Origin of the sequence: Kitasatospora sp. Root107, from assembly GCF_001424875.1 — a bacterium.
GTDB lineage: Bacteria > Actinomycetota > Actinomycetes > Streptomycetales > Streptomycetaceae > Kitasatospora.
This window is the reverse complement of record NZ_LMCT01000004.1, coordinates 95,470-151,518: the sequence shown is the minus strand read 5'-3', so window position 1 is coordinate 151,518 and position 56,049 is coordinate 95,470. Positions and strand designations below refer to the sequence as shown.

The 56,049-nt window shown below is 72.6% G+C and carries 50 protein-coding genes, 3 tRNA genes and 4 pseudogenes (1 of these 57 only partly in view); 31 read left to right on the top strand and 26 right to left on the bottom strand.

The window, feature by feature from the left end:
* From ASC99_RS05855 to ASC99_RS05825, 7 genes are all read right to left on the bottom strand, one after another.
* Positions 1–711: the 5' portion of a sugar phosphate isomerase/epimerase gene (locus ASC99_RS05855; RefSeq protein WP_057229002.1), read on the bottom strand. It extends 111 nt beyond the left edge of the window; 711 of the gene's 822 nt are visible here — the first part of the coding sequence; it begins with the start codon at positions 709–711; its stop codon lies beyond the left edge, outside the window.
* Entirely contained in the window at positions 708–1,811 is a 1,104-nt protein-coding gene (locus ASC99_RS05850) for a dihydrodipicolinate synthase family protein (protein ID WP_157531398.1), read from the bottom strand. The genes ASC99_RS05855 and ASC99_RS05850 overlap by 4 nt, the downstream gene beginning before the upstream one ends.
* Positions 1,812–1,849: 38 nt before the next feature.
* On the bottom strand, positions 1,850–3,001 hold the full coding sequence (locus tag ASC99_RS05845; RefSeq protein ID WP_057228998.1) for a Gfo/Idh/MocA family protein: 1,152 nt from the start codon (positions 2,999–3,001) through the stop codon (positions 1,850–1,852).
* A 27-nt stretch (positions 3,002–3,028) separates the two neighbouring features.
* Positions 3,029–4,009, bottom strand: a complete 981-nt coding sequence (locus ASC99_RS05840; RefSeq protein ID WP_057229245.1) for a hydroxyacid dehydrogenase — start codon at positions 4,007–4,009, stop codon at positions 3,029–3,031.
* A gap of 101 nt (positions 4,010–4,110) precedes the next feature.
* Complete coding sequence (locus ASC99_RS05835) at positions 4,111–5,010, bottom strand: carbohydrate ABC transporter permease (protein WP_057228996.1); 900 nt, start codon at positions 5,008–5,010, stop codon at positions 4,111–4,113.
* Positions 5,007–5,924 (bottom strand): carbohydrate ABC transporter permease, encoded by a 918-nt coding sequence (locus tag ASC99_RS05830; RefSeq protein WP_057228994.1) that lies wholly within the window; start codon positions 5,922–5,924, stop codon positions 5,007–5,009. The genes ASC99_RS05835 and ASC99_RS05830 overlap by 4 nt, the downstream gene beginning before the upstream one ends.
* Positions 5,921–7,264 carry an ABC transporter substrate-binding protein gene (locus ASC99_RS05825; RefSeq protein WP_057228992.1) on the bottom strand — a complete coding sequence of 448 codons (1,344 nt, stop codon included), beginning with the start codon at positions 7,262–7,264 and terminating at the stop codon, positions 5,921–5,923. Before ASC99_RS05825 ends, ASC99_RS05830 begins: the two co-directional genes overlap by 4 nt.
* A 232-nt stretch (positions 7,265–7,496) precedes the next feature.
* Here ASC99_RS05825 and ASC99_RS40105 point away from each other — a divergent pair.
* Positions 7,497–7,838, top strand: a pseudogene (locus ASC99_RS40105) (DUF2264 domain-containing protein); the annotation flags it as partial.
* Between the two features lie 62 nt (positions 7,839–7,900).
* On the opposite strand, the pseudogene ASC99_RS42025 reads toward ASC99_RS40105, so the two are convergent.
* A pseudogene (locus ASC99_RS42025) lies at positions 7,901–7,979 on the bottom strand (TetR/AcrR family transcriptional regulator); the annotation flags it as partial.
* On the opposite strand from ASC99_RS42025, the pseudogene ASC99_RS40095 reads away from it, so the two are divergent.
* The 3 genes and pseudogenes from ASC99_RS40095 to ASC99_RS05815 form a co-directional block, all read left to right on the top strand.
* Positions 7,948–8,433 (top strand): annotated as a pseudogene (locus ASC99_RS40095) (DUF2264 domain-containing protein); the annotation flags it as partial. The pseudogenes ASC99_RS42025 and ASC99_RS40095 sit on opposite strands and share 32 nt — an antisense overlap.
* A gap of 48 nt (positions 8,434–8,481) precedes the next feature.
* Positions 8,482–9,249 carry a hypothetical protein gene (locus tag ASC99_RS40090; protein ID WP_235583007.1) on the top strand — a complete coding sequence of 256 codons (768 nt, stop codon included), beginning with the start codon at positions 8,482–8,484 and terminating at the stop codon, positions 9,247–9,249.
* Positions 9,246–9,989 carry a sugar phosphate isomerase/epimerase gene (locus ASC99_RS05815; protein WP_057228991.1) on the top strand — a complete coding sequence of 248 codons (744 nt, stop codon included), beginning with the start codon at positions 9,246–9,248 and terminating at the stop codon, positions 9,987–9,989. The genes ASC99_RS40090 and ASC99_RS05815 overlap by 4 nt, the downstream gene beginning before the upstream one ends.
* Before the next feature lie 17 nt (positions 9,990–10,006).
* Here ASC99_RS05815 and ASC99_RS05810 read toward each other — a convergent pair whose 3' ends face one another.
* Complete coding sequence (locus tag ASC99_RS05810) at positions 10,007–10,777, bottom strand: SDR family oxidoreductase (protein WP_057228989.1); 771 nt, start codon at positions 10,775–10,777, stop codon at positions 10,007–10,009.
* Positions 10,778–10,872: 95 nt separating this feature from the next.
* Between ASC99_RS05810 and ASC99_RS05805 the strand changes: the two genes are divergently transcribed.
* Positions 10,873–11,496: a TetR/AcrR family transcriptional regulator gene (locus ASC99_RS05805; protein WP_057228988.1), complete on the top strand. Its 624-nt coding sequence runs from the start codon at positions 10,873–10,875 to the stop codon at positions 11,494–11,496.
* 161 nt (positions 11,497–11,657) lie between these two features.
* Entirely contained in the window at positions 11,658–11,951 is a 294-nt protein-coding gene (locus tag ASC99_RS05800; RefSeq protein ID WP_057228986.1) for a hypothetical protein, read from the top strand.
* A gap of 37 nt (positions 11,952–11,988) precedes the next feature.
* Here ASC99_RS05800 and ASC99_RS05795 read toward each other — a convergent pair whose 3' ends face one another.
* A complete protein-coding gene (locus ASC99_RS05795; protein ID WP_057228984.1) occupies positions 11,989–12,792 on the bottom strand; it encodes an AraC family transcriptional regulator in 804 nt (267 codons plus the stop codon).
* 49 nt (positions 12,793–12,841) lie between these two features.
* Here ASC99_RS05795 and ASC99_RS05790 point away from each other — a divergent pair, with 49 nt between their 5' ends.
* Positions 12,842–13,297 (top strand): DUF2000 domain-containing protein, encoded by a 456-nt coding sequence (locus ASC99_RS05790; protein WP_057228982.1) that lies wholly within the window; start codon positions 12,842–12,844, stop codon positions 13,295–13,297.
* A gap of 9 nt (positions 13,298–13,306) precedes the next feature.
* Here ASC99_RS05790 and ASC99_RS05785 read toward each other — a convergent pair whose 3' ends face one another.
* Both ASC99_RS05785 and ASC99_RS05780 read right to left on the bottom strand, forming a co-directional pair.
* Positions 13,307–14,311 (bottom strand): HEAT repeat domain-containing protein, encoded by a 1,005-nt coding sequence (locus tag ASC99_RS05785; RefSeq protein WP_157531392.1) that lies wholly within the window; start codon positions 14,309–14,311, stop codon positions 13,307–13,309.
* Between the two features lie 178 nt (positions 14,312–14,489).
* The gene (locus ASC99_RS05780) at positions 14,490–16,442 is read right to left on the bottom strand and encodes a protease pro-enzyme activation domain-containing protein (RefSeq protein WP_057228977.1); all 1,953 of its coding nucleotides are present in this window, start codon (positions 16,440–16,442) and stop codon (positions 14,490–14,492) included.
* Positions 16,443–16,844: 402 nt separating this feature from the next.
* Here ASC99_RS05780 and ASC99_RS39285 point away from each other — a divergent pair, with 402 nt between their 5' ends.
* Together ASC99_RS39285 and ASC99_RS05775 are read left to right on the top strand one after the other, a co-directional pair.
* Positions 16,845–16,994, top strand: a complete 150-nt coding sequence (locus ASC99_RS39285) for an LPXTG cell wall anchor domain-containing protein (protein WP_162257852.1) — start codon at positions 16,845–16,847, stop codon at positions 16,992–16,994.
* Between the two features lie 232 nt (positions 16,995–17,226).
* A pseudogene (locus ASC99_RS05775) lies at positions 17,227–17,799 on the top strand (YdeI family protein).
* Positions 17,800–17,811: 12 nt separating this feature from the next.
* Here the strand turns inward: ASC99_RS05775 and ASC99_RS05770 are convergent.
* The 3 genes from ASC99_RS05770 to ASC99_RS05760 form a co-directional block, all read right to left on the bottom strand.
* Complete coding sequence (locus ASC99_RS05770; protein ID WP_057228975.1) at positions 17,812–18,198, bottom strand: hypothetical protein; 387 nt, start codon at positions 18,196–18,198, stop codon at positions 17,812–17,814.
* The gene (locus ASC99_RS05765) at positions 18,195–18,512 is read right to left on the bottom strand and encodes a hypothetical protein (protein WP_157531390.1); all 318 of its coding nucleotides are present in this window, start codon (positions 18,510–18,512) and stop codon (positions 18,195–18,197) included. Before ASC99_RS05765 ends, ASC99_RS05770 begins: the two co-directional genes overlap by 4 nt.
* A gap of 285 nt (positions 18,513–18,797) precedes the next feature.
* Positions 18,798–19,868, bottom strand: a complete 1,071-nt coding sequence (locus tag ASC99_RS05760; RefSeq protein WP_057228971.1) for a substrate-binding domain-containing protein — start codon at positions 19,866–19,868, stop codon at positions 18,798–18,800.
* A gap of 132 nt (positions 19,869–20,000) precedes the next feature.
* Between ASC99_RS05760 and ASC99_RS05755 the strand changes: the two genes are divergently transcribed.
* Positions 20,001–21,977, top strand: a complete 1,977-nt coding sequence (locus tag ASC99_RS05755; protein ID WP_057228969.1) for a right-handed parallel beta-helix repeat-containing protein — start codon at positions 20,001–20,003, stop codon at positions 21,975–21,977.
* A gap of 41 nt (positions 21,978–22,018) precedes the next feature.
* Here ASC99_RS05755 and ASC99_RS05750 read toward each other — a convergent pair whose 3' ends face one another.
* From ASC99_RS05750 to ASC99_RS05740, 3 genes are all read right to left on the bottom strand, one after another.
* On the bottom strand, positions 22,019–22,396 hold the full coding sequence (locus ASC99_RS05750) for a hypothetical protein (protein WP_057228967.1): 378 nt from the start codon (positions 22,394–22,396) through the stop codon (positions 22,019–22,021).
* Positions 22,393–22,620, bottom strand: a complete 228-nt coding sequence (locus ASC99_RS05745) for a hypothetical protein (RefSeq protein WP_057228965.1) — start codon at positions 22,618–22,620, stop codon at positions 22,393–22,395. Before ASC99_RS05745 ends, ASC99_RS05750 begins: the two co-directional genes overlap by 4 nt.
* A gap of 76 nt (positions 22,621–22,696) precedes the next feature.
* The gene (locus tag ASC99_RS05740) at positions 22,697–24,304 is read right to left on the bottom strand and encodes an ABC-F family ATP-binding cassette domain-containing protein (RefSeq protein WP_057228963.1); all 1,608 of its coding nucleotides are present in this window, start codon (positions 24,302–24,304) and stop codon (positions 22,697–22,699) included.
* 277 nt (positions 24,305–24,581) lie between these two features.
* On the opposite strand from ASC99_RS05740, the gene ASC99_RS05735 reads away from it, so the two are divergent.
* The 4 genes from ASC99_RS05735 to ASC99_RS05720 all read left to right on the top strand — a co-directional run bounded on the left by ASC99_RS05735 (position 24,582) and on the right by ASC99_RS05720 (position 28,780).
* The gene (locus tag ASC99_RS05735; protein WP_057228962.1) at positions 24,582–26,219 is read left to right on the top strand and encodes an ABC-F family ATP-binding cassette domain-containing protein; all 1,638 of its coding nucleotides are present in this window, start codon (positions 24,582–24,584) and stop codon (positions 26,217–26,219) included.
* A 70-nt stretch (positions 26,220–26,289) separates the two neighbouring features.
* Complete coding sequence (locus ASC99_RS05730) at positions 26,290–26,964, top strand: nitroreductase family protein (RefSeq protein ID WP_057229243.1); 675 nt, start codon at positions 26,290–26,292, stop codon at positions 26,962–26,964.
* An 85-nt stretch (positions 26,965–27,049) separates the two neighbouring features.
* Positions 27,050–27,652 (top strand): GNAT family N-acetyltransferase, encoded by a 603-nt coding sequence (locus ASC99_RS05725; protein ID WP_057228960.1) that lies wholly within the window; start codon positions 27,050–27,052, stop codon positions 27,650–27,652.
* Between the two features lie 153 nt (positions 27,653–27,805).
* The gene (locus ASC99_RS05720; protein WP_057228958.1) at positions 27,806–28,780 is read left to right on the top strand and encodes an aldo/keto reductase; all 975 of its coding nucleotides are present in this window, start codon (positions 27,806–27,808) and stop codon (positions 28,778–28,780) included.
* 48 nt (positions 28,781–28,828) lie between these two features.
* Here the strand turns inward: ASC99_RS05720 and ASC99_RS05715 are convergent, their stop codons facing one another.
* Together ASC99_RS05715 and ASC99_RS05710 are read right to left on the bottom strand one after the other, a co-directional pair.
* A complete protein-coding gene (locus tag ASC99_RS05715) occupies positions 28,829–29,785 on the bottom strand; it encodes an aldo/keto reductase (protein ID WP_057228957.1) in 957 nt (318 codons plus the stop codon).
* A gap of 95 nt (positions 29,786–29,880) precedes the next feature.
* Positions 29,881–30,531 carry an HAD family phosphatase gene (locus tag ASC99_RS05710; RefSeq protein WP_057228955.1) on the bottom strand — a complete coding sequence of 217 codons (651 nt, stop codon included), beginning with the start codon at positions 30,529–30,531 and terminating at the stop codon, positions 29,881–29,883.
* A gap of 36 nt (positions 30,532–30,567) precedes the next feature.
* On the opposite strand from ASC99_RS05710, the gene ASC99_RS05705 reads away from it, so the two are divergent.
* From ASC99_RS05705 to ASC99_RS05685, 5 genes are all read left to right on the top strand, one after another.
* Positions 30,568–30,642 (top strand) — tRNA-Trp (locus ASC99_RS05705).
* A 40-nt stretch (positions 30,643–30,682) separates the two neighbouring features.
* A tRNA-OTHER gene (locus tag ASC99_RS05700) sits at positions 30,683–30,758 on the top strand.
* Between the two features lie 3 nt (positions 30,759–30,761).
* Positions 30,762–30,833, top strand: a tRNA-Gly gene (locus ASC99_RS05695).
* A gap of 6 nt (positions 30,834–30,839) precedes the next feature.
* The gene (locus tag ASC99_RS05690; RefSeq protein ID WP_057228953.1) at positions 30,840–32,210 is read left to right on the top strand and encodes an SDR family NAD(P)-dependent oxidoreductase; all 1,371 of its coding nucleotides are present in this window, start codon (positions 30,840–30,842) and stop codon (positions 32,208–32,210) included.
* On the top strand, positions 32,207–33,319 hold the full coding sequence (locus ASC99_RS05685; RefSeq protein ID WP_235502441.1) for a ribonuclease inhibitor: 1,113 nt from the start codon (positions 32,207–32,209) through the stop codon (positions 33,317–33,319). Before ASC99_RS05690 ends, ASC99_RS05685 begins: the two co-directional genes overlap by 4 nt.
* A gap of 21 nt (positions 33,320–33,340) precedes the next feature.
* On the opposite strand, the gene ASC99_RS05680 is transcribed toward ASC99_RS05685, so the two are convergent.
* From ASC99_RS05680 to ASC99_RS38275, 3 genes are all read right to left on the bottom strand, one after another.
* Positions 33,341–34,672 carry a hypothetical protein gene (locus ASC99_RS05680; RefSeq protein ID WP_057228951.1) on the bottom strand — a complete coding sequence of 444 codons (1,332 nt, stop codon included), beginning with the start codon at positions 34,670–34,672 and terminating at the stop codon, positions 33,341–33,343.
* A gap of 39 nt (positions 34,673–34,711) precedes the next feature.
* On the bottom strand, positions 34,712–35,362 hold the full coding sequence (locus tag ASC99_RS05675; RefSeq protein ID WP_057228949.1) for a LysE family translocator: 651 nt from the start codon (positions 35,360–35,362) through the stop codon (positions 34,712–34,714).
* Positions 35,363–35,899: 537 nt separating this feature from the next.
* Positions 35,900–36,358 carry a hypothetical protein gene (locus ASC99_RS38275; protein WP_157531389.1) on the bottom strand — a complete coding sequence of 153 codons (459 nt, stop codon included), beginning with the start codon at positions 36,356–36,358 and terminating at the stop codon, positions 35,900–35,902.
* 202 nt (positions 36,359–36,560) lie between these two features.
* Between ASC99_RS38275 and ASC99_RS05665 the strand changes: the two genes are divergently transcribed.
* The 3 genes from ASC99_RS05665 (at position 36,561) to ASC99_RS05655 (ending at position 42,280) form a co-directional block, all read left to right on the top strand.
* The gene (locus ASC99_RS05665) at positions 36,561–38,849 is read left to right on the top strand and encodes a hypothetical protein (protein ID WP_157531388.1); all 2,289 of its coding nucleotides are present in this window, start codon (positions 36,561–36,563) and stop codon (positions 38,847–38,849) included.
* Between the two features lie 169 nt (positions 38,850–39,018).
* Positions 39,019–39,846, top strand: a complete 828-nt coding sequence (locus tag ASC99_RS05660) for an SDR family oxidoreductase (RefSeq protein ID WP_057228942.1) — start codon at positions 39,019–39,021, stop codon at positions 39,844–39,846.
* A 76-nt stretch (positions 39,847–39,922) separates the two neighbouring features.
* Positions 39,923–42,280 (top strand): SpoIIE family protein phosphatase, encoded by a 2,358-nt coding sequence (locus ASC99_RS05655; RefSeq protein WP_057228940.1) that lies wholly within the window; start codon positions 39,923–39,925, stop codon positions 42,278–42,280.
* 63 nt (positions 42,281–42,343) lie between these two features.
* On the opposite strand, the gene snpA is transcribed toward ASC99_RS05655, so the two are convergent.
* A complete protein-coding gene (gene snpA / locus ASC99_RS05650; RefSeq protein ID WP_235502442.1) occupies positions 42,344–42,994 on the bottom strand; it encodes a snapalysin in 651 nt (216 codons plus the stop codon).
* 198 nt (positions 42,995–43,192) lie between these two features.
* Between snpA and ASC99_RS05645 the strand changes: the two genes are divergently transcribed.
* From ASC99_RS05645 to ASC99_RS05615, 7 genes are all read left to right on the top strand, one after another.
* Positions 43,193–44,149, top strand: a complete 957-nt coding sequence (locus ASC99_RS05645) for a LysR family transcriptional regulator (RefSeq protein ID WP_057229238.1) — start codon at positions 43,193–43,195, stop codon at positions 44,147–44,149.
* 64 nt (positions 44,150–44,213) lie between these two features.
* Positions 44,214–44,645 carry an SRPBCC family protein gene (locus tag ASC99_RS05640; RefSeq protein WP_235502443.1) on the top strand — a complete coding sequence of 144 codons (432 nt, stop codon included), beginning with the start codon at positions 44,214–44,216 and terminating at the stop codon, positions 44,643–44,645.
* A gap of 6 nt (positions 44,646–44,651) precedes the next feature.
* On the top strand, positions 44,652–45,074 hold the full coding sequence (locus tag ASC99_RS05635) for a MarR family winged helix-turn-helix transcriptional regulator (RefSeq protein WP_057228935.1): 423 nt from the start codon (positions 44,652–44,654) through the stop codon (positions 45,072–45,074).
* 80 nt (positions 45,075–45,154) lie between these two features.
* On the top strand, positions 45,155–46,831 hold the full coding sequence (locus tag ASC99_RS05630) for a histidine kinase (RefSeq protein ID WP_057228933.1): 1,677 nt from the start codon (positions 45,155–45,157) through the stop codon (positions 46,829–46,831).
* A 5-nt stretch (positions 46,832–46,836) separates the two neighbouring features.
* Positions 46,837–47,538 (top strand): response regulator transcription factor, encoded by a 702-nt coding sequence (locus ASC99_RS05625; RefSeq protein WP_057229237.1) that lies wholly within the window; start codon positions 46,837–46,839, stop codon positions 47,536–47,538.
* A gap of 176 nt (positions 47,539–47,714) precedes the next feature.
* A complete protein-coding gene (locus ASC99_RS05620) occupies positions 47,715–48,494 on the top strand; it encodes an ABC transporter ATP-binding protein (protein WP_057228931.1) in 780 nt (259 codons plus the stop codon).
* Positions 48,495–48,552: 58 nt separating this feature from the next.
* Positions 48,553–51,126, top strand: a complete 2,574-nt coding sequence (locus ASC99_RS05615; RefSeq protein WP_057228929.1) for an ABC transporter permease — start codon at positions 48,553–48,555, stop codon at positions 51,124–51,126.
* Here the strand turns inward: ASC99_RS05615 and ASC99_RS05610 are convergent.
* Positions 51,123–51,944, bottom strand: coding sequence for a hypothetical protein (locus tag ASC99_RS05610; RefSeq protein WP_082598104.1), 822 nt, complete (start codon positions 51,942–51,944; stop codon positions 51,123–51,125). The two genes, ASC99_RS05615 and ASC99_RS05610, sit on opposite strands and share 4 nt — an antisense overlap.
* Positions 51,945–52,065: 121 nt before the next feature.
* Between ASC99_RS05610 and ASC99_RS05605 the strand changes: the two genes are divergently transcribed.
* Positions 52,066–52,635, top strand: a complete 570-nt coding sequence (locus ASC99_RS05605; RefSeq protein WP_057228924.1) for an NUDIX domain-containing protein — start codon at positions 52,066–52,068, stop codon at positions 52,633–52,635.
* Between the two features lie 140 nt (positions 52,636–52,775).
* On the opposite strand, the gene ASC99_RS05600 is transcribed toward ASC99_RS05605, so the two are convergent.
* Positions 52,776–55,124, bottom strand: a complete 2,349-nt coding sequence (locus ASC99_RS05600; RefSeq protein WP_057229235.1) for a Tex family protein — start codon at positions 55,122–55,124, stop codon at positions 52,776–52,778.
* A 362-nt stretch (positions 55,125–55,486) separates the two neighbouring features.
* Here ASC99_RS05600 and ASC99_RS05595 point away from each other — a divergent pair, with 362 nt between their 5' ends.
* Positions 55,487–56,011: a hypothetical protein gene (locus ASC99_RS05595; protein ID WP_082598103.1), complete on the top strand. Its 525-nt coding sequence runs from the start codon at positions 55,487–55,489 to the stop codon at positions 56,009–56,011.
* Positions 56,012–56,049 lie beyond the last annotated feature (38 nt).

Genomic DNA, 56,049 nt, shown 5'->3' with positions numbered 1-56,049 from the left:
GTACCCGGCACCTGCGACCATCGCCCCCAGCGCGCCGAAGTCGATGCAGCCGTCCCCGACATGGCCGCGTCCGAGCAGTGCGTCGGCGGGCAGCGGCAGGGTCCAGTCGCAGACCTGGTACGCCGCGATCCGCTCGCCCGCCCGGGCGATCTGCGCGGGCAGGTCCGGGTCCCACCAGACGTGGTAGCTGTCGACCACCACGCCCACCTGGGAGACCGGGAACGCTTCGGCGAGGTCCAGCGCCTGGCCGAGAGTGGAGACCACCGCCCGGTCCGCGCAGAACATCGGGTGCAGCGGCTCGATCGCCAGCCGGACACCCAAGTCACCCGCATGCGGGGCGAGTTCGGCCAGCATGGTACGCACCCGTCCCCGGGCGCCGACCAGGTCGCGGGAGCCACCGGGGAGGCCGCCGACCACCAGCACCAGGGTGTCGGTGCCGAGTTCGGCCGCCTCCTCGATCGCCTGCAGGTTGTCGGCCAGCGCGGTCCTCTGGCCCTCCCCCGTGTCGGCGGTCAGGAAGCCGCCCCGGCAGAGGCTGCTGACGGCCAGTCCGGCGTCGCGGCAGAGCTTCGCGGCCCGCTCGACGCCGACCTCGGCCACCTTGTCCCGCCACAGGCCGATCGCCGGGATGCCCGCGTCGACGCAGCCCTGCACCGCCTCCGGCAGCGACCAGCCCTTGGTGCTGATCTGATTGAGCGACAGCCTGGTCACGCCGTCACCCCCGCCGTCACCGCGAGGTACTCCCGCATCCGCCGGGCGGCCAGCTCAGGGTCGGGCAACACACCGGCGGCATCAGCCAGTTGGAAGAGCTCGACCAGGTGGGGCACCGACCGCGCGCTCTGCGCCCCGGCGACCATGGTGAAGTGCTCCTGATGCCCCGCCAGCCAGGCCAGGAAGACGATCCCGGTCTTGTAGTGGTAGGTCGGCGCGCCGAACAGGTGCCGGGCCAGCGGCAGGGTCGGGCCGAACAGCGCGTCGTACCGGTCGAGGTCGCCCGCGTCCAGCGCGCCCAGCGCGGCGGCGGCCACCCCGGCGACCGGGTCGAAGATGCCCAACAGGGCGTCGCTGTAGCCGAGTTCGTCGCCCCGGATCAGCTCCGGGTAGTTGAAGTCGTCGCCGGTGTAGAGTCGGACACCGGCCGGGAGCGCCCGCCGCAGCGCGATCTCGCGGTCCGCGTCCAGCAGCGAGACCTTGATGCCGTCGATCCGGCCGGTGTGCTCGCCGATCAGGGTCAGCACCGTCTCGGTGGCGCGGTCCAGGTCGGCCGACCCCCAGTACCCGGCCAGCGCCGGGTCGAACATCTCGCCCAGCCAGTGCAGGATCACCGGCTGCGCGGACTGCCCGATCAGCTTCCCGTAGACCGCGAGGTAGTCCTCCGGTCCACGGGCGGTGGCGGCCAGCGCTCGGCTGGCCATCAGGATCGGCTGTGCGCCGGCCTGCTCGACCACCGCCAACTGCTCTTCGTAGGCGGCGAGTACGCCGTCCAGCGACGGGGCGGCGAGCTGGTCGGTGCCGACCCCGCAGGCCAGTCGGCCGCCCACCGCGCGGGCCTCGGCGCCGGAGCGGGTGATCAGTTCACGGGTCGCTGCCCAGTCCAGGCCCATGCCGCGCTGCGCGGTGTCCATCGCGTCGGCGATGCCGAGTCCGAGCGACCAGAGGTGGTGCCGGAAGGCGAGGGTGGCGTCCCAGTCGAGGACGGCCGGTGCACCCGGAGCATTCGTGCCGAGCGGATCGGCCACCACGTGCGCGGCGGCGTACACGACCCGGGAGACCGGGGCCGGACCGGCCGGCAGCGCCAACGGCTCCCGCATCCGGTACGGGCCGACACCCGGCAGGTTCAGCGAGACGGTCACAGCGTCAGCTCCGGCACGTCGAACCGGCGGCCCTCGCGGGCCGACCGCAGCCCCAGCTCCGCCAGTTGGACGCCCTTGGCGCCCTCCAGCAGGTCCCAGCGGTACTCCGACCCGGTCACCACATGGCGCAGGAAGAGCTCCCACTGCACCTTGAAGCCGTTGTCGAACTCGCCGTTGTCCGGCACCTGCTGCCACTGCGTACGGAACGACTCACCGGCCGGCAGGTCGGGGTTCCAGACCGGCTTCGGGGTCGAACCCCGGTGCTGGATCCGGCAGTTGCGCAGGCCCGCGACCGCACTGCCCTCGGTGCCGTCCACCTGGAACTCGACCAGCTCGTCGCGGTCCACCCGCACCGCCCAGGAGGAGTTGATCTGCGCGGTCACACCGCCCGCCAACTCGAAGACGCCGTACGCCGCGTCGTCCGCCGTCGCCGGGTAGGCCGCGCCCTGCTCGTCCACCCGGGTCGGGATGTGGGTGGCGGTGTGCGCGTACACCGAGCGGACCGGGGCGATGATGTTGTCCAGCACGTAGCGCCAGTGCGGGAACATGTCCAGGATCATCCCGCCGCCGTCCTCGGCCCGGTAGTTCCAGGACGGGCGCTGGGCGCTCTGCCAGTCGCCCTCGAAGACCCAGTAGCCGAACTCGCCGCGCACGGACAGGATCCGGCCGAAGAAGCCGCCGTCCACCAACCGCTTGAGCTTGATCAGGCCGGGCAGGAAGAGCTTGTCCTGCACCGCGCCGTTGCACACCCCTGCGGCGGTCGCCAGGCGGGCCAACTCCAGCGCGCTGGAAAGGGACTCGGCGGTCGGCTTCTCGGTGTAGATGTGCTTGCCGGCCGCGATCGCGGTACGCAGCGCGGCTTCCCGGGCCGGGGTGACCTGGGCGTCGAAGTAGATCTCGGCCAGCGGGTGGGCGAGTGCCTCGTCCAGCGAGGTGGTCCAGTGGGTGAGGCCGTGCCGGTCGGCCAGCTCCTTGAGCTTGAGCTCGCTCCGGCCGACCAGGATCGGTTCGGGCCACAGCACCTCGCCGTCGCCGAGGGCGAGACCGCCCTGCTCGCGGATGGCGAGGATCGAACGGACCAGGTGCTGGCGGTAACCCATCCGCCCGGTGACGCCGTTCATCACGACGCCGATGACCCTGCGGGACATCACAACACTCCTAACAGATAGTCAAGTTCACGCGCTGGTGGAGATGTCCTGCGGCAGCACGGGGTGGGCGAACGGCCGGCCGGCCGCGTAGCGGGCCAGCTCGTCGGCGGCCGCCACGGCCATCCGGTGCAGCTCGCCGCCGAGCGATCCGGCGACATGCGGGGTGAGCAGCACGTTCGGCAGCTCGTAGAGCGGGGAGTCGGCGGGCAGCACCTCGGGGATGGTGACGTCCAGCACCGCGTTCAGCCGTCCGGGCAGCAGCTCGGCGAGCAGGGCGTCCTGGTCGATCAGCGAGCCGCGCGAGGTGTTGATCAGGGTGGCGCCGTCCCGCATCAGGGCGAGCCGGCGGGCGTCGATCAGGTGGTGGGTCTCGGCGAGTTCGGGGGCGTGCACGCTCACCACGTCGGCAGCGGCACAGAGTTCGTCCAGCTCGACCGCCCGGGTACCGAGCGCGAGCGCCTCCTCCGCCGTCACGTACGGGTCGTGCAGCAGCAGGTCGAGGTCGTGCGGCCGGAGCAGCTCGATCACCCGGCGGCCGATCCGGGAGGCGCCGATGATGCCCACCGTGCGGCGGTAGTTGCCGGTGCCGGCGTATGCGCGCTGCCAGTCGTGCGGGGCGCGCCTGGCGCGGTAGTCCTCGCGGATCCGGAACAGCTGCTTGTTGGCGAACAGCACGGCGGCGACGGTGTATTCGGCGACCGGGAGGGCGTTGGCCCAGGCGGCGGAGGTGACCTGGAGGCCGCGCTGCCAGCAGGCGTCGGTGATGTGGTGCTTGACCGATCCGGCAGCGTGGATCACCGCGCGCAGCTGCGGGGCGGCGGCCAGTACGGCCTCGTCCAGCGGCGGGCAGCCCCAGCTGCTGACGATCACCTCGGCCTCCCGCAAGGCGGCGGCGGCGGCCGGTTCGGTGAAGTCGTCCACCACCAACAGCGGGTCGAGGTCCGCGAGTTCGGCGAGCCGGGCGAGCGTACCGGGGTCGATCAGCTGCTCGGCCAGGTCGCGCTGCATGGCCAGCAGGGCACGCGGGCGGCGGAGCGGGCGGCCCGGTGGGACGGGCGCCGGTGCGAGGTCGGGCACGCGGGTCTCCTGAACAGGCTGAGTGAAGGTGGTCATTTGACGCTCCCGGCGGTGAGCCCGGCCTTCCAGTGCCGCTGCAGGGCCACGAAGGCGACCACCAGCGGGACGACGGCGAGCAGCGAGCCGATCACCACCAGCGGGTAGTACTCGGGGAAGGCGCGGGTCTGGGCGTTCCAGCTGTACAGGCCGAGGCTGACCGGGAAGAGCCGGTTGTCGGAGAGCATCACCAGCGGCAGGAAGAAGTTGTTCCAGATCGCGGTGAACTGGAACAGGAACACCGTCACGAAGCCGGGCATCACCATCTTGAGCCCGATCGACCAGAAGGTGCGCAACTCCCCCGCACCGTCCATCCGGGCCGCCTCCAGCACCTCGCCGGGGACGTACCCGGCGCAGAACACCCGGGCCAGATAGACGCCGAAGGGGTTGACCAGCGAGGGCAGGAAGACCGCCCAGAAGGTGTTCACCAGGTGCAGTTCGGAGGCGAGCAGGTACATCGGCAGGGCGAGCGCGGTGGTCGGCACCAGCACGCCGAGCAGCACCAGACCGAAGACCTTCTCCTTGCCGGGGAAGGCGTAGACGTGGAAGGCGTAGCCGGCGCAGACGCAGACGAACGCGCAGAGCACGGCCCCGATCCCGGCGTACAGCAGGGAGTTGAGGTACCAGCGGAAGTAGATGCCGTCACCGGCTTCGGCCAGTGCGCTCAGGTTGGCGCCGAGGTTCCAGCGGTCCGGGGTGAGCGCCCGGCCGCCGATCAGGTCGCCGGTGTTCTTGGCGGAGGCGGTGACCAGCCAGCCGAGCGGGAGCAGGGTGTAGGCGGTGGCCAGCAACAGCGTGCCGTTGACCGCGGTCTTCGACAACGACCAGGGCCGGCGCGGGCGTTGGCGTTCGGTCTCGCTCACCGAAGGCCGGGGCGGGGAGAGCAGGGTGGTCATCCGGTGACCTCCGTCCGTTTGCCCGCGCGGCCCCGGCCGAGTCGGGTGACCACGAAGGAGAGCGCGGCGGCGGTGAGTGCGAGCAGCACCGAGGAGGCCGCGGCCAGTCCGTAGTCACCGCGTTCGAAGGCGGCGGTGTAGGCGTACATGTTGGGGGTCCAGGTGCTGATGACGCCGGGTGAGACGCCGTGCAGGATCATCGGCTCGGTGAACAGCTGGAGCGAGCCGATCAGGGTGAACAGACCGACCATCGTGAGCGAGGCCCGGATCAGCGGGATCTTGATGTTCAGCGCGGTGCGCAGCGGCCCGGCGCCGTCCACCACGGCGGCCTCCAGCACCTCGCGCGGGATGGCCTGCAGCGCGGCGTAGAAGATCACCATGTTGTAGCCGGTCCACTCCCAGAGCGCGATGTTCACCACGGCGGGGAGCGGACTGCCGAGCAGGTCAGGATGCGAGCCGACCGCGTCCAGCGCACTGATCACCGGGCTGATGCCGGGGGTGTAGAGGTACATCCAGATCAGCGCCGCGATGATGCCGGGCACCGCGTGCGGCAGGAACAGCGCCAGTTGGAAGAACCGGCGGGCCCGGGCGAGCGCGGAGTCCAGCAGCAGGGCCAGCAGCAGCGACAGGCCGACCATCAGCGGGATGTACAGCAGGCAGTACTGGGCCGTGGTCAGGAACCCGGCCCGGAACGCCTCGTCGCCGAGCGCCCGGGTGTAGTTCGACAGACCGGTGAAGACGGTCTCGGCGCCGCCGAAGCCGAGTCCTGAACTGCGCTCGGTGTACAGGCTGAGGTAGAGCGCGTAGCCGATCGGGATGAGCGTGCAGGCGGTGAAGAGGACCAGGAACGGGGCGAGCAGCGCACCCACCGCCCCGTACCTGCTCCGCCGGACGCCTTTGGTGGGCGTGGTCACTCGGCGACCTTGAGCCCGCGGTTCTTCAGCTCGGCGACGGTGGCCTTCTGCGCGCCGTCCGTGGCCTGGCCGAGGGTGCCGCCGCTGCCGAGCTTGCCGAAGGCGTCCTTCAGCGAGGTGTTGGTGGCACCCATCGCCGGGCCCCAGCTCCAGTTCGGCTTGATGGACTTGGCCGCGTCGACGTAGATCGAGTAGATGTCCTGGCCGCCGTAGAAGGCAGTGTCGAAGGCCGCCTTGGCGACCGGGATCAGCTCGGGCGAGGCCGGGTAGGCGGAGGAGGTGCCGGAGGCGATCCGGGCCTTGATGCCCTCGGGGGTGGTGGTGGCCCAGGTGGCGAACTCGACGGCGGCTTTGGCCTTCTTGCTGTCCTTGGAGACCGCGAAGGTGGTGCCGCCGAGCATGCCGCTGGCGGGGCTGCCGTCCCAGCTCGGCATCGGGGCGACCGCCCACTTGCCGGTGCCGTCCGGCACCGAGGACTTCAGCACACCGCCGCCCCAGGAGGCGCCGAGGTAGCCGGCCGTCTCGCCCTTCTGCAGCGAGGCGGTCCACTGCTGGCTGAACGAGGGCATCGAGCGGACCAGGTCGTCGGCGATCATCTTCTGCCAGTAGTCGGCGACCTTGGTGGTCTCGGCGCTGGTCAGGTTGACCTTCCAGCTGTCGCCCTGGGTGCCGAACCACTTGGCGCCGGCCTGCCAGGAGAGCGCCTCGAAGGTGCTCGGGTCGTCCGGGAAGAAGGTGGCGATCCGGGTGTTCGGATCGGCCTGCTTGAGCTTCTCGGCGGCGGTGCGGAACTCGTCCCAGGTCTTCGGCACGGTGATCCCGGCCTTCTCGAACAGGTCCTTGCGGTAGTAGAAGGCCTGCGGGGCGGCGTCCAGCGGGAGCGCCCAGTTCTTGCCGCCGAGGGTGGTCAGCTCGACCGACTGCGGCAGGTACTTGGCCTTCAGGTCGGCGCTGACCAGCTTGGAGATGTCCTGCACGGCGCCCTGGCTGACGAAGTCGGGCAGCTGCGGGTACTCGACGTTGAAGACGTCGGGGGCGTTGCCCGCCTTCACCGCGTTGGCAATCTTCGCGTAGCCGCCCGCGTTGCCGGAGGGGATCTCCTCGAAGGTGATCTGGGTGTTCGGGTGCGAGGCGTTGAAGGCCGCGACCACGTCCTTGGTGCCCTTGGCCCAGCCCCAGAAGGTGAGGCTGACCGGCTTGCCGTCATTGACCTCGGCGCTCGGCTGGTCGGCGCTGCCCGTGCTGCCGCTGCTGCCGCAGGCGGCGACCAGGGAGAGCGAGAGCGCGGAGGCGGCCGCGAGGAGGAGGGCTCTGCGGGGGCGGGTGGGGGAAGAGGGCATGGCACGGCTCCAGTACGGGGGGATCGAGAAGGCCGATTTGACCCTGGACCGCCTTGCTTACGGCGATCTGACGAGGTGTGATCGCCATCTTGGGGCGGTCGGCGATCGGAGTCAAGGGATTGAGATCAAATGATCTGAACTGATCTCTTAACAGATCATTCGATCCGCAGTCCTTGACGCATGATCAGCGCCCTCCTAGATTCGGCGGGTAGCCCCGGACAGAGGACCCGCCATGCCCGTCTTTCCCTTCCCGCTGCCCCCCGAGGACCGCGAGCTCAGCCCGCACACCGGTTGGACCAGGGCGCACTGGGAGGCCGTCGCCGACGGCCTGCTGGCCGCCGTCCGGCCGTACGCCAGCCCCGGCCAGGCCCTGATCGACCTGCCGGGCCCACGTGCCAGCTGGTCAGGGCCACGCTCGGACGGCCTGGAGGGGTACGCCCGCACCTTCCTGCTGGCCGCCTTCCGGGTGGCCGGGGCCGACGGCGCCGACCCGGCCGGGCTGCTCGAGCGGTACGCGGCCGGGCTGGCGGCGGGCACCCTGGCCCCGACCAGCTCGCGCGAGCTGACTCCCGGCGACGAGTCCTGGCCGGTGATCACCGATCGGGGCCAGGCCATGGTGGAGGCCGCCTCGATCCTCGATCTCCGCCGCCCAGAGCGGGAAGTCGACCGCGCACAGCTCCTCGATCACGGCCGCGCGCGAACGGAAGTACTCGTACCGGATCGAACAGTGGTATCTCGGCGAGGGCTGGTACACCGACGGCCGCCCGCGCGCCTTCGACCACTACAACGGATGGGCGCTGCACCTCTACCCCGTCCTGCACGCCCACCTGTCGGCCGACCCGCCGCTGCTGGCCCGCTACGGCGACCGGCTCGCCGCCCACCTGGACGGCTACGCCCGAACCTTCGGCGGCGACGGCGCCCCGATCCACCAGGGCCGCTCGCTCAGCTACCGGTTCGCCGCCGCAGCCCCGCTCTGGGCGGGCGCACTGGCCGGGCGCACCCCGCTGAGCCCAGGCACCACCCGGCGGATCGCCTCCGGCACCCTGCGGCACTTCCTCGACCGGGGCGCGGCCGGCCCCGACGGGCTGCTCTCGCTCGGCTGGTACGGGCCGTACCCGCCGCTGGTCCAGTCCTACTCCGGGCCCGCCTCGCCGTACTGGGCCAGCAAGGGTTTCGTCGGCCTGCTGCTGCCGCCGACCCACCCGGTCTGGACGGCGGTGGAGGAGCCCGCCCCGGCCGAACGCGCCGACACGGTCCACCCGCTGCCGGTGCCCGGGTGGCTGATCCAGTCGACCGCCGACGACGGTGTGGTGCGGCTGCACAACCACGGCAGCGACGACCAGCCGGTGGACGAGGCGCACCCTGACGACCCGTTGTACGCGAGGCTCGCGCACTCCACCGTGACCGGGCCGTCTGCCCTGCCCGACAACCACTTCGGGCTGCTCCGCGATGGTGTCGTCAGTGAACGAGGCCGGATCACCCCGCTCGGCGCGGGCGACGGCTGGGCCGCCTCCAGCCACTCCCCCTGGGACGGCGTCACCGTCACCTCGCTCACCCTGGCCCACGGCGCGGACGAGATCCGGGCTCACCTGGTGACCGGCGCCCTGGCCGGAACCCCGGTGCACCAAGGGGGTTGGGCCGTCGCCGGCAGCTCCGTCTCCTTGGCGGTCACCGACGGCACCGCCTGGGCCCGGACGCCGGACCTGAGCTCGGCACTGCGCCCCCTGCACGGCTTCGGCCCCGCCTCGGTGTACGAGCTGCCGGACGGTACGGCCTTCGGGCCCGTCGGCGCGCTGCCCGCACTCACCGGGACGACCAGCGACGGGCTGTTCGTCTGCGCGGCCCGGCTCGGGCGCTCCGCGCAGTACGGTTTCCCCGGCCTCCAAGTCTCCGTGGACGGACCGCGTCTGCGAGTTCGGTGGCCCGACGGCTCCTGCCACCAGGCCGAGTTGGCCGAAGGAAAGGTGACGGTGATGCAGTCATGAAGTGGGCCTTCTCCACCCTCGGCCTGCCGGACGTCCAGCTGCCGGAGGTGCTGCGCCTCGCCACCACCCACGGCTGGTCAGGCGTGGAACTCCGCTGCGCCACCGGCCAGCCGATCCACCTCGGCCTCTCCGCCGCCGAACGGGCTTCCGTCGTCCGGCAGTTCTCTGCCGCCGAGGTCCAGCCGCTGGCCGTCTGCTCGTACGTCCGGATCGCCACGCCGGGCGATGACGCCCCGGTACTCGCCGAACTCCTCGACCATGTACGGCTGGCAGCCGACCTGGGCGCCCCGTACGTCCGGGTCTTCCCGCGCGGCGACGACCCCACCGCCGTCCGCCGCCTGACCGCCGCCGCTCCGACGGCCGACGCGGTGGGCGTCCGGATCCTGGTCGAGACCCATGACACCCACCGCGCCGCAGCCGACGTCGCCCGGCTCGCCGCCCAGGTCAACTCCCCTTCCGTGGGCGGACTCTGGGACCTCATGCACACCTGGCTGGCCGGCGAATCCCCCGCCGCCTCGCACGCCGCCCTGGCCCCCCACCTCGGCTACGTCCAGATCAAGGACATCGCCTCCCCCGACGACCTCACCCCCCTGCCGCTGGGCGCCGGTGTCCTGCCGATCGCCGACTGCCTGCGCCTGCTCCCCGCCGGCACCTGGGTCTCCTGGGAGTACGAGGCCCCCTGGCACCCCACCGCCGCCCCGTTCGCCCCGCTGCTCGCCCGCCTGCCGGTCGCGCCCTGACGGGACGTCGACTCGGACTACACCCCCAGTGCGGAGCCGCCGCTGGCATCCAGCGTCTGGCCGGTGACCCAGCGGGCGTCGTCGGAGGCCACGAACGCGACCACGTCGGCTATGTCGCCCGGCTGGCCGACCCGGCCGAAGACGGAGTAGGCCGCCACCTCGGCATGGACCTCCGGGTCGGCCAGCCAGGGGTTGATGTCGGTGGCGACGACCCCCGGGCTGACCGAGTTCACCGTGATCCCGCGCGGCCCGAGATCCTGGGCGAGGGTCAGGGTCAGGACGTCCAGCGCACCCTTGGTCATCGAGTAGGCGGCGATGGCCGGGTAGGCGATCCGGGTGGCTCCGGAGGAGATGTTGATGATCCTGCCACCGTCCCGCAGCCGGTCGAGCCCCTGGCGGATGACGAAGAACGGCGCCTTGACGTTGACCGCGAAGACCCGGTCGTAGTCCGCCTCGGTCACCTCGTGGATTCGACCGGGGGCGGCGATGCCGGCGTTGTTGACCAGGATGTCCAACCCGGTCGCACCCTCGCTGTGCTCGGCCAACGCGGCGTCGAACGCCTCCCAGAGCGCCTCTGCGTCACCGGGCACGCCCAGCTCGGCGCCGATGGCGAACGCCCGGCCGCCGTCGGCCCTGATCGCCTTGACGGTCAGCTCGGCGGCCTCCCGGTTGCTGCCGTAGTGCACGGCGACCAGGGCACCCTCACGCGCCAGCCGCTCGGCGATGCCCCGGCCGATGCCCCGGCTGCCGCCCGTGACCAGTGCCGTCCTGCCTGCAAGCGAACCCATGGCTACGCCCTCATTCCCGCGCGATTATTTCTGTAGCGATCGCTACCGAACGAGACCGTAGCACTCTTCTGTAGTGCCCGATATAGAATTTCCCCATGGCCGCCGATCAGCCCCACGAGCAGTCCGCAGTCCCGCGCGGGCGTCCCCGCTCCTTCGACCGCGAGGCCGCCCTCGCGCAGGCCGTGGCCCTGTTCTGGGAGCACGGCTACGAGGCGACCTCGGTCGCCGATCTCACCGCCGCCATGGGCATCCGCCCACCGAGCCTCTACGCGGCGTTCGGCGACAAGCGCTCCCTGTTCGAGGAAGTCGTGGCCAGCTACCAGCAGACGCACGGCGCAGTGCTGCCGCGCGCGCTGAACGGGGAGCCGACCGCCCGGGCGGGCATCGCGCGGATGCTGCACGCGGCGGCGGCCGAGTACACCGACCCGGCCCACCCGTGGGGCTGCCTGCTGACCAGCTCGACCGTCAACTGCACGACACGCGAGGTGGAGCGCGAGCTGCGAAGCGTACGCAACGGCAACGTCCGGGCTCTGGAGTCCCGCATCCGCGCCGACGTCGCGGCCGGCCACGAGCCACCCGGTACCGACGCCGCCGCACTGGCCGTCTTCGTCGGGACGGTCCTGCAGGGCATGTCCCAACGGGCCCGCGACGGCGCGACCCAGGCCGAGCTCGAGCAGGTCGCCGACTTCGCGATGCGAGCCTGGCCCGAACAGGCTTAGCGACAAAGGCCCGTTGGGCCGAGGCCAGCCGGATTCCGCCTGATGCCACGGGCCGGGCGGGGCTCACCTCGCCTGTATGGCGCAGAGCAGCGCGCAGGTGACGGGCGGAGCTGGTCGACTGGGCCGGGCACGGCAAAACCCTCTCGATATCGGAGCCCAGCATGGCGATCATCGTGATCTTCGAACTGCCCGGCATGACCCAGGCCGCCTACGAGCAGACCACCATCAAGGTGGGCGGTCCCGGCGGGGTCAAGAGCCCCGCCGACTGGCCGGTGGCCGGGCTCATCTCGCACACCGCCGGGCCGACCCCGGACGGGTGGTGCGTTGTCGATGTCTGGGAGTCCGAGGAAGCGTTCCGGCAGTTCGGCGAGATCATCGTGCCGATCCTGCGGGAGGTCGGTGCTCCGGACGTGCAGCCGAAGATCTACCCGGTGTTCAACCAGGTGACCCGGTAGCCGCCCAGCCCGGTACGGCGGTACGGCTGACCTCGGCTCAACTGGCGGCGCCGGTACGGGCGTAGCGGCCCGGGGTGATGCCCCAGACCCGTTTGAAGTGCCGGGTGAAGTGGGACTGGTCGTAGAAGCCGACGGCGATCGCCACCTCACCCGGCGGCCGTCCGTCGAGCAGCAGTCGACGCGCCAGGTCGACCCGCCGCGACGTCACGTACTGGTGCGGTGCGATACCGAACGCAGCGCTGAACGCCCGTACCAGGTGCGCGGGGTGGGCGTGCAGCAGGCGGGCGGCCTGGTCCAGGGTGGTGGCCTCGGTCAGGCGCTCGTCGAGCAGGTCGCGCAGGTGCTGGGCGACACCCTGGCCGGGCACCGCGTTGCCGACCACCGGCCGGGGCCGCAGGTGCGCGCGCAGGCGTTGGCTGATGAGGGCGAGACGACTCTCCGCCTCCAGCTCGTCCCCCGGGATGGCGAGCGCGGTGTGCAACTGCCCGATGCGAGCGCGCAGTACGGGGTCGGTGAGGTCGGGGCCGTCGACCGCCGGGCCGATGAAGCTCGCGTCCAGCTGGGTCATGTCGAGGTAGAGCACCCGCTTGCGGAAGCCGCCGGCGGTGGCCGGTGAGCCGTTGTGCGGGACCAGTGGCGGGAGCAGGCTGACGGTGTCGCCCGGGGTACCCCGCTGGTGGCGGTCCAGGTCGTAGCGGACCGCGCCGTCGTCGACGATCAGCAGGGTCCAGCTGTCGTGCACGTGCATCGGGTACGCGTGCTCGGTGAACCGGGCATGGAAGACCTCCGTGACGCCCGGGACCGACGGGCGCCAAGCGGAGATCTCCTGGCGGGGCGTCATGCAAGGAACGTACAAGACGGCGAAGGCGCCCACCCCGCAGTCTCAAGACATGAGAACGAACGACAAGACCGAACCCGGGGGCACCAGCGACCCCGTCCGCTTCGACACGAAGATCGCTGTACTGCTGCGCGAGGACCTGGAGCCCTGGCAGCGGCTGAACGTGACCGCCTTCCTGGTCAGCGGCCTCGGCACGGCGGCACCCGAACTGATCGGCGAGCCGTACGCGGATGCCGACGACGTCGCGTACCTGCCGATGTTCCGTCAGCCGGTGCTGGTCTTCGAGGGGACGAAGGAGCTGCTGACCACCGCGCACGGGCGTGCCCTGTCCCGTTCGCTGCCGACGGCCGTGTTCACTTCGGACCTGTTCGCCACGGGCAACGACCACGACAACCGGGCGGCCGTACGGGCGGTGGGGACACACCACCTCGACGTGGTGGGGCTGGCCGTCCATGGGCCGCGCAATGCGGTGGACAAGGTCCTCAAGGGCGCGCGGATGCATCCCTGACGCGACGGTTCAGGCCAGGTCGGCGAGGACCAGGTCGACGGCGCGCAGGGGGTCACCGCCCGCGCGGGCAATCAGCGCCTCGACGTCGTAGCTCGACGAGCCGACGTCGAGGGTCAGTCCCTCCTCGAAGCGACCGGCGAGGACGGCGACGCCCACGTCGGGCCGGAGCCGATCGAGGGTCGACAGCAGCTCCCAGTAGTGCGACTCCAGTTGGGCCTGCTGCACCGGGTCGCAGGCTCGCACGGCGGCGGCCACCCCGGGGCCGGCGGGATCGTACGTCAGCAGAGCCGGCAGGAGTTCCGGGGCGCCCATGAGCTGCGCCGCGTCAAACGTGAGGGTGAGCGCGCCCTCGGGGTCGTCGAGCAGTTCTGTCAGCAGCGGCACGGCGCGGGGGTCACGTCGGCGGGCGAGCCCTCGGATGCCTTCCTCCCGGGCATCCGGGTATCCGTCGCTCACCCGCTCCCAGAGCGCGGCCCGGATCTCGGGGCTGTCGACCTCGGCCTGGAATCCCAGGGTGAACGTCGCCCAGTTGCGGACCTCCGGCTCCTCGTCACGGGTCAGCGTGATGAGCGCCCGGATCTCCGGCCCGTCCGGCCGGCCCGTGACCAGACCGGCGAACGAGCAGGCCACCTCCCGACGGACCTCGGCGTCGGGATGCCCGGCGAACCCGACCAGGACGGGCACGGCGCGCTGGTCGTACGTCCGCTCGACCGCGTGCACCAGGGACCGCAGCACCTCGACCGCGGTCTCCCGCTCGGCCAGCGCGACCAGCGCGGTCGCCGTCTCGGTGCGGATCTCCTCGTTCTGATCGGCGGCATCACCCAACAGGTCACACCCCGTCCTGCGCTCGGCCGGTTCACCGGAAAGGATCAGCTCCAGCCCGACCAGCAGCGCCGTCGGCCCGTCAGCGGCCGCCTGCCACAACAAGGCTCGGTACTCGCCCCAGTCGCCCGCCTCGGCGGCAACCCCCGCCGTCGCCAGCGCCCGTCCGACCAGTTCCGCCACCGTGTCCATCGGGCCATTCTCGACCTCCACGCCGTCGACCGCGCCGGCGTCCCCCGGCGCTACCTTCCGGAGGACCACCCGCGCGGAACCTGACCACAGAACTCAGGAGCGCTTCTTCCGCGAGCCGGCCGAGATGCTCGCCGGCGGGCCGCCGCCGACCGGGCATCCGGTGCAGCCGGGGCCGGGGTCAGTGGAGCGGGCTCGCGTAGGAGGCGACGTAGCCCGGGGCGGGGGTGCCGACGCCGGTGACGTCGTCGTAGCCGCGTACCGCGTGCAGCGAACTGTCCTTGCCGAGGCTCCGCACCGAGGTGCGCAGGCCGTCGGCGGCGTCCACGGTGTTGACGAAGTCGACGCGGGCGACGGCGAGTTCACGGTCGGCGCCGAGCGGGCGGTCGGTCACGTCGTGGTAGAGCGGCGAGTCGTAGCGGGCGTAGATCCCCGGGTTGGCGAAGCCGATCGGGAAGTGCCGGGCCTGCTGCGCAAGCGCCTGGACGCCCGCGATGACCGGGGCGGCCAGCGAAGTGCCACCGATCCGGTACTCGTCGTAGGAGACGGTGCCGTCGGGCCAGGACTGGGTCTGGCCGACCAGGAAGCCGGTGTTGGGGTCGGCTACCGCGGCGATGTCGGGGATGGTGCGCATCCGGGTCCTGCCGTTGGCCTTCGCCAGCGCGTCGGGCACGACCCCGCGCTGGTAGAAGGGCTGCTTGACGGTGGAGCTGGTACCGCCGCCCGCGCCGCCGGTGTAGGTGCCGGGGAAGTCGGTCCAGCTCTTGCCGTCGGCGGACAGGACCGCTTTCTGGGTGCCCCAGCCGGTCTCGAACTGGTACCGGTCGCCCTTGCCGACGGCCAGCGAGGTGCCGCCGACGGCGGTCACCCAGGCCGAGCTGGCGGGGATGTCGACCTGCTTCTTGCCGGTGTTGGCGACCTCGTCGCCGTCGTCGCCGGAGGAGAAGTAGAAGCCGATGCCCTCGACCGCGCCCAGTTTGAAGGTGCGGTCGTAGGCGGCCGCGGTGTCCGAGGTCTGGTTGGCCTCGATGTCGCCCCAGGAGTTGGAGACGATGTCGGCGAGCCGGCTGTCGACGATCTTGTTGAGGGCGTCGAGCAGGTCGGGGTCGTTGCAGGAGGCGCCGGCGACGTACACGATGTTCGCGTCCGGGGCGAGCGCGTGCACCGCCTCGACGTCGAGGGACTCCTCGCCGTACCAGCCGGCGGCGTCGCAGTCCTCCACGCTGTTGTAGGAGGCCGGCAGGACTTCGGTGTACTGGCCCTTGCGGTAGGCCTGGTCGCCGTTGCGCTCGGCGTACGCGGCCGCGTCGGCCGCCATGGTCGGTGAGGCGTAGGCGTCGGTGATCGCCACCGTCACGCCCTTGCCGGTGTACTTGCCCGCGCCGTAGGCGGCACGCAGCTGCGTGCCGGTGTAGCCGTGGACGGCGTACGGGATCTTCGCGCCGTAGGCGTCCGGCAGCGTATCGGCGGTGTTCGAGCCGTAGTAGGTGGAGAACGGGCCCGCGTTGCGGAAGCCGGCGCCGGGGCCCGGCAGGGTGTCCTTCGGCTCGGCATGGTGCGGCGCGTTGTCCAGGCCGGTGACGGTGAGCACCGCGTCGGCCAGCTCGCGCGGTGCGGAGGCGGCGTGCGCGGGGGCGTGGAAGGTGCGGCCGTCCTTGCGGTAGTCGTGCAGCGGCGTGGCGAACGCCTTCTGCACGGCCGCGGCGTCGCCGCTGACCGAGAGGTAGTGCCGGCCGTCGCCGGTGACGGTCAGCCCGGAGGACCTCAGCCACCCGGTGACCGCCGCGATCTGCTGCGGGCTCGCGCCGAAGCGCTCCTCGGTCTGCTGGGGCGTCAGGTACTTGCCGTACGAGGGCGAGGCCGGGTCCGAGACGGCGGTGGCGTAGGCGGTCAACCCCTGGGCGTCCCGGCCGGCGAGGTGGACGCGGGCACTGACCTGGGTGGATCCCGCGGTGACCCCGACGTCGGCGGCGGCACCGGTCCACTCGGGGGCGGTGCCCTCCAGTGCGGTGCGGCCGTTCGGGACGGTCTCCGCCTGCACGGACGGAATGCCGACGGCCAGCGTGCCGGCCAGCAGCGACACGGCAGCCGCGGCCCGCAGGCCGGTACGGCGCCGGGTGTGATCGGTGGTCATGGAGCGATCCCCCCTGGGATGTCCTGGCGGATTGTCAGGGGCGGATCATATCGAGCAGTTGTTGCATTCTTCGGTGAGCGACGCAAGTTGATGCCTCGTCAGGCGAAAGCTTTACTCAACCGCCGGGCGACCTCCTGCCGGGGAACCAGCCGGCGCGCAGATGGCCGCGAACAGGTCACGCTTGTTCGGGAAGCGCCGGTGGGGACGGGGAGCGCGAGACGCCCGCCTGTTCGGCTGGCTGACGTGCCGAGGACCCGGGCGATGGTCGATCTCGACCTCGACCTGGGCCTGGTGCTCCCGCCGGACCCGACGCCGCCTCCGACGCCCGCACCCACGCCCACAGCGAGTCCGACCTGGCCCCCCACCTGGTCACCGGCGCCCGATCAAGCAGGACACCCCTCCGTGCCGGGTTGGTCGCCGACCCACGGCGGCGGGCTGCCGGACACCGGTACCGACCTCGGTCCGCTGCTGGCCGTACTCGCCGTGGCCCTGGCCGGTGCCGGTCTGCTGCTCGCGCTGGTCGCCCGACGCGGCAGCAGCCGCCACAGCTGACGGCCACCGCCGAACGTGACGGTGCCCCGCCGGGAGTGATCCGTGATCCCCGGCNGATCCCCGGCGGGGCAGTTCGGCGACCGGCCGGCACTCCGGCGAGATCATCCGACAGACCACGGGGAACCCGCCGCCGGTCTGCGGACGCGCCTGCCACTGCTGGCTCACCCGGCCATCGGTGGTCGCCTGCACGACCCGCACGCCGTCCGCCGAAATGCCTTCTAACCTGAGCTGCATGGATGAGTGTGAGGGGGTGGAGATCGTGGCCTTCGCCGATGGGCCGGCGTTCGAGCGGTGGCTGGCCGAGCACCACGGGCGGCAGGAGGGGGTGTGGGTCAAGGTCGCCAAGAAGAAGTCCGGCATCCCGAGCGTCACGGACGACGAATTGGTGGATCACGGGCTGTGCTAGGGGTGGATCTCCGGACAGCGCCGCTCCCTTGACGGGCAGTACTACCTCCAGCGGTACGTACCCCGGCGACCCCGCAGCCTCTGGTCCCAGATCAACGTGGAGAAGGTCGCCGAGCTGACGGCCGCCGGGCGGATGCGCGAACCCGGGCTCGCGGAGGTGCGCCGGGCGCAGGCGGATGGGCGGTGGGCAGCCGCGTACGCGTCGCAGAAGAACGCCACCGTACCGACCGATCTGGCCGAGGCACTGGCGGGCGATCCGGTGGCGGCACAAGCGTTCGATGCGCTCAACCAGACCGACCGCTACCAGCTGATTCTGCCCCTGCTCCAGGCCCTCACCCCCGGGGCCCGGCAGACCCGGCTGGCAAGAGCCGTGAAATCGTTGAGGCAGCACGCAAGTTGAGGAATCACCCCGTCAGGGGCGGAGCTGGATCGCGGCTGTGAGGGTGTAGCCGACCAGGGCGCCGAAGAAGGCGACGGCGGTGACGTGGCGGCCGGTGAACGGCAGGCCGGCCAGGGCGGGGTAGAGCAGGACGGCGATTGCGGCGCAGACGTCCGCCGCGTAGAGGCCGAGCGGCGGCAGGATGTTGGTGCTGCGGGCGGCCCAGCCGGTGGCCACCAGGAAGCCGGTGAGCAGGACGAAGCCGGACAGCAGGCCGGAGCCGATGGTCAGCAGGACCGAGTGCGGCTCGGGCACCGGCTCACCCTCGGCGAGGGCGGGGCGCAGCCGGTGGGCGACGGCGAGGCCGGTGACGGCGATGAGCAGGGCGGCGAGTGCGCCGAGCAGGGCGAGCAGGTTCACGTGCGGCTCCCGGAACGCTGGACGGGGTGGAGCAGGGCCGCCAGGGCGGCCGGGACGAGGATCACCAGCAGCAGCACGACCGACCACACCACCGGGTCGATCCCCGGGGCGGCGTCACCCGACGGCGGGACGACCGGAGGCGGGGCGGCCAGCGCGCTGTAGGTTGCCGGCGGCGGCGCAGGTGGCAGCGCGGGCTGTGCTGTGGGCAGCACGGCCTGAGGTGTCGTCGGATCGGACACCACCACCGGCTGCGCCACCACCTTCGGCTTCGGCCGGACCGCCTTCGCGGTCGGCGTCCGGGGCGCTGCGGGCACCACGACGACGCTGCTCGCGGAGACCTCGGGGCTAGGCAGAGTGGGTGCGACGACGGTAGCCGTCGGCGAAGGTGAGGGCGCCGGGGTGGACACCACCGGTGTCGGGGTGGCCGACTCCGACGGGCACGGCGGTGGAGAAGGCGGAGGGCAGAGCGGAACGTCGTCCATCCGGCCGATTGTGCGGCCCCGCCCCGCCCCGGAGTCCGTGGAGCGAAGCGGCCCTACCCGGACGGGTGACGCCACATCAGCCCCCGCACGCCCCAGGCGTACACCGGCGGCACCAGGTCAGCCCTGCCCGCCGCAGGAGGTACGGATCTTGAGGCTCGGCAGCAGCTCGATGTGGTGCCCGGGCAGCCCGGTCTCGTCGGCCAGCCGGCGCAGCAGCAACTCCAGTGCGGCGGCGCCGACCGCCCGCTTCGGCGGGGCGACGGCGGTGAGTGGCGGCGCGGCCAGCGCGGCGAACACGTCGTCGTACGAGATCAGCGCGACGTCGCCGGGTACGTCCACGCCCCGGGCCCGGAGCAGTGGCGGGAGTTGGATGGCGTCCTGGTCGTTGTGCACCAGGACGGCCCGGGTGCCGCGCCGGGCGGCCTCGGCGATCAGCGAGGCGACCGCGCCTGGGTCGGCCGGGCCGCCGCCGGGGCGGTGCAGGTCGATGACCGGCTGCGGAGTGAGGCCGAGCAGCCGGGTGCCCTCGGCGTAGCCGGTGCGGACCCGGTGGGCGGTCCAGGTGTCCTCGCGGGCGGCCAGCAGGACGGATTCGTGGCCCAGGCCCACCAGGTGACGGAGCGCCAGCAGGACGCCGTGCCAGTGGTCGGAGGCGACCGAGTCGAGTTCGGCGCCGGGGCTCTCGGGGGCGGCGCGCCGTTCGACCAGCACGGCGGGCACCGGCAGGTCGCCGAGCCAGGCGGACTGCTCGGCCCGGCTGCCGGGCTGCCAGTTGGGGGTGAGCAGCAGGCCGTCCACACCGGACTCCAGCAGGCGTTCGACCTGTTCCCGGTCGTTGCCCGCCTCGTACGGGGCGATGCCGAGCACCAGCCGGGCACCGGCCGCACCGGCGGCGGACCGGGCCCCGGCGATCACCTCGTCGAAGTACGAGCCGACCGTGGGGACCAGCATGCCGATCACCCGCTCGCTGTCGGCGATGCCGGCCGGGGCGCCGGAGTCGGCGGGCGCGAGCGAGACCGAGCCGTGCGAACGGTTCAGCCGGCCGCTCTCCGCGAGCGCCGCGACGTCGCGGCGGACCGTCACGGCGGGGATGCCGAGCCGGGCCGCCAGGTCCACCACCCGGACCGTGCCGAGGTCGCGGACGACCTCGGTGATGCGCGCGCGCCGTTCCTCCGCAGAGATGGTCATGAGTTCCCTTTCCCCGTGCACGGGTCTGTTCCGACCGCCTGATCACTTTGTATCATTCGATCGCCGATTGATCTAACGGTCTCGCTCGATCTCATCGTCAACCAGATCGCCACTCAGGGAGTCACCCCACTCATGCTCCTGCCCCGCACCGCCCTCACCCTCCTCGCGCTCACCGCCGCGGCCCTCCCGGCCCCGGCGCCGGCCGCCACCCCCGTCACCAGCTATCTGGACTGCTCCGCGGCGACCAACGGTACCGGTACCGCCGCCAGCCCCTGGAACAGTCTGGCCGCCGCCAACGCCCATGTCTTCGGCCCCGGCGACCAGCTGCTGCTCAAGCGCGGCGCGACCTGCCTCGGCACCCTCAGGCCGCAGGGCTCCGGGGCACCCGGCGCACCGGTCACCATGGCCGGCTACGGCCCCGGCACCGCCCGCCCGATCGTCTCCGGCGACCCGGCCTCGGCCGAGCAGGCCGCCGTACACCTCCACAACGTCGAGCAGTGGGAGCTGCGCGAGCTGGAGATCACCTTCCCCGACCCCGCTGCCACCAAGCGGGAGCGCAACGGCCTGCTGGTCGAGGTCGCCGACCTGCCCGACGGGGTCGGCTCGCACTACCTGGTCGACGACGTCTACGTGCACGACGTCAACGGCGACGCCACCAAGTGGAGCAACGGCATCCAGTTCCGGGTCTCCGGCACCGCCGTCCCCACCAACTTCGACGACGTCCTGGTGCAGAACTCCCGGATCGCCCGGGTCGACCGCGAGGGCCTGACCAACCGCTCCAGCTGGATGTGCCGCCCGAGCTACGGCAGCGGGGACGGCTGCGGCTCCACGGTGAACTGGCGGCCCAGCACCCGGCTGGTCTTCCGGGGCAACACCGTCAGCGACACCGGCGGCGACGGCATCGTGGTCCGGGCCGCCGACCACGCGCTGGTCGAGCACAACCTGGCGTACGACCTGGCGATGCGCCCGATGGGTTCCAACGCCGGTATCTGGACCATCAATTCGGACTACACCACCGTCCAGTACAACGAGGTGCACCACGTCCGCAGACTGTCCGACAACAACGACGGGATGGCCTTCGACTCCGACTACGGCAACACCGGCGTGGTCTTCCAGTACAACTACAGCCACGACAACGACGGCGGCTTCATGCTGTTCTGCGGGGCCTGCGGGGCCGGGTCCAGCAGCACCGGCACCGTGGTCCGGTACAACCTGAGCCGGGCCGACAAGAGCCGCTGGCTGTTCGCGGTCGGCGAGAAGAACGCCCAGATGTACAACAACACCGTGTACCTGCCCGCCGGTTCGACCACCGCGATCATCCAGGACGGCTCCGGCACCACCACCACCCGGCTGTCCGGCAACGTCTTCCACAACCTCGGCACCGGCGGCTTCACGGGCTTCGGCTCCAGCGTCTACCAGCCCGCCGACTTCGGCTGGACCGCCAACACCTTCTTCGGCAACCACCCGGCCAACGAGCCGGCCGACCCGGAGAAGCTGACCACGGACCCGGGCTTCACCGCCCCCGGCGGCAGCGCTCCAGAGGACTACCGGCTCGGCACCAACTCCCCGTCCCGCGCCTCCGGTTCGGTGATAGCCGGCAACGGCGGGCAGGACTGGTTCGGCGCCGCCGTACCCGCCGTCTGCCGCCCGGACCGGGGATTCCAGCAGGCCGCCGGCTTCGACGACACCGCCTGCGCCCCGGCCAACGCCGTCCGCAATCCCGGCTTCGAGACCGGCGCCCTCTCCCCCTGGACCTTCTACGGCGGCGTCACCGTCGACACCGTGAATCCGCACTCAGGCACCCGCGCCGTCCGGGTTGGCCCGGCCCAGGCGGCTGCCGAGCAGGTGGTCACCCTCGCCCCCAACACCACCTACCGGCTGTCCGGCTGGGGCCACGTCTCCGCCACCGGCACCGAACTCTCGCTCGGCGTCAAGCAGTTCGACACCGTCGGCTCCTCCACCCGGGCCGCCTTCACGGCCACCGGATGGGCCGAGGGCACCACCACCTTCACCACCGGACCGAACGCCACCAGCGCCAAGGTCTACTGCTACGCCCGCAGCGGCGCCGGCTACGGCTGGTGCGACGACGTGACGGTCGTCCCGGCCTGACCCCATCGGTCGCGTCCGGTCCTCGCGGAGTCAGAGCGAGGTCAGATCCGCCAGGACCGGATGCGGTCGGCCGCCACGAACACATCGGCGTTGAACTCGGCCACGTCCCGGGCCAGTTCGACCAGCGCACCGTACGGCGGGTCGATGCCCTCCTCCGCCGCGTGCATGTACGCGGCGGAGGCCATGCAGGCGTAGAGGTTGTTGCGCACCGGCAGCGGGCGTAGCTGCACGATGGTGTGCATCAGGGCGGCCGCGCGCCAGGACGGGTCGGCATCGTGGCCGAGCTGGGCGGTGTTCACCCGGTGCCGGGCGACGGCGGCCTGCAGGGCCGAGTAGTCACGGACCGTCAGGTCCTCCGGGTATGCCTGCTCCTGGACGTCGAGCAGCCAGCGGATGTCGACATGCAGCACGGTCCTCACGCGGCGGAGCCCTTGTCGGCCGGGGCGTCCTCGGGGAAGGCCGCGTCGAACTCGTCGAGGTGCTCGTGCCAGAACGCCACCGCGTGCTCCACGAAGGTCCGGCGCTGCTGCTCACGGACGCTCAGATCGTGTACGTACGCCTTCACGCTCTTGCCGTCGGCGGCGGCCGCCTCGCGGATCGCGGCGAGTTCGAGCTCGGTGTACTCGATGTTGAGCGCTGGCATGAAAAACACGGTACCGGAGGGGTACCAGACAGCAGTACCCCTCCGGCGGATCCCGTCACGGCGACCGGTCACCGGCTCACATCGGCTCGACCGCTCGCAGCTCGCCGTCGAGTTCGAGCCAGCGGGTGATGCCGATCCCGCGCAGGAACGGCAGGTCGTGGCTGGCCACCACCAGCGCCCCCTGGTATCCGGCCAGCGCCTGGGTGAGCTGGCGCACGCTGGCCAGGTCCAGGTTGTTGGTCGGCTCGTCCAGCAGCAGCAGTTGCGGCGGTGGGTCGGCCAGCAGCAGCGCGGCCAGGGTGGCCCGGAACCGCTCGCCGCCGGAGAGCGTGCCGGCCTGCTGGTCGGCCCGCCCGCCCCGGAACTGGAACCGGGCCAGCCTGGCCCGGATCGCGTTGTCCCCCGCCGACGGCGCGTACACCTTGACGTTGCCCGCCACCGAGAGCGAGTCGTCCAGCAGGTCCAGCCGCTGCGGCAGGTGACGGACCGGCACCGGTACGGACATCTCCCCTGCCAGCGGCCGGAGTTCACCGGCGATGGTGCGCAGCAGGGTGGACTTGCCCGAGCCGTTCCGCCCGACCAGGGCGATCCGCTCCGCCCCGCGCAGCTCCAGGCTGACCCGGCTGCCGTACGCCAGCCGGACCTGGTCCATGCTGAGCACCGTCCGCCCGTCCGGGACGGCCGTCCGGGGCAGGTCGATCCGGATCTCGGCGTCGTCCCTGACCGCGTCCTCGGCGGCGGTCAGCCGCTCCTTGGCCTCGTTGAGGCGGTCGGTGTGCATCCCCTTCAGCCGGCCCGCCGTCTCCTCGGCCCGGCGCTTGAACGCACCCGCGAGGATCTTCGGGTCGTTGCGCTGGATCGACTTCCGCTTGCCGTAACTGGCGCTCCGTTCCAGACGGATACGGGCGTCGGCCAGATCGCGCTGCTGCCGATGCACGTCGGACTCGGCCGCCCTGACCAGCCGTTCGGCGGTCTCCTGCTGGGCTGCCAGGGTCCGTTCGTAGTCGGCGAAGTTGCCGCCGTACCAGGTGACCGCGCCGTCCCGCAGATCGGCGATCCGGTCCACGTACTGGAGCAGTTCACGGTCGTGACTGACGATGACCATCACCCCGGGCCAGGCCGCCACCGCCTCGTACAGCAGCGAACGGGCCCGCCGGTCCAGGTTGTTGGTCGGCTCGTCGAGCAGCAGCACGTCCGGTCGGCGCAGCAGCAGCGCGGCCAGGTGCAGCAGCACCGCCTCGCCGCCGGAGAGCCCGCCGACCGTACGGTCCAGGTCGAGCCGGCCGAGGCCGAGCTTCGCCAGGGTGGCGACCGCGCGCTCCTCGACGTCCCAGTCCTCACCGATCGCGGTGAAGTGCCGCTCGTCGGTGTCGCCGGACTCGATCGCGTGCAGAGCCGTGCGGGCCGCCGCGATGCCGAGCGCCTGGTCCACCCGCTGGGCGGTGTCCAGGGTCAAGTCCTGGGGCAGATAGCCGAGTTCGCCGCCGATCCGGATGCTTCCCGCGGTCGGGGAGAGCTCTCCGGCGAGCAGCCTGAGCAGGGTGGACTTGCCCGCCCCGTTCAGGCCGATCAGACCGGTGCGGCCGGGACCGACCACGAGCTGGAAGTCGTGCAGCACACTGCGGCCGTCCGGCCACTCGAAGCCGAGGTCGGTGCAGCGGATGGAAGAGCTGGGTTGTGCCATGGATGGCCTCCCGGGAGTGGTCGCCGTGATGGGAACGAGCACGGGGAGACACCGCTGCGCCGCAGGAGGGGGAGGCACCACGAGAGGGGGCTCACCACCGAGGTCGACGGCACGCACGCCCGCGAAGGATGTCAGCGGGGGGCGGTGTCTCAGGACCTCAGTAGAGCAACGGCCTTCTCCAGTCTTCGGATCGCTTGTGGGCCGGGATCGAGATTACGCAGCCGCCGGACCGCCCCGCAAAGGGTTTTCCGGCAGGCCGGATAGGATCGGGGACATCATGAGCGCCACTCTCGTAGTCAAGGACCTCAGCGCCGGCCACGGCGACCGCATCCTCTTCTCCGGCCTGGACCTGGTCGTCGCCCCCGGCGACGTGGTCGGCCTGGTCGGGGCCAACGGGGCGGGCAAGTCGACCCTGCTCCGGTTGATGGCCGGTCTGAGCACCCCCGAGAGCGGTTCGCTCAAGCTGAGCCCGCCGAGCGCCAACGTCGGCCACCTGCCGCAGGAGCCCGAGCGCCGCCCCGGCGAGTCGGTCCGCGACTTCCTGGCCCGCCGCACCGGTGTGGCCGCCGCCCAGGCCGCGCTGGACGAGGCCACCGAGGGTCTGGTCGAGGGGCGCCCGGGTGCCGACGACGCGTACGCGACCGGTCTCGACCGCTGGCTCGACCTCGGTGGCGCGGATCTGGACGAGCGCGCCGAGGAGGTGGCCGGCTCGCTCGGGTTGAAGGTCGGCCTGGACCTGCCGATGACCGCGCTCTCCGGCGGCCAGGCGGCCCGGGCCGGGCTGGCCTCGCTGCTGCTCTCCCGGTACGACGTCTTCCTGCTCGACGAGCCGACCAACGACCTCGACCTCGACGGTCTGGAGCGGCTGGAGTCCTTCGTCAAGGGCCTGCGCGCTGGCACCGTGCTGATCAGCCACGACCGCGAGTTCCTCACCCGCACGGTGACCCGGGTGCTGGAGCTGGACCTCGCCCAGCAGCAGGTGAACCACTTCGGCGGCGGCTACGACGCCTACCTGGAGGAGCGCGCGGTGGCCCGGCGGCACGCGCGCGAGGAGTACGAGGAGTTCGCCGACACCAAGGCCGGCCTGGAGTCGCGGGCCAGGATGCAGCGGGGCTGGATGGAGACCGGCGTCCGCAACGCCCGCCGCAAGTCCAGCGACAACGACAAGATCGGCCGCGCGATGCGCGCCGAGTCGACCGAGAAGCAGGCCGCCAAGGCCCGGCAGACCCAGCGCATGATCGAGCGCCTCGACGTGGTCGAGGAGCCGCGCAAGGAGTGGGACCTGCGGATGGAGATCGCCGCCGCCCCGCGCTCAGGATCGGTGGTCGCCACCCTGCGCGGGGCAAAGGCCGAGCGCGGCGAGTTCTCGTTCGGCCCGGTGGACCTGCAGATCGACTGGGCGGACCGGGTGGCCATCACCGGGGCCAACGGCGCGGGCAAGTCCACCCTGCTGGCCGCCCTGCTCGGCCGGCTCGAACTCACCGACGGCAGCGCCACCCTGGGCTCCGGCGTGCTGGTCGGCGAGGTCGACCAGGCACGTGGCCTGTTCTTCGGCGAGGAACCCCTGCTGGACGCCTTCCAGGCTGCGGTGCCCGACCTCTCCCCGGAGGAGGGCCGCACCCTGCTGGCCAAGTTCGGCCTCAAGGCGGCCCACGTGCTGCGCCCGGCCCACACCCTCTCCCCCGGCGAGCGGACCAGGGCCGCGCTGGCCCTGCTCCAGGGCCGGGGCGTCAACCTGCTGGTGCTGGACGAGCCGACCAACCACCTGGACCTGCCGGCCATCGAGCAGTTGGAGGCCGCCCTCTCCTCCTACACCGGCACCCTGCTGCTGGTCACCCACGACCGCCGGATGCTGGAGGCGGTGACGGTCAACCGCCGCCTGGAGGTCTCCGGCGGCCGGGTGCAGGAGCTCTAGCCGGGGCGGTCTGACGGATCTGTGGTCCAGACCTTCCGCTGAGGCGCCGTCATGTGCTGTGCTGTCGGCCATGGTTGACAGCACAGCGCCAGCGGCCACCTACCCCACCGTGCCGCTCCGCCCGATGACGGTCCCCACCCACGAGGCGGAGACCCGCAGCAGGTCCTTCCACGACGTGATGGCGCTCCGCCGGACCGTCCGCGACTATTCGACCCGCCCGGTCCCCGACGGGGTGATCGACTGGGCGATCCGTACCGCCTCAACTGCCCCCAGCGGGGCGCACGTTCAGCCCTGGCGGTTCGTGGTGATCACCGACCCGGAGCGGAAGCGACGGCTCCGCGAGGCGGCCGAGACCGAGGAGCGGGAGTTCTACGCGCACCGCGCCTCGGAGGAGTGGCTGGCCGCGCTGGCCCCGATCGGGACGGACTGGCAGAAGCCGTTCCTGGAGGACGCCCCGGCCGTGATCGTGGTGTTCGAGGTGCACAAGGGGCCGGACTCACCCCGGCCGTACTACACCAAGGAGTCGGTCGGCATCGCGGTCGGCTTCCTGCTCGCCACCCTGCACCAGGCCGGACTGGTGACGCTGACCCACACGCCCAGCCCGATGCGCTTCCTGAACGAGGTCTGCGAGCGGCCGAGCGAGGAGCGGGCCGCCTACGTCATCCCGGTCGGCTACCCGGCGGACGGGGCGCGGGTCCCTGACCTGCACCGCAAGCCGCTGGACGACGTGCTGATCCGCCTCTGACCGACCGTCCGGTTATCCGGAAGCAGTCTCCGCTCAGCGAGAAAATACCTGGTCGGGGGCGCGGCACCGAGGGGATAATCCGCTCATGAGCGAGACCACCCACGAGCCCGCCCCCGGCCCTGAGGCCGCTGCCCCCATCACTACCGGCCGGCCGCCCGAACTGATCGCCCTGCCCGGCGGGGTGTCCCTGCGCCGCCGGGCGCTGGCCGACGCCGGTCCGCTGAACGCGGCCGTCGTCGCCAACCTGGCGCACCTGCAGCCGTGGATGCCGTGGGCTGCCGAGGCCCCCACGCCCGAACTCTCCAGAGAGCTCGCCCAGGCCGGAGTGACCGCCTGGGACCAGGGCACCGACTTCATGTACCTGGTCGGCCTGGACGACCAACCCGGCAGCGTGGTGGGCGCGTTCGGCCTGCACGGCCGGATCGGGCCGGGCGCGCTGGAGATCGGTTACTGGGTCGCCGCCGACCACACCCGCCGGGGCATCGCCACCGCCGCGGCCGCCCGGCTCACCGAGGTCGCCCTCGCACTGCCCGGCATCACCCGGGTGGAGATCCACTGCGACGAGAGCAACCAGCCCAGCGCCGCCGTCCCCCAGCGGCTCGGCTACCGGCTCGACCGGATCGACGACTGCACCCCGACCGCCCCCGCCGAGACCGGCCGCAAGCTGATCTGGGTCCGTACCGTCTGACGGCCTGAGCTTGATCTCCGTACCGAAGGTGCCCGGGCGGAGGTCAGGCTCAGCGGCATTCCGGCCCAGGTCAGAGGCGGTCGGTGGCATAGGGTGCGATACGGGCGGCGTACCGCAGCCGCCCCTTCCGGATCCGCCGAAAGGACTCTCACCGTGCCGACCGCGTCTGCCACCGGACCCACCGTCAGCCCGTCGCCCGCCCGGTTCGGCCTGGGTACGGCTGCGGTCGGGCGCCCCGGCTACATCACGCTCGGCCGCGACCTCGACCTCCCGGCCGAACGTACCGTGGCTGCTCTGCGGGAGCGGACGCACAGGCTGCTGGACGCCGCGAACGCGGCCGGGGTCCGGTACTTCGACGCCGCACGGTCGTACGGCCGCGCCGAGGAGTTCGTCGGCGAGTGGCTGGCCGCGCACCCCGAAGCCACCGACGTGGTGGTGGGCAGCAAGTGGGGTTACACGTACACCGCCGACTGGCGGACCTCCGGGGTGCCCGTGCACGAGGTCAAGGAACACTCGGTGGAGGTGTTCGACCGTCAACTCAAGGAGTCCCGTGCCCTGTTGGGTGCACGGCTGAACGTCTACCTGGTGCACTCGGTCACGCCGGACAGTCCTGCCCTCACCGACCCCGCCCTGCACGACCGGCTGGCAGCCCTGGCCGAGGAGGGCGTCCGGGTCGGCCTCTCCACCAGCGGGCCCGCGCAGGCCGAGACGATCCGGGCCGCGCTGGCCGTGACGGTGGCGGGCCGCCCGCTGTTCGCCGCCGTGCAGTCCACCTGGAACGTGCTGGAGCCGTCCGCCGGGCCCGCGCTGGCCGAAGCGCACGCGGCGGGCTGGTTCGTGGTGGTCAAGGAGGGCATGGCCAACGGCCGCCTCGCCGACCGCAACGCCAGCACCGCGCTGCGTTCCCTCGCCGACGCGGCCGGTTCGTCCTGCGACGCGCTCGCCCTGGCGGCGGCCGCTGCCCAACCCTGGGCCGACATCGTGCTCTCGGGCGCGGTCACCACCGCGCAGCTGGCCTCCAACCTCGCCGCTCCGGCTCTCTCCGCCGAGCAGCTCGCTGCCCTGGCCCCACTGGCCGAGCCCGCCGAGGCGTACTGGCGCACCCGGGCCGCGCTGCCCTGGGCCTGATCCGCCCGCTGCCGAGGGCTCGGGTCCCCCCGAGCCCTCGGCTCGCGCTCAGTACCGGTCGCCGACCGGGGCGGGCAGTGCGTCCAGCTCCGCCAGGTCGGCCGCCGTCAGGGTCAGGTCGGCCGCACCGGCGTTGTCCGCCAGGTACTTGGGCGTCTTGGTGCCCGGGATCGGCACCACGTACTGCCCCTGTGCGACCACCCAGGCCAGCGCGACCTGCGCCGGGGTGGCGCCGTGCTGCTCAGCGATCCGGCGGACGGTGTCCACCAGCGCCTGGTTGGCGGCCAGCGCGTCCGCCTGGAAACGCGGCAGGGTGGACCGCCAGTCGTCCGCCGGGAGATCGGCGGACGAGCTGAAGCGGCCGGCCAGGAAGCCCCGGCCGAGCGGCGAGTACGGCAGGAACGCGATCCCGTTCGCCTCGGTGTACGGCACCACCTCCGCGAGCGCGTCCCTGGTCCAGAGCGACAGCTCCGACTGCACCGAGGCCACCGGGTGCACCGCCTGGGCCCGCTCGATCTGCTCCACCGTCACCTCGGAGAGCCCGAGATGACGCACCTTGCCGGCCGCGACCGCCGCCGCCATCGCACCCCAGGTCTCCTCCACCGGCACCGCGGGGTCGACCCGGTGCAGCTGGTAGAGGTCCACGTAATCGGTGCCCAGCCGGCGCAGGCTCTCGTCGATCGAGCGCCGCACGTGCTCCGGCCGCCCGTCGTTGCCGACCCTGGCCCCGTCCTTGCCCTCCACCAGGCCGACCTTGGTGGCCAGCACCGCGCGCTCGCGGTACCCGCCGGCCAGGCCCTTGCCGACCAACTCCTCGTTGTCGTACGGCCCGTAGACGTCCGCGGTGTCGATCAGCGTCACGCCGAGGTCGAGCGCCGTGCGCAGCACCTCGACCGAGGCCACGTCGTCGCGCCCGTTCGGGTCGTACGCCCAGGTCATGCCCATGCAGCCGAGACCGATCACGCCGACCTCGGGGCCGTCGATGCCGAGCTTGGTGGTCCGCATAGTTGTCACTCCTTCAGTTGCCGTACCGATCGCGCGGAAACCACCCTGCCCCTTGGAGTGCACTCCAAGTCAACCTCGACCCGCCGGGTCCTCTCCTACCGCTCCGCGAGAAGCCCGGGCAGAGCGCGCATGTCATCGAAGACCACGGTGCCAGGACCTTCGAGCCGCTCGGCACGGGTCAGGCCGCCCGCGTAGCCGAACGCCCGCATCCCGGCAGCGCGGGCCGCCTGGACACCCGGGCGGCTGTCCTCGACCACCGCGCAGGCGTCCGGGTCGACGCCCATCCGCTCGGCGGCCAGCAGGAACAGGTCCGGGGCGGGCTTGCCGTGGGCGACCTCCGAGGCGCTGAAGATCCGGCCCGCGAAGTGGTCGTAGAGGCCGGTGCGGCCGAGGGTGTGCCGCATCTTCTCGTGCGAGCCGCTGGACGCGACGCAGGTCGGCAGGGTGATCGCGCCGAGCGCCTCGGGCAGGCCGTCCACGGCGGTGATCCCGGCGTCCACCTCCACCTCGTGACGCTCGATCAGCTGCTCCCACCAGAGGGTCGCCGTCGACGCACCGAGCCGCTCGGCGATCTGCTCCTTGATGGAGACGCTGGAGCGGCCGATGAACCGGTCGATCACCTCGTCCTCGCTGAGCGGCCAGCCGAATTCGGCGCCCAGCGCGACCTGCAGCCGGAGGGCGATCCGCTCGCTGTCCACCAGCACGCCGTCGCAGTCGAATATCACCAGTTCTATCGGCTTGATCATCCCCGCAGCATAGAACCGGCTACGATCGGCGCAGCTGCCCGGGCGTAGCGCAGAGGCAGGCGCGTGGTCTCCAAAACCAACTCACGCCGGTTCGAATCCGGCCCCCGGGCAGCCCTCCTCATCCGTGCCCCGGGTAAGATCCACGCCAGTTGCCCGGGCGTAGCGCAGAGGCAGGCGCGCCACTACCGCATGGTGGTCCACGCCGGTTCGAATCCGGCCCCTTGGCAACAGGTCCCGTAGCGCAGAGGCAGGCGCGCCGCCTTGCCAAGGCGGGTACGCCGGTTCGAATCCGGCCGGGACCCCGAGAGGTGGGAGAGGTAGTGCCACAGGGCGAGTTGACGCAGCAGGAGCTGGCCGCGTTCGAGCTGACGCTCGGCCGGCTGCGCGAGCTGCCCTTCGACGATCCGGTGCGGTTGCGGGTCGAGCGGAGTACCGACTCGTTCGTCCGGGACGGCCGCAAGCGCCGCCGTCAGGCAAGCGCCACCAGGGACGCCGCGCTGATCGGCAGCACCGCCACCGGCGGTCTGACCCGCCGTGAGGACGCCCCGCTGCCGACCCCTGCGGCGACCACCCCGCTCGGCGAACTCCGGCGTGCCCAGCACTGCTACGTCTGCAAGGCGGCCTACTGGCAGGTGGACAGCTTCTACCACCGGCTCTGCCCGGACTGCGCCGCCGACAACACCACCCGCCGTGCCCTCACCACGGACCTGCGCGGCCGCCGCGCCCTGCTCACCGGCGGCCGGGTGAAGATCGGCTTCCAGCTCGCCCTGATGATGCTCAGGGACGGCGTCGAACTGACCGTCACCAGCCGCTTCCCGCACGACACCCTGCGCCGCTTCCAGGCCGCCCCGGGCAGCGCACAGTGGCTGGACCGGCTCGACGTGGTCGGCATCGACCTGCGTGACCCGCGCCAAGTGCTGGGCCTCTGCGAGCAGTTGCGCACCGACGGCCGCCCGCTCGACATCCTGGTGAACAACGCCGCCCAGACCCTGCGCCGCCCGCCGGAAGCCTACGCGCTGCTGGCCGCCGGGGAGCACGAGACCCTGCCGCCGGGCAGCCGGGTCACCCTCGCGCCCGGTTTCCGTCCGATGCCCGCGCTCACCGCCGCCTGGCCCGCCACCGAGCTGACGGGGCCCGAAATACCGGGCCAGGTCGCCCCGTTGGCCGACGAGGCCGGACTGCTGCCGGACACCGCCCCCGCCAATTCCTGGTCGGCCCGGCTGGGCGAGCTGGACCCGGCCGAGGTGCTGGAGACCCAGCTGGTCAACTCGCTGGCCCCGGCGCTGCTCTGCGACCGCCTGCTGCCGCTGCTGCTCGCCTCCCCGCACCCGAACCGCTACGTCGTCAACGTCACCGCCGTCGAGGGCAGGTTCGAGGTCCGCAACAAGACCGGCGGCCACCCGCACACCAACATGGCCAAGGCCGCCCTCAACATGCTCACCCGCACCAGCGCGGCCGAACTCGCCGACCAGGGCGTGCACATGTGCGCGGTGGACACCGGCTGGATCACCGACGAGAACCCGGCCCCGAAGAAGTCCCGGCTGGCCGACCACGGCTTCCGCACCCCGCTCGACATCGTGGACGGCGCGGCCCGGGTCTACGACCCGATCGTCCGGGGCGAGGCCGGTTCACCGGTCTCCGGCGTCTTCCTGAAGGACTACCGCGAGGCGGCCTGGTGAGCACCCGTCCGGATCTGGCCCCGCTGCTCGCCTGGCTGCGTGCAGGCGACCCCGCCACCGAACGGATCGACTTCCCCACCGGCACCGCACTGCCCGACGGGCGGCTCGACCTCTGCAAGCAGGACCTCGGCCCGGACGGTGCAGCCCTGGTCGCGGAGTCCCTCCCGCCGCGCGGGCCGGTGCACCATCTGCTGCTCGGCACCGACCGGTTGGGCGACCAGGGTGCGGCCGCCGTCACCGCCCGGGCGCTGGCCACCGAGGTCAAGACGCTCTACCTCGGCTGCAACAACATCACCACCACCGGCGCCTGCCGGATCGCCGACCACCTGCGGGCCTCCCCGCAGACCGTCCAGGCACTCTGGCTCAAGCGCAACCCGCTGGGCGGCGCGGCCGCCGACCTGGTCCGCTCCGCCGAGCAACTGCGCACCCTCGACCTGGTGCAGACCGGCCTCACCCCTGCTGCCCTGACCGCACTGGTCGACGCCGTGGTCACCTCGGGCCGCCCGCCGTTCCAGCGGCTCTACCTCGGCGGCAACCCTCTCGGCCCGGACGGAGCGCGGCAGTTGGCCCGGCTGGTCGAGGCGGGCGCGACGGCCGAGCTGTACATCTCCGCCGCCGGTCTGGGCGACTCGGGTGCCGCTGTGCTGGCCCGGGCGCTGGGCGCGGCGCCGTACGGCCGACTGCGCCGGCTCTCGCTGGCCAGCTCGGGGCTCGGCCCCTCCGGCTCGGCCGAGCTGGTCGTGGCCGCCGCAGCGGCGGGCGTCGAGCTGCTGGACCTGGGCCGGGTGAAGGCCGCCGGCATCCTCGGGGCGCCCGACAACCGGCTCGACGCCGAGAGCGCCCGGACGATCGGCGCGGCGCTCTCGGGCACCCAACACCGCCTCCGGCACCTGGTGCTGGCCAACACCGGCCTGCGCAGCCGCGAGGCCCATCTCCTGCTGGACGCCGCCCGGCACGCCGCCACCCCGACCCGCTACGTGATCGGCAAGGGCGTGGCCACCACGGTGCGACGCCGCCTGGACGAACTCGCCGCCACCGTACCGCCGCCCGCCGTGCCGGCCGATGTGGCGGCGGTGCTCAGCGTGCACCGCACCGCAGGTCCGTCCTGACACCGATCGGATGACCAGCCGTCAGCGCGGCAGCTTGGCGAACAGCGCGATCCAGAACCGCTGCCGCTCGACGGAGACCCGGACCAGGAAGCTCGCGCGCTGCTTCGGCGGCAACCACACCACCAACCGCAGTGCCACCCGTCTGCACCGCCGCAGCTGATCCAACCGGGCGACGGTGAGAGCCTGGTGAACCGCTCGGATGTCGTCGCCGCCCTCGCCAGGGTGCGCGGCCGCACGGCGCAGCCGGTCCTCCCACCCCTCCGGATCGGCAGCGATCTCCCCGAGCTCGATCACCGGACGGCGGACCACGGGTGTCCTGACGGCCTGTCGGCGCTCGGGCGCCGGGGCGGCGGCCGTCGGACTCCCGGTGATCCGCCGGAGGAAGCTGGTCAGCACCTTCCAGAAGCTCGGCTCGACCGGAGCGGGCGGCACCGGGCGACGTCGCACGGTGTGCTCGACCGGAGCCGGGGACACCGGCAGGGGTACCTCCATCGGCTCGGCCACCGGCCGGCGCTCCGGCGCGGGTTCGGGTCCCGGGCTCGCGATCGCTGCGGCAGTGGTGATCAGCTCCGAGAGAGTCCCGGCGAAGCTGGGGAGCAGTTCGGCCAATACGGCCCAGGCTGCCTCGTTCCCACCCAACTCACGTTCCACCAAAGGCCGGAGGATGTCCTCCGATTCGGCCAGCCGAGCCCGGAAGGCCACCCGCCCGAGGCCGAGCACCCGGAGGGCGTCCCGCGCGGTACTGGTCGTCAGGCAGTCGACCAGAGCGCCGGTCAGTCCGGCCTGCCGCAGCCGGTGCTCGAACTTGGGGTGCGTACCGAACTCGGCCCGCAACTCCGCCGGGCAGTCCACCTGTTCGGCCAGTGCCCAGCGTGCGTAGCCGGGGTAGGGGTGTTCCCGGTGAGCGGCCGCCACCAGCGGCCAGTCGGCGCGCCGCAGTTCCTCTGCGGCTGCCCGGGCGTCCGCGAGTGCACCCCGGCCTTCGGCCTTCCGGAGCCGTCGGATCAGTCCTGACGTCACCGGAAGCTCCGACCGCTGCGTCGGGCCGGCCGGGACCGCTTCCTGTCGCCCTGGGCCGAACAGCAGCCCGCTGCGGACGTCCTCGGTCACCCCTGCGGACAGCAGACCCATCCGGCAGAGCATCCGGTTCGCTTCGGAATCGTCCTGTTGCAGCATCCAGACCCGGACCTGCGGCACCGTTCGGACGGCCCAGGCGACCGAGTTCCCATCCTTCACCTCCGGCCCCACCGGCCCCTCCGGAGCGATTCCCAGCCGCGTGCAGATCCACGGGCCGCCGCTCGCCCCGGCCAGCCCCAGCAGGTATCGCATGCCCCGGGCGGTCGACTCGTCCATGATCCCCCTCCAGCTTCGGCCCGCCATCATGTCAGCCGTTCACGGCGCGGCCAGCACCGCCTTCGAACGGTCCGCGGCGAGCCGCAGGGCGAAGCCGGCCAGCAACGTGCCCATCGCGTACCGGTGCAGGCGCTGCCAGGTCGGGCGGCGGGCCAGGAAGGCCGCGACCGAACCGGCCATCAGGACGAAGGCGCCGTCGCTGAGCAGGCAGACGGTGATCTGGGTGAGACCGAGCAGCAGGCTCTGCAGAGCGACCTGACCCTGCTCGGGCGAGACGAACTGCGGCAGCAGCGAGATGTACAGGATGGCGATCTTGGGGTTGAGCAGGCAGGTCACCAGGCCCATCAGGAACAGCTTGCGCGGCCGGTCGGGCGCCAACTCCTTGGGGGCGAACACCGATTCGCCACCCGGCCGGACCATCTGCCAGCCCAGCCAGAGCAGGTAGCCGGCCCCAGCCAGCTTGAGGGTCAGATAGACCTCGGGCACCAACGCGAAGACGGTGGCGATCCCGGCCGTCGCGGCGACCAGGTAGACCGCGAAGCCCACCCCGACCCCGGCCAGCGAGACCAGCCCGGCCCGGCGGCCCTGGAGCACCGTCCGGGAGACCAGGTAGATCAGGTTCGGTCCCGGGGTGAGGGCCATCCCGAACGACACCAAGGCGATCCCCGCCACCGCTCCAACGTTGATCATGCCCGTCTCCTCCGTCTGCCGCATCGGTCCGCTGCCGAAGCGGTCATGATGGCAGCCGGGCCCGCTCCGGCTCGCCCCAATTTTTTGGTTGGCCCGCCCCCACCGCCCTGGGGCAGAATCCGGCTCATGTCCCACCCCTCTGAGCAGCTGCTCCGCTCCCTCGACCGGCTCCCCTTTCCGCAGGTGGCCCCGACCGTCGCCCTGCTCGCCCGCTCCCTGACCGAGCGCCAACTGGACGACCTGCTGGCCGACCTGGACCGGCGCGGCCCGTACGAGCGTCGGTTGGCCGGGCTCGCCGCGCTGGCCGGACGGCGCACCGAGTGGCTGGCCAACAGGCTGACCGACCCGGACCAGGTGGTCCGGGGGTACGCCCTGCGGGCCGTCCAGGTACTGCCGGTGCCGGACCAGGCCATCGAAGCCGCATACGGCGGCGCCTCCGCCGTGGTGCGGCAGCAGCTCGCCAAGGCGGTGCTGGCCGGGCGCCGGACCGCGCTGGCCGAGCGGCTGGTGGTCGAACTCCGGTCCGGCTGGGGCGAGTCAGAGGCGGCCCGATTGCTGCCGGCCTGCTCGGCGGAGTTCGCCACCCGGCTGCTGCCGGAACTGGCCCATGCCGCGAGCAACCTGCCGGCGCTCGCCCGCCGCCACCCGACCGTGCTGCTGGACTACGCCGCGCACCAACTCCAGTACCGTACAGCGGAGTTGCGCTCGCAATGGTGGGATCAGCACGCCGACGCACTGGCCGTCACCGTGGAGCGCCACCCCGAGCGGGTGCTCGAGCTGCTGGAGCAGTACGGCCCGGCCCGGCTCCCCTTCCATCTGCAGCATCAGTTGGGCCCGCTGGTCGCACTGGATCCCGAGCGGGTGATCCGCTGGCTGCTTGCCCCCGAACGCGCCGTCCAGCCGCTCGCCGGCGCCTGCGCCCGCTCCGTACTGCGTCGCCTCGCGCAGGCCGGGTCCGCCTCGCTGACCGCACTGGGCCGCCGCTGGTTCGAGCAACAGCCCCGAGAGTTCCGGCAGTTGCTCAAGGAGCTGCCGCCGAGCCGCCGAGCGGCGTTCTTCGACGCCGCGACCGAGGGGCTGGACACCGAGAGCTTCGCCGCGCCTGAGCTGCTGCCGCGCGAGCACCGCTGGGCGCGGGCCAGGGCCCAGCTCGAGCGGCTGTCGGCGGCCCGGGCGGGACTGGCACACCGTACTGCCGGTGCTGGCCCAGCTGCCGGTGGCCGAGGCGGGAGCCGAGCTGCTGGCCGCCACCCGGCGTCCCGAGGCGGCCGACCGGGCGCTCGCCTGGCCGCTGCTGATCACCAACGCGGGCCGGTCCGGCGACCCGGCCGAGATCGGCCGACTGCTCGCCCTGTGCGAGCGGTTGCGCAACGAGCAGGACCCGGTCCGGGCACCCGCGCTCGCCGCGCTGGCCGAGCTGCACCCCGGGCTGTTCGGCCCGGCGGACGTCGGTGCACTCGACCGGGTGGTCACCGACGCACTGGAGGCCAGGGACGGCTCGTACCGGACCAGGCAGGCGGTCACCAAGCTGGCCGTGGGCATCCTCCGGGAGCACGCCACCGTGCCGGAATCCCCTTTGCTGGCCTGGGCGTTGGCGGCGCTGGAACGGATCACCGGCCAGCGCGGCAGCATCAGCCTGGGCGCCCTTCAGCACACCCTGCGCCGGGGCCAGGAGCACCAGGTACTTGCCGCGCTGCGCCCGTGGCTGGAGAAGGCCGCGGCAGTCGCCGACCACCGGCTGTTGTTCGCCCTCACCCACTCGCTCGGCGACCGGGCGCACGGCATGCCCGAACTCCAGGACCTGCTGGCCCGCGCCCTGCACCACAGCAAGGACGCCGCGTTCGGCACCGCCGCCGGACTCTGGCTGGCGGCCCCCCGGACCAGGGAGGAGCGGGTCGAGCAGATCATCGCGCTCGAGCCCTCAGCGGTCGTACTCCATACCGTGCAGGCCGTGTTGACCACCCGCAGGACCGACCTGCTCGACCCGCTGCTGGCCGACACGCCACCGTACGGACGCTTCCTCAAGCCCGGCACCCGGCCACGGCTGCCGGATCTCACGTACGCACACCGCTGGCAGCCCCGGCAGCAGGCCGCAGCCGCCCGGCTGGCCGAGCGGGCGGCCGCCGACACCACCCAGGCCACCCACTCCCGAGCCGCCGCGATCAGGGCCGCGCGCAGCATCCCGCTGTTCGGGCGCCAACTCGCCCTGGAGTACCTGGAGTCCGACGAGGTGGTACTGACCGAGGTCGCCCTCGCCGCACTGGCCTGGGCCGACGACCCGGCCCGGGAGCTGACGGTGCTGCTCGCGCACGCCGACGGCGACCGGGCCAGGGTCGCGGTGTACGCGGCCTCCCGAGCCGCCCGGTTCGCGACGCCTCGTCAACTCGCCGAGCAGCTCGACGGGTTGCTGACCGGCGGCAAGATCACCACTCGTAAGGAGGCGGTCCGGCTGGCGGCCGGGTACCTGCCCCCGCAGCAGGCCGCCGAGCTGCTCCGGACCGCCTATCTGGCACCCGGTCAGCACCCGGACGTCCAAGCAGCCGTGATCGCGGCCGGATCAGGACTGCTCCAACGCGAGGAGATCTGGGCCCTGTTCGGCGCGGCCGCCACCGATTCACCGCACACCGGTACGGCGCTGCTGCGGACCCGGCCGTGGCAGCTGGCCGAGGCCCACCAGGCCCGGTTCGCCCGGCTGGTCGGCCAGGTCTGCCGCACCGACCATCCCGAAGCAGCCGTGGCCGCACTCGGCCAACTGCCCACCTGGGCACGGTTCGCACCCGAGACGGCCGAGGTCCTACCCACGCTGGTCACCGATCTGACGAACCGCCACACCTGGCGGGCTGCCGTCGACGCCGTGGCCACACTGGCCGGCCAGGATCTGCCGCACCCGCTCGGCGGCACCGCCCCGGGCAGCGTGCTGCACCGCACGGTCACCGGGCTGCTGGCGAGCGTCCGGGCCGGGGAGTCCGAGGCGTTGGCCGACCGCGACCTGCCCGCCCGGCAGCGGCTGACCGTCCTGCTCGGCGGGCTGCCACGGCCCGACCAGCCGTGGATCCGGGCCAACCTGACCGGCCTGGCCGAGCTGCTGGCCGAGCAGCCCGCCCTCCGGGTAGACCTACTGCTCGGGCTGGTCGATCCGGCGGCCGGGACGCTGACGGTCCAGCTGCGCGAGCTGGGCGAGGCCGCTGCCGACCGCCCCGCGCTGGCCGCCTCCGCCGCCCGCCGACTGAGCACACGGCTCGGCCGGGACCGCCTGCCGGAGGCGACCGACCCGGTCCTTTCGGCGGCGGAACAGCTCTGCGGTGAAGGAGAGTCGGCGACCGGCCTGCTGGCGGTCGGCCTGCTGGTCGGCCTCGGCCCGCAGCTCGGCTGGCCCGCCGAGTGGCGGGCGGTACTGCGGGCCCTGCGCCGGCACCCGGTCCCACGTCCGGGACGCGGCGCTGGAGGTGGAGACCGCGACGGAGTAGCACGGCGCAGCACGGAGTAGACGGAGCAGTCCGGCCGCGCCGCGCCCTCGGTGACAGTACGTACCGGGGGCGCATCGCCGGCCCGCCCGCCACGCCCCCGGACACCTCCGACCGCCCCCGCGCACGGTGCGGCAGCCGACCCCTGTTTCTGGGACCGTGGGCCGATCGGATCGGACCGCAGGGGGATACATGGCACGTCGCTGGCTGATCACCGGATGCTCCTCGGGCCTCGGCCTGGCCCTGGCGGAGGCCGTCGCCGCAGCGGGCGACACCGTCCTGGCCACCGCCCGCAAGCCCGCCACCCTGGCGGAGCTGAGCCGCCGTCACCCCGACCGGGTGCTCACCGCCGCGCTCGACATCCGCGACCAGGCTCAGGTGGACGAGGCGGTGGCGCTGGCCGCCGACCGATTCGGCGGGCTGGACGTGCTGGTCAACAACGCCGGCAGCGGCCTGATCGGCGCGGTCGAGGAGGTCTCCGACCAGGAGCTGCGCGACCAGCTGGAGACCCTGGTGGTCGGACCCTGGCGGCTGGTCCGCGCCGTGCTGCCGCTGCTCCGGGCCCAGGGGTCCGGGCACATCGTCAACGTCTCCTCGCTGGCCGGCCGGATGGCGTTCCCGGGCCTGAGCGCGTACGTCACCGGCAAGTACGCCCTGGAGGGCATGAGCCAGGCGCTGGCCGCCGAGGTGCGGCCGTTCGGCATCCGGGTCTCGGTGGTCGAGCCCGGCGGCTTCGCCACCCGCTACGGCACCGTCATCGCCGAGACCGCCCGGCGCGTCCCGGCCTACGCCGAGCAGCTCGAACCGATGCGGGAGGCGATGCGGCAGCTGGAGACCGCTCCCGGGCTGAACCGGCCCGAGTCCTTCGCCGAGCTGGTCCTGAGGCTGGTGGCCGCCGAGCAGGACACCCCGCTGCGGGTCCCGGCAGGACAGGACGCCTACGCCTACCTCGACCAGGTCGAGCAGGCCGCCCGGGACGAGCTGGCCGCCGCCAGGGCCTTCGCCGAGCTCCCCGGCTGAGCCGAGCTCCCCGAATAACCGGCCACCGGCGGCCCTCCGGTTGACACCCCCGGTGGCGCGGCGCACAGAGTAGAACATGCGCCAGGGAGAATCCACCGAGGTTCTGCTCGCCGAGGCGCTGCTGCGTGCGGTCCGCACCACCTCGGCCTACGGAGGCGTGCTCTATCTGCGCTCGGCCGACGGCCGGTCGCTGGTGCTGAGCACCGTCACGGGCGTCCCACCGCACCTGCTGAGCGCCTTCCGGCACATCCCGGTGGCCGCCCCGCTCCCGGTCGCCGAGGCGTACCGGACCGGCCGCACGGTGCTGGTGGCCGACGCCGACGACACCATGCGGCGCTTCCCCCGGCTCGCCGTCGGGCTGCCGTACGTGCACGCCTTCGCCTGTACGCCGATCAGCGCCGATGGCGAGCCGCTCGGCGTGCTGGCCGTGCTCTGGCCCAGCTCGGCCGTACCGCCGCCGGGCGCCAAGCGGCAGCTGCGGGCCACCGCGAACCGGCTCGCCGCCGCGCTGGCCGGCCAGGTGCCGACCGCGCCGCGCAGCCCGGTGGTGGTGCCGCTCCCCACCGCCGGTGGGCCCGCGCCCCGGGCCGGCGGCCTGGACTGGCGGCTCGCCGACGGCCGGATCGCCGCGGACCCGGCACTGCTCGCCGTGCTGGGCCTGGCCCCCGAGGACTTCGGCGGCCGGGCCGAGGAGCTGACCGAACGCCTGGAGCCGGCCGACATCGAGCCGCTGCTGGCCGCACTGCGCGCGGACGCGCCGTTCACCCTCCGGGTCCGGCTGCGGGACGGCCGGCGCGGGCTCGACCTGCACGGCCGCCCCGGCCGCCCCGGCACGGTCGGTGTGGTCGCCCTCGACACCGACGCCGCGGCCGCCGCCGTGGCCGCGGTCGAGCGGCTCCGCGACGGTGTGGTGGCGCTCGACCCGGACGGGCGAATCAGCTACCTCAACCACGCCGCCGAACTGCTGCTCGAACTCGGCCGGGAGGAGCTGACGGGCCATCACCCCTGGTCCGTGCTCCCCTGGTTGGCCGAACCGGCATACGAGGACCGCTACCGGTCCGCGATGCTCGCCCAGCAGCCCACCGCCTTCCTGGCCGCCCGCCCACCCGGCCACTGGCTGGCCTTCTCGCTCTATCCCGACGCGTACGGCCTGACCGTACGGATCGTCCCGGCCGGACCGCCGGGCGCCCACCGGGCCGCGCTGCCGGAGGCACCGCCCGCCGTCCCCGCCACCCTCGGGGCCACTTACCACCTGCTCCAGCTGGCCAGCGCGCTGACCGAGGCGGTGACCGTCAAGGAGGTCTGCGACTGCGTGATCGACCAGATCCTGCCCGGCTTCGACGGCCAGGAGATGGCGCTCTACCTGGCCCGCTCGGGCCGGATGCACCTGGTTGCGCAGACCGGCTACCCCGAGGACTTCCTCGCCCCGTTCGAGGGCACCTCGGTCCGGGCCAGGCTGCCCGGCACCGAGGTCTTCAGCAGCGGTGCCCCCGCCTTCTTCGAGTCGCCGGACGAGCTGCTCGCCGCCTACCCCGACATCGTCCAGGACGAGATGCGGGCCTGGGCCTTCCTGCCGCTGATCGCCTCCGGGCTGCCGGTCGGCAGCTGCATCCTGGGCTTCGACCGGCCCCGGCGGTTCACCAGCGAGGACCGCTCCGTGCTCACCGCACTCGGCGGCCTGATCGCCCAGGCGCTGGAGCGGGCCCGGCTGTACGACGCCGAGTTCACGCTCGCCCGGGGTCTCCAACAGGCGCTGCTGCCGCACCGGTTGCCGGAGGTGCCCGGCCTCGCGGTGGCCGCCCGCTATCTGCCGGGCACCCGGGGCATGGAGATCGGCGGCGACTGGTACGACGCGATCAGCACCCCCGCCGGGGTCTTCCTGGTGATCGGGGACGTCGAGGGACACAATGTCGGAGCCGCCGCCACCATGGGCCAACTCCGCAGCGCGGTCCGGGCGTTCGCCACCAGCGGCAGCCTGCCGGACGAGGTGCTGACCCGGACCAATCAGCTGCTGCTCGATCTCGACCCAGGACTGCTGGCCAGCTGCTGCCTGATCCGGCTCGACCCGGCCACCGGCCAGGCACTCGCCGTCCGGGCCGGGCACGTGCCGCCGCTGCTGCGCCAACCCGACGGCCACACCGAGCCGCTCGAGCTGGAGGGCGGGCCGCTGCTGGGCATCGACCTGGGCGCCAAGTACCCGACCAGCACACTGCAGTTGCCGGTCGGCGCGATCCTGGCCCTGTACACCGACGGCCTGATCGAACGACCCGGCATCCCGCTCGAAGAGGGCCTGGACGACCTGCGCACCGACCTCGCCCACTCCCCCGCCGCCGAACTCGGCACGCTGGCCGACCACCTGCTGCGGGACGCCCGGCGCTCCTCCCACCGCGCCGACGACGTCGCCCTGCTGCTCGCCCGCCGGACCGCGGGTTGACCCCACGCACGCCAGTGGCCCGGCCCGATCGGTACGGGGCCGGGCCACTGCCGGTGCGTCAGGTCAGCGCGCGGCCACGGTCGCGGCCAGGCCGTTCGCCCAGAGGTTGTTGACCCGGTTCCGCTCGGTCGTGTTCGGGTAGGCGTTGGTGCAGGAGGTGCCGGGGCCGCCGCCCGACATCAGCTCGCTGCACGGGCCCGAGTAGTGGTCCGGCAGGCCGAGCACGTGGCCGGTCTCGTGGGCGGTCACCCGGGTGGAGTTGTACTGCTGGTTCTGCCGGTAGTCGAGGAAGATGTACCCACGGCCGTGGCCGTCGGTGCTGGCATAGGAGCCGCGCGAGTCGTTGCCCTCGTAGTAGCGGAAGTCCGCGTTGGTGCCGGACCGGAGCTGCACGTTGCGCACCGAACCGTTCCAGATCTGGGTGCTGTTGGAGATCTGCGTGCGGAAGGTCGGCGCACTGCTGGCGTCGTAGGTGACGACCACCGCGAGCAGGTACGGGTTCGCCGCCTGCTTGGCCAGCGCGGACTTCATCACGGCCTCGTGGAAGGCCTTGACGTCGGCCTGCTCGGCGGCCGATCCGGCGTACTGGGCGACCGCCTGCGGCTGGGGGGCCGCACTCGCGACGGGCGCGGCCAGCAGCCCTGCGGACAGGCCCAGGGTGACGGCCACCGCGGCGGAGAGCATCGAGCGCTTCATCTGGGGACTCCAGTTCATGGCTTCCAAAACCCTTGTGGGGCAAGTGCTTTGGGAGTGGGGGACGGACTGTCGTGCCACCGAGCTTCGGCCACCGCGACCGGCCTGCGGATGATGCCAGCCGGAGATAGCGCCGTCCTATACCCCCTCCCGGCGAATCTGACATGTCCCTGGCGTGAATGCCCCGGTCGGCCGTATGCTCCCGCTGTGGAGCTCGAGGTGAGACACCTTCGTGTGCTGTGCGCGATCGCCGACACCGGCAGCGTCCGGAAGGCCGCCCGGCAGCTCGGCACGAGCCAGCCCTCCGTCAGCACCCAGCTGCACCGGATCGAACGAGCCCTCGGCGGACGGCTGTTCACCCGCGAACGGACCGGCAGCCAGCTCACCCCGCTCGGCCACACCGTGCTCGCCCGGGCCCGGACGATCATCACCGACATGGCCGAACTGGTCACCGCCGCACGCCAGGAGGCCGACGACTCCGAGCACCTGACGCTGCGGATCGGCAGCGTCGGCAGCCGCGCGGTGGCCAGCTGGCTGCGCCGGGTGCACGCCCGGCTGCCGGACACCCGCACCACCATCCGGATCGACATCTCCGCCAACGCCCTGCTGCACCTGGTCGCCGCCGACCAGTTGGACATCGCCCTGGTGCACGAGAGCGAGGGCTTCCCGCTCCGGCTGCCCGCCGACGCCGAGCACCGGGTGCTGATCGCCCGCGAGCCACAGTTCGTCGCCCTCGCCCTGAGCCACCCGGCGGCCGGCTCGCCGGTGGTACGACTGCAGGACCTGGCCGCCGACGCCTGGATGGTCGACCCGACCGCCGACCACGAGTACGCGGCACTGCGCCGGGTGCTCTCCGAGGCCGGGCTCAACCCCCGGGTGGTCCAGGTCCGCGACAACGCCACCGCCGCCGAACTGGTCGCCTCCGGCGAGGCCGTCCGCCCCTGCCAGCCCACCTCGCTGCCCGGCCCCGGCACGGTGATCCGCCCCGTGCACGGCAACCCGTTCAGCGTCCGCCTGTTACTGGTCTGGCGGCCCCGCGCGCTCAGCGAGCCCGCCTTCGACGACCTGTACGCCGACCTGCGGGCGGCCTACCTGGACCTGGCCGGCACCAATCCGTCCTACCTGGCCTGGCTGCTCAGCAACGACAGCTCACTGCCCCGCCTACTGGCGCACTGACCCGGCGGGCTCCCCTGGACTAATGGTCTTCGCGCAGATAGTCTTCGCGTAGACAATCAAGGCCGTGGAGGCAACCGTGTGGGCTTACCAGCACAGCATCGAGACCGACGCCGCACCCGAGGCGATCTGGCAGCTCTGGGCCGATGTGGACGGCTGGGGCGAGTGGAACGGCGAGATCGAGAAGATCGACTTCCGGGGTCCGTTCGCGGTGGGCGCCACGATCGCCATGACCCCGCCCGGCGAGGACCCGATCGAGCTGACCGTGGTCGAGCTCGGCGAGGGTGAGCACTTCACCGACGAGGCCCGCTTCGGCGGGCTGGTGCTGCGCACCACCCACCGGCTCGCCCCGCTCGGCTCCGGGCGTACCGAGGTGGTCTACCGGATGGAGATCACCGGCGAGGGCGCCGACCAGGTCGGCCCGGAGATCGGCCCCGGCATCACGGCCGACTGGCCCGACACGATGGCCGCACTGGTCACGCACGCGGCCCGGGGCTGACCGCCGGTGCAGCCGGCCGAGAGTCCCGGCTTCCTGCTCTGGCATGCCACCCTGCGCTGGCAGCGCGGCATCGCCACGGCCCTGGCCCCGCTCGACCTGACGCACGTTCAGTTCGTGCTGCTCGCCTGCACCTGGTGGCTGAACGGCCAGGGTGAGCACCCCAGCCAGCAGGCGCTGGCCCGGCAGGCGGGCACCGACGTGAAGATGACCTCGCAGGTGGTACGCACCCTGGAGGCCAAGGGCCTGGTCGAGCGCGAGGTGGACCCGGCCGACAGCCGGGCCCGCCGGCTGCGGGTGACCGCCGCCGGGGCCGAACTGGCGCCCCGGGCGATCGCCGCCGTCGAGCAGGTCGACACGGAGTTCTTCAGCCCGGTGCCACGCGACACGGTGGTCGCGCTGCTCGGCCGGCTCGCGCACCCGGAGGAGTAGCGCTCCTCTCTGGCTTTCGACAGAGCGGCTCATCCCCAGGTCGCATCCGGACCCGCACCACCGCCCGTGAGAATGGGCCGATGGCCCCCGTCTCCCGAAGTCCGTTCACAGCCCCCGGCAACCAGGGCCGGGGGCTGTGGCGTGCGCTCGCGGAAGTGAGCGGCGGCGGGCTGCTGATGCTCCTCACCCAGCAGGTCCTGGGGGGCCCGGGCCCGTCCGGCGAGATCCAGCTCCTCCTCGGTGCCGTCGCCCTCGCTCTGCTCGCCGTCCGCCGCCGTTTTCCCGTGACGAGCCTGCTGGGCATCTCCGCCGTCCTGGGCCTGCTGCCCGCCGCCGGGCTGCCGGCCGCCATGACCGCGTACACCACGGCCAAGCACCTGACGGTCCCTCGGCGCCGGAGTGCTGTGCTGCTCGCCTCGACCGTGCCGGCGACGCTGGTCGGCGCCGTCTTCGCCCCGGTCCTCGGGCTCGGCAGCCACCCGTTCGGGCTGGCGCTCGGCGCCGTACTCGCCGCCACCACGCTGCTGGTGCCAGGACTTCTCGGCAGCTCGGGCGGACAGGAGGACCGGCTGCTGCGGGCGCTCCGGGAACGTGCCGCCGCCGCGGAGGCGGCCCGTCGGCTCGCGGACAGCGAGTCCCGGATCCACGAACGGTCCCGGATCGCGGCCGAGATGCACGACCTGATCGGCCATCGGCTCAGCGTGATCTCGCTGCACACGGGCGGCCTGGAGATGGCCCTGCAGAAGGAGTCGCCCGAACTGCGCGACGTGGCGGCCCTGACCCGCCGGTCGGTCGCGGAGGCGATGCGGGAACTTCGCGAAGTGCTCGGTGTGCTGGGCCCGTTGGGGCGGGACACCGGGACCGACGCGCTGACCGACAGTACGGGTACCCGGTCCGACGTCGAGGCGCTGGCCGAGGAGTCGCGCGGCGGCGGCATACCCGTCGATCTCAGCTGGGAGGGACCCGACCTGAACGACCGTCCGGCCCAGGTACGGCGCGCGGTGCACCGGGTGGTGCGCGAGTCGCTGACCAACGTGCACCGGTACGCCGCCGGAGCCCGGGTCACCGTAGCGGTCGCCCACACCGACGACCGGGTGGAGGTGCTCGTACGCAACGGGCTCCCGCCCGTGCCCCCGGAGGCGGAGACCGGCCTGGGCTCGGGGCGCGGCCTCGTCGGGCTGCGGGAACGGGTCGCACTGCTCGGCGGCACCCTGGAGGCGGGCCCGACGCCGGCCGGTGGCTTCGCGGTGACCGCACGGATCCCGGCGCGGCCGGACCCGGGAGCGAGCCTGGCCGCCGTGGGCGTCCCACCGCGTGAGTCACCGTCAGAACCGCGCTCCGACCACGCACCCGCCGGCGTCCGAGGCCGTGCCGTGCAGGCCCTCCGCGGCTTCCTCGGCCTGATCGGCGTGGCCGTGCTGATGATGTGCGGCCTCCTGCTGGTCGGCCAGGCGTTCCCGGAACCCGACCCCCGCAACCACGAGCCGCCCCGGATCGGGATGTCCCGCACGATGGTGGAGGAGGCCGTGTACGGGGACAGCACAGCGGCACGCGCGGCGGCGACGGGGAGGGAGCCGGCCCACCCGGAGTCCGTGACGAGCTGCCTGTACTCGACGTTCCCGTCCGAGGACTCCGCTGCCGACCGCCCTGACCAGCTCACCATCACCCGATACTGCTTCCGTGGCGATACGTTGGCCACGATCGACCGCTTCGCCGTACCCATGGTGTCGCGCACTCCACCGTGGGAGACACCGTGACCGACCTGCCCACTTCCGACCGCCGCCCGATCCGGGTCCTGCTTGCCGACGACGAGGAGCTGGTCCGGCACGGCGTCCGGCTGATCCTGCGTCATGCCGAAGGCATCGAGGTGGTCGGCGAGGCGGCGAACGGCGAGGAGGCCGTGCGGGTGGCCGGTGAGACCCGTCCCGACGTGGCCCTGATCGACATCCGGATGCCCGTGCTCGACGGGCTCGCCACGATCGAGCGACTGCTCGACCTCCGGCCCCGGCCGCAGGTGGTCATGCTCACCACGTTCGGCGACGAGCAGAACGTGACGCGCGCGCTGCGGTCCGGCGCCACCGGCTTCCTGCTCAAGGACGAGGGCCCGCAGGAGCTGGTCAGCGCCGTCCGGGCCGCCGCCGCGGGCGACGCGGTCCTCTCACCCAAGGTCACCCGCACCGTCATCGAGCGCATGCTCGACGGCGACGCCGGCCGGGGACGCCAGGGGGCACCGGCCTCCGGCCCCGTCCCTGTCCCCGGACAGCGGCTGGCAGCGCTCACCGGCCGGGAACGCGACGTCCTCGTACTGCTGGGCCAGGGCCTCGCCAACGCGGAGATCGGCCGTCAACTGGGCATCGGCGTAGGCACGGTGAAGACCCACGTCAGCGCCGTCCTGGTGAAGACGGGCACGGACAGCCGGGTCCAGGCGGCGGTCCTCGCCCACCGGACGGGGCTGCTGTCCTGAGAGCCCGGGTCTGCCGAAGGGCAGAGACCGCCGTCCGCCCCGAGGACTACCCGAGCCCCCGAGCCCGACCTTCGGCAGACGTCCCGGTCACGCCCTGAGGCCGACGGTCCGTCAGCACGGCGCGTCGAGGATGAGAAGCACTCACCCCACCTCGTCCCCGTACCTCCGGAGCTGACATGTCATTGCAGGCAGCCGCCCTCGCGCACTCCCCCACGAGTCCTGCCGCCGCCCGGGCCACCGGGCTGTGCAAGGTCTACGGCCAGGGCGAGACCCGGGTGGTCGCCCTGGACTCGGTCTCGGTGGAGTTCGGACGCGGCCGGTTCACCGCGATCATGGGTCCGTCCGGCTCCGGCAAGTCGACGCTGATGCACTGCATGGCGGGCCTCGACTCGGCCTCCGCGGGCTCCGCACAGATCGGTGACACCGAACTGTCCGGCCTGAGCGACCGTCAGCTCACCCGGCTGCGCCGGGACAGTGTCGGTTTCGTCTTCCAGGCGTTCAACCTGCTCCCCACCCTGACGGCGCTGGAGAACATCACGCTGCCGCTGGCCATCGCAGGCCGCCGGCCGGACCGGCAGTGGCTGGACACGGTCGTGACGACCGTCGGCCTCTCCGCGCGGCTGGGCCACCGCCCCGCCCAGCTGTCCGGGGGCCAGCAGCAGCGGGTCGCCGTGGCCCGCGCCCTCGCGTCCCGGCCGGAGATCGTCTTCGCGGACGAGCCGACCGGCAACCTGGACTCCCGCTCCGGCTCCGAGATCCTCGGCTTCCTCCGGGACTCCGTACGGGAGTTGGGCCAGACCGTCGTGATGGTCACCCACGACCCCGCAGCCGCCGCCCACGCCGACCGGGTGGTCTTCCTCGCCGACGGCCGACTCACCGACGAGCTGCTCGCCCCGACCGCCGAGGGCGTGCTGGACCGGATGAGGCAGTTCGACACCGGGGCCCGCACGAGCTGACCGACCGTCCGCTCCCCGCACGAACCTCCGCCACACACCCCAGAACTGGACCACCGCCATGCTGCATACAGCCCTGCGCAACGTCTTCGCGCACCGAGGCCGCCTGGTCATGACCGCCCTCGCGATCATGCTCGGCGTCGCCTTCGTCTTTGGCACGCTCGTCTTCGGTGACACCGTCACCCATGCCCTTCGCGGCGCCTCCGCCAAGAACCTCAAGGACGTCGCGGTCTCCGTACAGGCCACGTCCCAGCGGAACTCCGACAGCGAGGCGGACGACGGCCGGTCCACGGCGCTCACCGACGAGCTCGCCGACCGGGTCCGTGCCCTGCCCGGCGTCACGTCCGTGCACCCCACCGTCAACGGCACCGCCACCTTGGCGGCCAAGGACGGCCGACCGCTGAACGCCGACAACAGCTGGCAGAACCTGGCGGCCAACTACTCACCGGACGCCCCGGGTTCGGACCGGGACAGCCGTTTCCCGGTCAGCGCCGGACGCGGCCCCACCGCCGGCGGAGAGCTGGCCCTGGACCGGCGTACCGCCGAGAAGGCCGGCTACGCCATCGGTGACTCCGTCCGCTTCGCCACCACAGGCCCCGCACTCACCAAGAAGCTGGTCGGCACCGTCGACACCGACGACCCGCGCGTGACCGCGGGCGGCAGCCTCGCGCTCTTCGACACCGGCACCGCACAGCAACTCTTCCTGCAGGCGGGCCGGTTCGACGAGCTGGCCGTCGGCTCCGCACCCGGCACCGACAACCAGGAGCTCACCGGCAGGATCCGCGCGCTGCTGCCCACCGAGGGCATCACGGTCACCAGCGGAGCCCAGCTCGCGCACGAGCAGGCGGAGCGGATCGCCGAGAGCACCAAGGCGCTCACCCGGATGCTCCTGGCCTTCGCCGGAATCGCGCTGTTCGTCGGTGCCTTCGTCATCGCCAACACCTTCACCATGCTGATCGCCCAGCGAAGCCGGGAGACCGCGCTGCTGCGTGCCGTGGGAGCCTCCCGCCGCCAGGTAGTCCGCGCGGTCCTCGCCGAGGCCGGGCTGCTCGGACTTGGCGCCTCAGCAGCCGGCATCGGGCTCGGAATCGGTATCGCGACCGCCCTCAGGCCACTCCTCAACGCGAGCGGCGCGGGCCTGCCCGACGGCCCGCTGGTGATCTCCCCGGACGCGCTCGTCCGGTCCCTCCTGGTCGGCGTCGGCGTCACCGTGCTCGCCGCCTGGCTCCCGTCCCGCAGGGCCGCGAAGGTCGCACCGGTGGAGGCGCTGACCACCGTCGACCAGACGCCGCCCAGGCGCGGCCTGGTGCTCCGCAACAGCCTCGGTGTGCTGCTCACCGGCCTTGGTGTCCTCGTCCTGCTGTACGTCTCCACTCAGACGAACGGGGCCGACTCCAACCTGAAGGCCGCCGGACTCGGCTCCGTGCTCACGTTGACCGGCATGATCGTGATCGCGCCGCTGCTGTCCCGCCCGCTGATCCGGCTCGCGGGGGCGGTCACCACCCGGTTCTTCGGCGTCAGCGGCAAGCTCGCCGAGGAGAACGCGCTGCGCAACCCGCGCCGCACCGCCGCCACCGCCTCGGCCCTGATGATCGGGCTCACCCTGATCACGGGCCTGAGCGTGACCGGCAGCTCCATGAACGCCGCGCTCAAGGCGGCGGCAGTAGCCGGCCTGACCGCGGACTACCAGGTGTCCAACACCGGCTCCGGCGGCATCGACCCCGCACTCGGCACGAAGGTCGCCGAAGTCCCGGGCGTCGCGGAGTCGGTGCCCCTCGCCTCCTCGACCCTGGGGGCGCGGGGCGAGTTCGCCACGCTCACCGGTGCGGACCCGCAGCGGCTCGGCAGGGTCTCCGACCTGAAGTTCAGCAGCGGCTCGCTCGCAGATCTCGGCCCCGGCAAGGTCGCGCTCTCCGACAAGCTGGCCAAGGCCACCGGCCTGGCGAAGGGCGACACCTTCCAGGGCACGGTGGGCTACGGCCACGGCGAGAAAGCGCTGACCGTCGTGGGTGTCTACCAGCAGACCCGCGCCGTCGGCAGCGCCCTTGGCACCATGGACGAGGTCCTGCCGTACGCGAACGGCGGGAGGCTCGAAAGCATCCTGGTCAAGGCCGCGTCCGGCCGGCACCCGAACGGCCTCGACCAGGACATCCGCGCGGCCCTGGGCAACAGCCCACTCCTCCAGGTGCAGAACCAGGAGCAGTTGACGAAGGCTCAGTCCGGCGAGATCGGTGCGATGCTCAACATGATGTACGGCCTGCTCGGCATGACCGTCGTCATCGCGGTGTTCGGCGTCGTCAACACCCTGGCCATGTCGGTCTTCGAGCGGACCCGGGAGATCGGGCTGCTGCGCGCGATCGGCCTCGGCACCAGGGGCGTCCGGCAGATGGTGCGCCTGGAATCGGTGGTGATCTCGCTGTTCGGCGCAGCCCTGGGCATCGGCACGGGCATCTTCCTGGCCTGGGCGTGCGGAAGCCTCAGCAAATCCTCGCTCCCGCAGTACGAGATCGTGCTGCCCTGGGCGCGGCTCGGCCTGTTCCTGCTGCTCAGCCTGGCGATCGGGGTGCTGGCAGCGGTCTGGCCGGCCCGGCGGGCAGCCCGCCTGAACATCCTGCGGGCGATCAACGCGGCCTAGCTGAGCAGCAGTTCGCGCATCGAGGCGGCCATCGCCCGCACGAAGGCGGCCCGGGTCGGCCCGTCCAGCAGGTCGAGCGAGAGGTAGGGGTTGAGATCCTCCAACTCGACCAGCAGCAGGCCGCCTTCGGCCGTCCGGCAGGCATCGACCCGCTGCACGCCGTGGTCCAGCGAGTTCCAGTCCACGAAGGTCTGGGCGAACGCCAGATCGGCGGCAGTCGGCCGGTACGGCTCCAACTGCCAGCGGGCGGCCGGGTCCGGGGCGTACAGCGCGTACTGGAACTCTCGGCCGACGAAGTAGAAGGAGACCTCGTACCGGAAGTCGATCCGGGGCTGGAGCAGGGTCGAACCGTCGAGCTCCAGCTCGGCCACGGCGGCGGCCGGGAGCACCGCGAGGCCGATCGAGTCGGCACCGAGTTTCGGCTTGGTGACGTACTCGGCGACCTCGGGCAGCAGGCCGAGATCGGCTCGGTCCGCCACGGTCGGGATCACCGGGTGGCCTGCGGCGGTCAGGTCGAGCAGGTACTGCTTGCCCGCCATGTCGCCCCGGCCGTGCAGCGGGTTGAAGACCCGGGTGCCACTCGCCAGCGCACTGGCCCGGAACGCGTCGTAGCTCTCCTGGTAGTGCAGCACCGGACCGCTGTTGCGGACCACGGTCAGGTCGAAGCCGTCCATCAGGGCGGCCGCGTCCAGCGGGTGGCAGAGCGCCGGCTCGAACTCGAAGCCGCGCAGCGCGGCCGAAAGCGCGATGTCCTCGTCGCAGTAGCGGCGGCCCCGGGCCGGGTAGGTCAGGTCGGTGACATAGAGGATCCGGGACATCGGCGGGGCTCCGTTCGGCAGGTGCGCCTCACCCTACGTCGGACGGCCGGACGGCCGAGGTGCCGGGTCGTCCGACTGGAAGATCTCCTCGACCGGGCGCCGGAAGGACTACCATCTGTGAATGACGGACACCTCGGAGAGAGCACCGGAACTCGCGGACCTGGCGGCCCGGTTCCCGCAGTTGCACGCGCCCCAGCGCTGGTCCTGGGGCGGCATCGACGCACAGTTCTCGGCGGTGCTGCCGCCCGACGAACTCATCACCAACATCCACCTGGTGGGCTTCTCCGGCGATCAGGTGGTGCTCTGCCGGGACGCCCGCGGGCACTGGTTCCTGCCCGGCGGCACCCGGGAGGCGGCCGAGAGCATCGAGAGCTGCCTGGCCCGCGAGCTCCGCGAGGAGGCCGGCGCCCGGCTGCTCGGCGAGCCGGTCTGGATCGGCGCCCACCGCTGTGTGACGGACCATCCGGTGCCGTACCGCCCCTGGCAGCCGCACCCGGAGAAGGCCTGGCTCTGGGGCTGGGCCGAGGTCACCGTGGACTCCGAGCCGAGCAACCCGGAGGACGGCGAACAGGTGGTCGAGGTCCGCGCGATGGACCCGGCCGAGGCCCAGCACCTGCTCACCCACCACCGCGAGACCTGGTGGCACGAGCTGGTCAGCCTGGCCGTCGAGTCCCGGGCGTTGAACGGCTGACCCACCCCGGCGGAGTCGGTCCGTGGACGGCGGTGCTGTCCACGGACCGGCTCCGCCGGAGAACGGACGGTCTGACGCGACGTCATAACTGCCCGCCAAGGCTCCGCCCCGAGCCCCCGTCGGGATCCGGGGCGGACCCGCTACTTGCCGGTCAGGCCGGCCCGGCGCAGCGCGTCGGCCATCGCGCTGTTGGCGGCCGGCGCGGGAGCCGGGGCGCTCCTGCGGTCCTGCCGGGGCGGCTTCGAGCCCCGGCCACGGTCGCGATTCCCGTCCCGGTCGCGGTTCCGGTCCTGGTCCCGCTCGCGCGGCGCCGCCTGGCCGACCTCGTCGTCCAGCCGCAGCGTCAGCCCGATCCGCTTGCGCGGCACGTCCACCGTGACCACCCGGACCTTGACGATGTCGCCGGGCTTGACCACCTCGCGCGGGTCCTTGACGAAGTTCTTCGACAGCGCCGAGACGTGCACCAGACCGTCCTGGTGGACGCCCACGTCCACGAAGGCACCGAAGGCCGCGACGTTGGTGACCACGCCCTCCAGCACCATGCCCACCTCCAGGTCGCCGAGCTTGTCGACGCCCTCCTTGAAGGACGCGGTACGGAACGCGGGCCGCGGGTCGCGCCCGGGCTTGTCGAGCTCGCCGAGGATGTCGGTGACGGTCGGCACACCGAAGGTCTCGTCGGCGAAGTCGGACGGCCGGAGCGCCCGGAGCGCCGCCCCGTTGCCGATCAGCGACGGCAGGTCGCCGCCGGTCGCGGCAAGGATCCGCCGCACCACGGGGTACGCCTCGGGGTGCACTCCGGAGGCGTCCAACGGGTCGTCACCACCGGGGACGCGCAGGAAGCCCGCGCACTGCTCGAACGCCTTCGGGCCGAGCCGCGCCACGTCCTTGAGCGCCCGCCTGGTCCGGAACGGGCCGTTCGCGTCGCGGTGCGCCACGATGTTGTCGGCCAGCGTGCCGGTGACCCCGGAGACCCGGGTGAGCAGCGGTGCGGATGCGGTGTTGACGTCCACGCCGACCGCATTCACGCAGTCCTCGACCACCGCGTCCAGCGACCGCGAGAGCTTCAGCTCGCTCAGGTCGTGCTGGTACTGGCCGACGCCGATCGACTTGGGGTCGATCTTGACCAGCTCGGCCAGCGGGTCCTGCAGCCGCCGGGCGATCGAGACCGCGCCCCGGATCGAGACGTTCAGGTCCGGCAGCTCCTGCGAGGCGAAGGCCGAGGCGGAGTACACCGAGGCGCCCGCCTCCGAGACCATCGCCTTGGTGAGGTTCAGCTCGGGGTGACGCTTGATCAGGTCCTCGGCCAGCTTGTCGGTCTCCCGGGAGGCCGTCCCGTTGCCGATCGCGATCAGCTCGACGTCGTGCTGCTTCGCCAGCGCGGCCAGCGTGTTGATCGAGGCGTCCCACTTGTTGGCGGGCTGGTGCGGGTAGATGGTGTCGTACCCGAGCACCTTGCCGGTGGCGTCCACCACCGCGACCTTCACACCGGTCCGGAAGCCCGGGTCCAGGCCCATGGTGGCGCGGGTGCCGGCCGGGGCGGCCAGCAGCAGGTCGCGCAGGTTGGCGGCGAAGACGCGCACTGCCTCGTCCTCCGCCTCCTGCCGCAGCCGGGTGCGCAGGTCGATACCGAGCCGGACCAGGATCCTGGTCCGCCAGGCCCACCGGACGGTGTCACCGAGCCACTTGTCGGCCGGGCGGCCCCGGTCGGCGATGCCGAACTTGGCGGCGATCCGCCGCTCGTAGTCGTTCTCGCCGGGCAGATCGCCGTCGGCGCCCTCGTACGGCGAGAGTTCGAGGTCGAGCACCTCCTCCTTCTCGCCGCGCAGCATCGCCAGGATGCGGTGCGAGGGGAGCTTCCCGTACGGCTCGGCGAAGTCGAAGTAGTCGGCGAACTTGGCGCCGTCCTGCTCCTTGCCGTCCCGGACGGTGGCGACCAGCCGGCCCCGGGTCCACATCCGCTCGCGCAGCGTACCGACCAGGTCGGCATCCTCACCGAACCGCTCGACCAGGATCGACCTGGCCCCGTCCAGTGCCGCCGGGGCATCGGCCACCGACTCGTTCAGGTAGCCCGCCGCGAGTGCCGCCGGGTCCTTGGACGGGTCGGCGAGCAGCGTGTCGGCGAGCGGCTCGAGACCGGCCTCGCGGGCGATCTGCGCCTTGGTGCGCCGCTTCGGCTTGTACGGGAGGTAGATGTCCTCCAGCCGGGCCTTCGAGTCGGCGGCCAGGATCTGCGCGCGCAGGACGTCGTCCAGCTTGCCCTGGCTCTCGATCGACTCCAGCACGGCGGCCCGCCGCTCCTCCAACTCCCGCAGGTAGCGCAGCCGCTCCTCGAGCGTACGCAGCTGGGTGTCGTCGAGCTCGCCGGTGACCTCCTTGCGGTAGCGCGCGATGAACGGCACGGTGGCGCCGCCGTCGAGCAGTTCGACGGCGGACCTCACCTGCCCCTCCCGTACGCCCAGCTCTTCGGCGATCTTCCGTTCGACTGGCATGGTCACGAAGCCGGTCACCTTCTCCTGATTCAGCCTGAGTTCCGCCCCGCATTCTGGCAGGTAACCCCGACCGGACGGGTGCGACCTGCATCCCGGGGGTGGCGCGGGACCCTACTCCTTGCGACCCGCCGTCAGCAGATGGCCGGTCGCGCCGAGCAGCGAGGGCTCCGACTCGGTCCGGCGCAGCACGTCGAGCAAGGTCGCCCACTGCTCGGGGTCGACCGGATTTCGGCCCGGAGCGGGGATGAGGGTGCTCCCCCGTGCGGGTGAGGCACCGGGGCGGGCGTCCGTCCGGAGCGGGCCCGCCGGGCCCTCCTCCGGGTCGACGTGGAAGTGGCCACCGGCCGGAAAGGATGGGGTCCATGACGACCACTCAGTTCACCGCCACCGCTTCGCCCGCACCCCGTTGGGCGGTCCGGGCCGCCCACGCCGCCGCGCTGGTCTCCCTGCCGTGCGGGATCTGGCGTCTGCTGCTGGCGGCCGGGCAGCACGCCGGGTACACCGACGAGGGCTACCTGGCTGCGCAGGGGTCGATGGGCCCGGGCTGGGGGGCGGTGTACCTGATCGCGCTGAGTGCGGTCAGCGAGCTGGCCGCCCTGCTCACGCTCGGCCTGGTCCGGCCCTGGGGCGAGGTGCTGCCGCGCTGGATACCGGTGTTGGGCGGCCGGCCGGTGCCGGTGCGGGCCGCGGTGGTCCCCGCCACGGTCGGGGCGGTGGTGCTGGCCTGCCTGTGGACCCCGTTCCTGCTGTGGTGGACCTTCCCGCACGCCGACATGACCCCGCTCGGCCACACCCTGCTCGGCTTCGTCTACCTGCCGCAGGTCGCCTGGGCCCCGCTGCTCGCGGCCGTCACGGTCTCGTACCACCGGCGGCGCCGTGCGGTCTGACCGTCCTGCAGAGCCGGGGTGCTGCGGAGGGCGGAGGG

Coding starts and splice junctions, on each gene's coding strand:
- ASC99_RS05850 (WP_157531398.1), bottom strand. CDS start 1,811: ATGCGGGAGCCGTTGGCGCTGCCGGCCGGTCCGGCCCCGGTCTCCCGG.
- ASC99_RS05845 (WP_057228998.1), bottom strand. CDS start 3,001: ATGTCCCGCAGGGTCATCGGCGTCGTGATGAACGGCGTCACCGGGCGG.
- ASC99_RS05840 (WP_057229245.1), bottom strand. CDS start 4,009: ATGCAGCGCGACCTGGCCGAGCAGCTGATCGACCCCGGTACGCTCGCC.
- ASC99_RS05835 (WP_057228996.1), bottom strand. CDS start 5,010: ATGACCACCCTGCTCTCCCCGCCCCGGCCTTCGGTGAGCGAGACCGAA.
- ASC99_RS05825 (WP_057228992.1), bottom strand. CDS start 7,264: ATGCCCTCTTCCCCCACCCGCCCCCGCAGAGCCCTCCTCCTCGCGGCC.
- ASC99_RS05815 (WP_057228991.1), top strand. CDS start 9,246: ATGAAGTGGGCCTTCTCCACCCTCGGCCTGCCGGACGTCCAGCTGCCG.
- ASC99_RS05810 (WP_057228989.1), bottom strand. CDS start 10,777: ATGGGTTCGCTTGCAGGCAGGACGGCACTGGTCACGGGCGGCAGCCGG.
- ASC99_RS05805 (WP_057228988.1), top strand. CDS start 10,873: ATGGCCGCCGATCAGCCCCACGAGCAGTCCGCAGTCCCGCGCGGGCGT.
- ASC99_RS05800 (WP_057228986.1), top strand. CDS start 11,658: ATGGCGATCATCGTGATCTTCGAACTGCCCGGCATGACCCAGGCCGCC.
- ASC99_RS05795 (WP_057228984.1), bottom strand. CDS start 12,792: ATGACGCCCCGCCAGGAGATCTCCGCTTGGCGCCCGTCGGTCCCGGGC.
- ASC99_RS05790 (WP_057228982.1), top strand. CDS start 12,842: ATGAGAACGAACGACAAGACCGAACCCGGGGGCACCAGCGACCCCGTC.
- ASC99_RS05785 (WP_157531392.1), bottom strand. CDS start 14,311: ATGGACACGGTGGCGGAACTGGTCGGACGGGCGCTGGCGACGGCGGGG.
- ASC99_RS05780 (WP_057228977.1), bottom strand. CDS start 16,442: ATGACCACCGATCACACCCGGCGCCGTACCGGCCTGCGGGCCGCGGCT.
- ASC99_RS05760 (WP_057228971.1), bottom strand. CDS start 19,868: ATGACCATCTCTGCGGAGGAACGGCGCGCGCGCATCACCGAGGTCGTC.
- ASC99_RS05755 (WP_057228969.1), top strand. CDS start 20,001: ATGCTCCTGCCCCGCACCGCCCTCACCCTCCTCGCGCTCACCGCCGCG.
- ASC99_RS05745 (WP_057228965.1), bottom strand. CDS start 22,620: ATGCCAGCGCTCAACATCGAGTACACCGAGCTCGAACTCGCCGCGATC.
- ASC99_RS05740 (WP_057228963.1), bottom strand. CDS start 24,304: ATGGCACAACCCAGCTCTTCCATCCGCTGCACCGACCTCGGCTTCGAG.
- ASC99_RS05735 (WP_057228962.1), top strand. CDS start 24,582: ATGAGCGCCACTCTCGTAGTCAAGGACCTCAGCGCCGGCCACGGCGAC.
- ASC99_RS05730 (WP_057229243.1), top strand. CDS start 26,290: ATGGTTGACAGCACAGCGCCAGCGGCCACCTACCCCACCGTGCCGCTC.
- ASC99_RS05725 (WP_057228960.1), top strand. CDS start 27,050: ATGAGCGAGACCACCCACGAGCCCGCCCCCGGCCCTGAGGCCGCTGCC.
- ASC99_RS05715 (WP_057228957.1), bottom strand. CDS start 29,785: ATGCGGACCACCAAGCTCGGCATCGACGGCCCCGAGGTCGGCGTGATC.
- ASC99_RS05710 (WP_057228955.1), bottom strand. CDS start 30,531: ATGATCAAGCCGATAGAACTGGTGATATTCGACTGCGACGGCGTGCTG.
- ASC99_RS05680 (WP_057228951.1), bottom strand. CDS start 34,672: ATGGACGAGTCGACCGCCCGGGGCATGCGATACCTGCTGGGGCTGGCC.
- ASC99_RS05675 (WP_057228949.1), bottom strand. CDS start 35,362: ATGATCAACGTTGGAGCGGTGGCGGGGATCGCCTTGGTGTCGTTCGGG.
- ASC99_RS05660 (WP_057228942.1), top strand. CDS start 39,019: ATGGCACGTCGCTGGCTGATCACCGGATGCTCCTCGGGCCTCGGCCTG.
- ASC99_RS05655 (WP_057228940.1), top strand. CDS start 39,923: ATGCGCCAGGGAGAATCCACCGAGGTTCTGCTCGCCGAGGCGCTGCTG.
- snpA (WP_235502442.1), bottom strand. CDS start 42,994: ATGAACTGGAGTCCCCAGATGAAGCGCTCGATGCTCTCCGCCGCGGTG.
- ASC99_RS05630 (WP_057228933.1), top strand. CDS start 45,155: ATGGCCCCCGTCTCCCGAAGTCCGTTCACAGCCCCCGGCAACCAGGGC.
- ASC99_RS05620 (WP_057228931.1), top strand. CDS start 47,715: ATGTCATTGCAGGCAGCCGCCCTCGCGCACTCCCCCACGAGTCCTGCC.
- ASC99_RS05615 (WP_057228929.1), top strand. CDS start 48,553: ATGCTGCATACAGCCCTGCGCAACGTCTTCGCGCACCGAGGCCGCCTG.
- ASC99_RS05610 (WP_082598104.1), bottom strand. CDS start 51,944: ATGTCCCGGATCCTCTATGTCACCGACCTGACCTACCCGGCCCGGGGC.
- ASC99_RS05605 (WP_057228924.1), top strand. CDS start 52,066: ATGACGGACACCTCGGAGAGAGCACCGGAACTCGCGGACCTGGCGGCC.
- ASC99_RS05600 (WP_057229235.1), bottom strand. CDS start 55,124: ATGCCAGTCGAACGGAAGATCGCCGAAGAGCTGGGCGTACGGGAGGGG.
- ASC99_RS05595 (WP_082598103.1), top strand. CDS start 55,487: ATGACGACCACTCAGTTCACCGCCACCGCTTCGCCCGCACCCCGTTGG.